At 69.5% G+C, this 57,671-nt stretch carries 49 protein-coding genes (2 of these 49 running past the window's edge); 23 read left to right on the top strand and 26 right to left on the bottom strand.

What is annotated here, in order from left to right; genetic code table 11:
* Positions 1 to 1,181 carry the 5' portion of a CDP-alcohol phosphatidyltransferase family protein gene (locus OG589_RS42940; protein ID WP_405144657.1) on the bottom strand. The gene continues 82 nt to the left of window position 1, outside the view, so 1,181 of the gene's 1,263 nt are visible here — the first part of the coding sequence; its start codon is at positions 1,179 to 1,181; the stop codon falls past the left edge of the window.
* A 235-nt stretch (positions 1,182 to 1,416) separates the two neighbouring features.
* On the opposite strand from OG589_RS42940, the gene OG589_RS42935 reads away from it, so the two are divergent.
* Both OG589_RS42935 and OG589_RS42930 read left to right on the top strand, forming a co-directional pair.
* Entirely contained in the window at positions 1,417 to 3,339 is a 1,923-nt protein-coding gene (locus tag OG589_RS42935) for a glycosyltransferase (protein WP_405144656.1), read from the top strand.
* 96 nt (positions 3,340 to 3,435) lie between these two features.
* A complete protein-coding gene (locus tag OG589_RS42930) occupies positions 3,436 to 4,140 on the top strand; it encodes a polysaccharide deacetylase family protein (RefSeq protein WP_405144654.1) in 705 nt (234 codons plus the stop codon).
* Between the two features lie 290 nt (positions 4,141 to 4,430).
* Here OG589_RS42930 and OG589_RS42925 read toward each other — a convergent pair whose 3' ends face one another.
* Positions 4,431 to 5,624 (bottom strand): ROK family protein, encoded by a 1,194-nt coding sequence (locus tag OG589_RS42925; RefSeq protein WP_405144652.1) that lies wholly within the window; start codon positions 5,622 to 5,624, stop codon positions 4,431 to 4,433.
* 116 nt (positions 5,625 to 5,740) lie between these two features.
* Here OG589_RS42925 and OG589_RS42920 point away from each other — a divergent pair, with 116 nt between their 5' ends.
* The 5 genes from OG589_RS42920 (at position 5,741) to OG589_RS42900 (ending at position 11,471) form a co-directional block, all read left to right on the top strand.
* Entirely contained in the window at positions 5,741 to 7,078 is a 1,338-nt protein-coding gene (locus tag OG589_RS42920; protein ID WP_405144650.1) for an ABC transporter substrate-binding protein, read from the top strand.
* Positions 7,078 to 8,019 carry a carbohydrate ABC transporter permease gene (locus OG589_RS42915; RefSeq protein ID WP_405144648.1) on the top strand — a complete coding sequence of 314 codons (942 nt, stop codon included), beginning with the start codon at positions 7,078 to 7,080 and terminating at the stop codon, positions 8,017 to 8,019. Before OG589_RS42920 ends, OG589_RS42915 begins: the two co-directional genes overlap by 1 nt.
* Positions 8,016 to 8,840 carry a carbohydrate ABC transporter permease gene (locus OG589_RS42910; protein WP_405144646.1) on the top strand — a complete coding sequence of 275 codons (825 nt, stop codon included), beginning with the start codon at positions 8,016 to 8,018 and terminating at the stop codon, positions 8,838 to 8,840. Before OG589_RS42915 ends, OG589_RS42910 begins: the two co-directional genes overlap by 4 nt.
* Positions 8,837 to 10,111, top strand: coding sequence for an alpha-L-fucosidase (locus tag OG589_RS42905; protein WP_405144645.1), 1,275 nt, complete (start codon positions 8,837 to 8,839; stop codon positions 10,109 to 10,111). Before OG589_RS42910 ends, OG589_RS42905 begins: the two co-directional genes overlap by 4 nt.
* 94 nt (positions 10,112 to 10,205) lie before the next feature.
* Positions 10,206 to 11,471, top strand: a complete 1,266-nt coding sequence (locus OG589_RS42900; RefSeq protein ID WP_405144643.1) for an L-fuconate dehydratase — start codon at positions 10,206 to 10,208, stop codon at positions 11,469 to 11,471.
* Between the two features lie 83 nt (positions 11,472 to 11,554).
* Here the strand turns inward: OG589_RS42900 and OG589_RS42895 are convergent, their stop codons facing one another.
* Positions 11,555 to 11,875, bottom strand: a complete 321-nt coding sequence (locus tag OG589_RS42895; protein ID WP_405144641.1) for a hypothetical protein — start codon at positions 11,873 to 11,875, stop codon at positions 11,555 to 11,557.
* A gap of 16 nt (positions 11,876 to 11,891) precedes the next feature.
* Positions 11,892 to 12,311: a hypothetical protein gene (locus tag OG589_RS42890; RefSeq protein ID WP_405144639.1), complete on the bottom strand. Its 420-nt coding sequence runs from the start codon at positions 12,309 to 12,311 to the stop codon at positions 11,892 to 11,894.
* Between the two features lie 182 nt (positions 12,312 to 12,493).
* On the opposite strand from OG589_RS42890, the gene OG589_RS42885 reads away from it, so the two are divergent.
* From OG589_RS42885 to OG589_RS42875, 3 genes are all read left to right on the top strand, one after another.
* Positions 12,494 to 12,724: a DUF397 domain-containing protein gene (locus OG589_RS42885; protein ID WP_405144638.1), complete on the top strand. Its 231-nt coding sequence runs from the start codon at positions 12,494 to 12,496 to the stop codon at positions 12,722 to 12,724.
* Between the two features lie 160 nt (positions 12,725 to 12,884).
* The gene (locus tag OG589_RS42880; protein ID WP_405144637.1) at positions 12,885 to 13,409 is read left to right on the top strand and encodes a SigE family RNA polymerase sigma factor; all 525 of its coding nucleotides are present in this window, start codon (positions 12,885 to 12,887) and stop codon (positions 13,407 to 13,409) included.
* A complete protein-coding gene (locus OG589_RS42875; protein WP_405144636.1) occupies positions 13,406 to 14,572 on the top strand; it encodes a hypothetical protein in 1,167 nt (388 codons plus the stop codon). The genes OG589_RS42880 and OG589_RS42875 overlap by 4 nt, the downstream gene beginning before the upstream one ends.
* A 7-nt stretch (positions 14,573 to 14,579) precedes the next feature.
* On the opposite strand, the gene OG589_RS42870 is transcribed toward OG589_RS42875, so the two are convergent.
* The 4 genes from OG589_RS42870 to guaA form a co-directional block, all read right to left on the bottom strand.
* Positions 14,580 to 15,791 (bottom strand): acyltransferase family protein, encoded by a 1,212-nt coding sequence (locus tag OG589_RS42870; RefSeq protein WP_405144634.1) that lies wholly within the window; start codon positions 15,789 to 15,791, stop codon positions 14,580 to 14,582.
* A 293-nt stretch (positions 15,792 to 16,084) separates the two neighbouring features.
* A complete protein-coding gene (locus tag OG589_RS42865) occupies positions 16,085 to 16,477 on the bottom strand; it encodes a hypothetical protein (protein ID WP_405144632.1) in 393 nt (130 codons plus the stop codon).
* A 150-nt stretch (positions 16,478 to 16,627) separates the two neighbouring features.
* The gene (locus OG589_RS42860) at positions 16,628 to 23,266 is read right to left on the bottom strand and encodes a hypothetical protein (protein WP_405144631.1); all 6,639 of its coding nucleotides are present in this window, start codon (positions 23,264 to 23,266) and stop codon (positions 16,628 to 16,630) included.
* 405 nt (positions 23,267 to 23,671) lie between these two features.
* Positions 23,672 to 25,222: a glutamine-hydrolyzing GMP synthase gene (gene guaA, locus OG589_RS42855; protein WP_405144630.1), complete on the bottom strand. Its 1,551-nt coding sequence runs from the start codon at positions 25,220 to 25,222 to the stop codon at positions 23,672 to 23,674.
* Between the two features lie 135 nt (positions 25,223 to 25,357).
* On the opposite strand from guaA, the gene OG589_RS42850 reads away from it, so the two are divergent.
* Positions 25,358 to 27,490 carry a beta-propeller domain-containing protein gene (locus OG589_RS42850; protein ID WP_405144629.1) on the top strand — a complete coding sequence of 711 codons (2,133 nt, stop codon included), beginning with the start codon at positions 25,358 to 25,360 and terminating at the stop codon, positions 27,488 to 27,490.
* A 129-nt stretch (positions 27,491 to 27,619) separates the two neighbouring features.
* Here OG589_RS42850 and glpD read toward each other — a convergent pair whose 3' ends face one another.
* Positions 27,620 to 29,305, bottom strand: coding sequence for a glycerol-3-phosphate dehydrogenase (gene glpD / locus OG589_RS42845; RefSeq protein ID WP_405152233.1), 1,686 nt, complete (start codon positions 29,303 to 29,305; stop codon positions 27,620 to 27,622).
* 705 nt (positions 29,306 to 30,010) lie between these two features.
* Positions 30,011 to 30,781 (bottom strand): DeoR/GlpR family DNA-binding transcription regulator, encoded by a 771-nt coding sequence (locus tag OG589_RS42840; protein WP_405144627.1) that lies wholly within the window; start codon positions 30,779 to 30,781, stop codon positions 30,011 to 30,013.
* Between the two features lie 120 nt (positions 30,782 to 30,901).
* Between OG589_RS42840 and OG589_RS42835 the strand changes: the two genes are divergently transcribed.
* The 4 genes from OG589_RS42835 (at position 30,902) to OG589_RS42820 (ending at position 34,883) form a co-directional block, all read left to right on the top strand.
* On the top strand, positions 30,902 to 31,801 hold the full coding sequence (locus OG589_RS42835) for an SIS domain-containing protein (protein ID WP_405144625.1): 900 nt from the start codon (positions 30,902 to 30,904) through the stop codon (positions 31,799 to 31,801).
* Positions 31,798 to 32,931: an N-acetylglucosamine-6-phosphate deacetylase gene (nagA, locus tag OG589_RS42830; protein WP_405144623.1), complete on the top strand. Its 1,134-nt coding sequence runs from the start codon at positions 31,798 to 31,800 to the stop codon at positions 32,929 to 32,931. The genes OG589_RS42835 and nagA overlap by 4 nt, the downstream gene beginning before the upstream one ends.
* Before the next feature lie 114 nt (positions 32,932 to 33,045).
* Complete coding sequence (locus OG589_RS42825; protein WP_405144621.1) at positions 33,046 to 34,068, top strand: 1-phosphofructokinase family hexose kinase; 1,023 nt, start codon at positions 33,046 to 33,048, stop codon at positions 34,066 to 34,068.
* A complete protein-coding gene (locus tag OG589_RS42820) occupies positions 34,056 to 34,883 on the top strand; it encodes a ketose-bisphosphate aldolase (RefSeq protein ID WP_405144620.1) in 828 nt (275 codons plus the stop codon). Before OG589_RS42825 ends, OG589_RS42820 begins: the two co-directional genes overlap by 13 nt.
* Positions 34,884 to 34,939: 56 nt before the next feature.
* Here the strand turns inward: OG589_RS42820 and OG589_RS42815 are convergent, their stop codons facing one another.
* Both OG589_RS42815 and guaB read right to left on the bottom strand, forming a co-directional pair.
* A complete protein-coding gene (locus OG589_RS42815) occupies positions 34,940 to 36,058 on the bottom strand; it encodes a GuaB3 family IMP dehydrogenase-related protein (protein ID WP_405144618.1) in 1,119 nt (372 codons plus the stop codon).
* A gap of 97 nt (positions 36,059 to 36,155) precedes the next feature.
* Complete coding sequence (gene guaB, locus OG589_RS42810; RefSeq protein ID WP_405144617.1) at positions 36,156 to 37,634, bottom strand: IMP dehydrogenase; 1,479 nt, start codon at positions 37,632 to 37,634, stop codon at positions 36,156 to 36,158.
* Between the two features lie 182 nt (positions 37,635 to 37,816).
* On the opposite strand from guaB, the gene OG589_RS42805 reads away from it, so the two are divergent.
* A complete protein-coding gene (locus OG589_RS42805; RefSeq protein ID WP_405144616.1) occupies positions 37,817 to 38,194 on the top strand; it encodes a DUF5319 domain-containing protein in 378 nt (125 codons plus the stop codon).
* Here the strand turns inward: OG589_RS42805 and OG589_RS42800 are convergent.
* The 4 genes from OG589_RS42800 to groES form a co-directional block, all read right to left on the bottom strand.
* Positions 38,155 to 38,361, bottom strand: coding sequence for a hypothetical protein (locus OG589_RS42800; protein ID WP_405144615.1), 207 nt, complete (start codon positions 38,359 to 38,361; stop codon positions 38,155 to 38,157). The genes OG589_RS42805 and OG589_RS42800 overlap by 40 nt on opposite strands.
* Positions 38,358 to 38,984 carry a sigma-70 family RNA polymerase sigma factor gene (locus tag OG589_RS42795; RefSeq protein WP_358546960.1) on the bottom strand — a complete coding sequence of 209 codons (627 nt, stop codon included), beginning with the start codon at positions 38,982 to 38,984 and terminating at the stop codon, positions 38,358 to 38,360. Before OG589_RS42795 ends, OG589_RS42800 begins: the two co-directional genes overlap by 4 nt.
* A 309-nt stretch (positions 38,985 to 39,293) precedes the next feature.
* On the bottom strand, positions 39,294 to 40,916 hold the full coding sequence (gene groL / locus OG589_RS42790) for a chaperonin GroEL (RefSeq protein ID WP_405144614.1): 1,623 nt from the start codon (positions 40,914 to 40,916) through the stop codon (positions 39,294 to 39,296).
* 109 nt (positions 40,917 to 41,025) lie between these two features.
* A complete protein-coding gene (groES, locus tag OG589_RS42785) occupies positions 41,026 to 41,340 on the bottom strand; it encodes a co-chaperone GroES (protein ID WP_084258731.1) in 315 nt (104 codons plus the stop codon).
* 301 nt (positions 41,341 to 41,641) lie between these two features.
* Here groES and OG589_RS42780 point away from each other — a divergent pair, with 301 nt between their 5' ends.
* Positions 41,642 to 42,826: a THUMP-like domain-containing protein gene (locus OG589_RS42780; RefSeq protein ID WP_405144613.1), complete on the top strand. Its 1,185-nt coding sequence runs from the start codon at positions 41,642 to 41,644 to the stop codon at positions 42,824 to 42,826.
* Between the two features lie 204 nt (positions 42,827 to 43,030).
* Positions 43,031 to 44,524 (top strand): hypothetical protein, encoded by a 1,494-nt coding sequence (locus tag OG589_RS42775; RefSeq protein WP_405144612.1) that lies wholly within the window; start codon positions 43,031 to 43,033, stop codon positions 44,522 to 44,524.
* A 7-nt stretch (positions 44,525 to 44,531) separates the two neighbouring features.
* Here OG589_RS42775 and tsaD read toward each other — a convergent pair whose 3' ends face one another.
* The 10 genes from tsaD to OG589_RS42725 all read right to left on the bottom strand — a co-directional run bounded on the left by tsaD (position 44,532) and on the right by OG589_RS42725 (position 53,225).
* Complete coding sequence (gene tsaD / locus OG589_RS42770; RefSeq protein WP_405144610.1) at positions 44,532 to 45,563, bottom strand: tRNA (adenosine(37)-N6)-threonylcarbamoyltransferase complex transferase subunit TsaD; 1,032 nt, start codon at positions 45,561 to 45,563, stop codon at positions 44,532 to 44,534.
* A complete protein-coding gene (gene rimI / locus OG589_RS42765; RefSeq protein WP_405152232.1) occupies positions 45,556 to 46,002 on the bottom strand; it encodes a ribosomal protein S18-alanine N-acetyltransferase in 447 nt (148 codons plus the stop codon). The genes tsaD and rimI overlap by 8 nt, the downstream gene beginning before the upstream one ends.
* A gap of 20 nt (positions 46,003 to 46,022) precedes the next feature.
* On the bottom strand, positions 46,023 to 46,685 hold the full coding sequence (tsaB, locus tag OG589_RS42760; RefSeq protein WP_405144609.1) for a tRNA (adenosine(37)-N6)-threonylcarbamoyltransferase complex dimerization subunit type 1 TsaB: 663 nt from the start codon (positions 46,683 to 46,685) through the stop codon (positions 46,023 to 46,025).
* 314 nt (positions 46,686 to 46,999) lie between these two features.
* Positions 47,000 to 47,554 (bottom strand): class F sortase, encoded by a 555-nt coding sequence (locus OG589_RS42755; protein WP_405144607.1) that lies wholly within the window; start codon positions 47,552 to 47,554, stop codon positions 47,000 to 47,002.
* Positions 47,555 to 47,576: 22 nt separating this feature from the next.
* Positions 47,577 to 48,116, bottom strand: a complete 540-nt coding sequence (locus OG589_RS42750) for a hypothetical protein (RefSeq protein ID WP_405144605.1) — start codon at positions 48,114 to 48,116, stop codon at positions 47,577 to 47,579.
* Between the two features lie 296 nt (positions 48,117 to 48,412).
* Positions 48,413 to 48,868, bottom strand: coding sequence for a tRNA (adenosine(37)-N6)-threonylcarbamoyltransferase complex ATPase subunit type 1 TsaE (gene tsaE / locus OG589_RS42745; RefSeq protein ID WP_405144604.1), 456 nt, complete (start codon positions 48,866 to 48,868; stop codon positions 48,413 to 48,415).
* On the bottom strand, positions 48,865 to 50,004 hold the full coding sequence (locus tag OG589_RS42740; protein ID WP_405144602.1) for an alpha/beta fold hydrolase: 1,140 nt from the start codon (positions 50,002 to 50,004) through the stop codon (positions 48,865 to 48,867). Before OG589_RS42740 ends, tsaE begins: the two co-directional genes overlap by 4 nt.
* A 13-nt stretch (positions 50,005 to 50,017) precedes the next feature.
* On the bottom strand, positions 50,018 to 51,160 hold the full coding sequence (alr, locus tag OG589_RS42735) for an alanine racemase (RefSeq protein ID WP_405144601.1): 1,143 nt from the start codon (positions 51,158 to 51,160) through the stop codon (positions 50,018 to 50,020).
* 108 nt (positions 51,161 to 51,268) lie between these two features.
* Entirely contained in the window at positions 51,269 to 52,792 is a 1,524-nt protein-coding gene (locus OG589_RS42730) for an NAD(P)H-hydrate dehydratase (RefSeq protein WP_405144599.1), read from the bottom strand.
* An 82-nt stretch (positions 52,793 to 52,874) separates the two neighbouring features.
* On the bottom strand, positions 52,875 to 53,225 hold the full coding sequence (locus tag OG589_RS42725) for a holo-ACP synthase (protein ID WP_405144597.1): 351 nt from the start codon (positions 53,223 to 53,225) through the stop codon (positions 52,875 to 52,877).
* A gap of 130 nt (positions 53,226 to 53,355) precedes the next feature.
* Between OG589_RS42725 and coaA the strand changes: the two genes are divergently transcribed.
* The 5 genes from coaA to OG589_RS42700 form a co-directional block, all read left to right on the top strand.
* Positions 53,356 to 54,279, top strand: coding sequence for a type I pantothenate kinase (gene coaA, locus OG589_RS42720; RefSeq protein WP_405144595.1), 924 nt, complete (start codon positions 53,356 to 53,358; stop codon positions 54,277 to 54,279).
* 100 nt (positions 54,280 to 54,379) lie between these two features.
* Positions 54,380 to 55,288: an ABC transporter ATP-binding protein gene (locus OG589_RS42715; protein WP_405144594.1), complete on the top strand. Its 909-nt coding sequence runs from the start codon at positions 54,380 to 54,382 to the stop codon at positions 55,286 to 55,288.
* Entirely contained in the window at positions 55,281 to 56,192 is a 912-nt protein-coding gene (locus tag OG589_RS42710) for an ABC transporter permease (RefSeq protein WP_405144592.1), read from the top strand. The genes OG589_RS42715 and OG589_RS42710 overlap by 8 nt, the downstream gene beginning before the upstream one ends.
* Positions 56,189 to 57,106 carry an ABC transporter ATP-binding protein gene (locus tag OG589_RS42705; protein ID WP_405144591.1) on the top strand — a complete coding sequence of 306 codons (918 nt, stop codon included), beginning with the start codon at positions 56,189 to 56,191 and terminating at the stop codon, positions 57,104 to 57,106. Before OG589_RS42710 ends, OG589_RS42705 begins: the two co-directional genes overlap by 4 nt.
* 61 nt (positions 57,107 to 57,167) lie before the next feature.
* Positions 57,168 to 57,671, top strand: the 5' portion of a protein-coding gene (locus OG589_RS42700) for an ABC transporter permease (RefSeq protein ID WP_405144589.1). Its footprint extends 213 nt past the window's final position; the window shows 504 of its 717 coding nt (coding positions 1-504); its start codon is at positions 57,168 to 57,170; its stop codon lies off the right edge, out of view.

The raw sequence follows: 57,671 nt of genomic DNA, 5'->3' as shown, positions 1-57,671 counted from the left end.
AGCGCCCGGGTGGAGAGCCACATGCGGTAGACGAGGAAGATCTCGTTGAGGACGAGCAGGGCGCCGGCGCCGGTCGTCACGGGAAGCAGCGCCGAGGGCCCGAGCACGGGCGCCACCACGAATACGGCCGCGTGGAACTCGATGCCGCTCATCAGATGGGTGCGCACCCGGTGCCGCGCGAGGCGCTCGGCCAGGCGCTGACGCATGCCGGTCGGGGCCTCGGCGTCCTCCGGCAGGCACTCACGGTCCTGGTCGTACGGCTCGCGGCGGGGCGACGGCGGGGCGTGGTCGAGCGTCCCGCGCGAGATGGGCTCCGCCGAGGTCAGCGCGTCGCCGGGGATGGACGCCTGCCTGGGGATCGTGGCGCCGTGACCCGCTATCCCCTGGAGCCTCGGGTCGGGCCCCGCCGGCTCGTGCGAACCGTCGTGGCCTGGGTGTTCGTCGTGTTCCCGGGCGCCGGTGTCCTCGTCGCCCAGCTCGCGCGAGCGGGCGTCGCGTTCGGCCACCTCGTACACGGCCGGCTCGTACGGCGAGGCCATCTGGTCGTAGGGCTCGTACACCTCGTAGGGGCCGTACGCGTGGTCGGGAATGTCGTGGGGCGGGCTGTAGGCCGCGTCGTCGTCGGGGCCACGACCCAGCGACTCGACGGCCATGGCGTCCCGCACCGCCGCCAGCTCCTCGCGGCGCGCGATGCGCCTGCGGGTCTTCACCGTCTGGCGCACCCGCTTCATCTGCGGGGCGTTGACGTAGCGGAACAGGTCCAGGATGGCGATGCCCGCGCCGAGCAGCACGTACGCGAGGCGTCCCGTGGCGGCGTACTGGCCGTAGGCGATGCCGAAGGCGCAGCAGACGACGCGGATGCGGTCGCCGACGTAGTCGAGCCAGAGGCCGAACGGGGTGCCCGTGCCCTTGAGACGGGCGATCTTGCCGTCCACGCAGTCGATCATGAAGCTGACGTAGAACAGCACCGCACCCAGCATGAGGTGGTTGGCCGCGAAACTGCCCGCGGAAACCATGCCCAGGATCAGCGAGAAACGGGTAAGAGCGTTCGGGGTGATCTCGGTGCGATTCGCTACGAACAGTGCCACCCGGCATGCCACCGGGTCGACCATGAACACCGTCCACCATGAGTCTCGGCGTTTGCGCGTCGCGCGGACGTCATCCAGCGAATAGGACCTCATGGCAGCCAGCATGGCCACGTGAAGCCACCTATAACTCACCGTCTGTAACTAACATGAGATCTCTAGATGCTTTCTTGACCGCCCCTGGCGACTGATCCACACGCCTTGACCTCCGGTCGCACGAAGGCGAGCCGCCGGTCGCCCGAGCGACGGCAACACGCCTTTCCGCCTACGTTGTGCACACGGCCGACCACATATCGTAGTGACCATGACCTCGACGCGCAGGAGGGCGCATTTGACGGAGCTGAGCGTCATCGTCCCGATCTACAAGGTGGAGCCCTACCTCGCCGCGTGCCTCGACTCGCTGGCGTCACAGACCTGGCGCGACCTGGAAGTCATCATGGTCGACGACGGCTCCCCCGACGGCAGCGCCGCCATCGCCGAGCGGTTCGCCGCGCGTGACCCCCGGTTCCGGCTGGTCACCCAGCCGAACATGGGCCTGGGCGGCGCGCGCAACACCGGCATCCGGCATGCGTCAGGCGAGTTCCTCGCCTTCGTCGACAGCGACGACCTGCTCCCGGAGTACGCCCTTGAGTACCTCGTCGCGAGCCTGCGCACGACCGGCTCCGACTTCGCCACGGGCAACGTCGACGTGCTGACCTCCCGGGGCAGGAGGCGGTCGCCGCTGCACCGTCCGATCTTCCGCGGCTCGGCCCCTGAGACCCATGTGACACGCAGGCCCGTGCTGCTCTATGACCGGCTGGTGACCAACAAGCTGTGGCGCCGCTCCTTCTGGGACCGTCACGACCTGCGCTTTCCCGAAGGCGTCCTCTACGAGGACATCCAGGTGGCCATCCCCGCCCACTTCCTCGCCGCGAAGGTCGACGTGCTGGCCGCCCCCGTGTACGTCTGGCGCCGCCACGCGAGCTCCATCACCCGCAACCGCGTCAACATCAAGAGCATGGAGGACCGCTTCTCCGCCGTCGCGTCCGTGCGCGGGTTCCTCGCCGAGCACGGGTTCCGGCGGCACCTCCGCGAGTGGGACCGCGTGGCGCTCGACTCCGACCTGCGGATCTTCATGCACCTCCTCGACCGGGCCGACGAGCCGTTCCGTGAGCGCTTCCTCGACCTCACCGCCGCCTACCTCGGCCAGGTGCACCGGGCGTCGACCGACCACCTCACCGCCATCAGGCGCCTCCAGTGGCACCTCGCGGGGCGCCGCATGCTTCCCGAGTTGCTCGAGACGGTGAGCTTCGAGCGGACCACCACGGACGAGCACCCGCCCGCCGTCCGCCACGGGCTCTTCCACTACGGGAGGCTTCCCTTCCTGGACGACCCCCGGTACGCCGTGCCGCGCGAGGTCTACCGCATGCGCGACGATCTCGCGCTCGAACAGGAGGTGCGCGCGGTGACCTGGCGGGCGGGCAGCCTGGTCCTGTCCGGGCGCGCCCGCGTCCTGCACCTGCGCGCCTCCCGGCGCCGTGACCAGCAGCTGGTCGCCTGGCTGGTGCGCGAGGGCACCCGTCGCCGGCTGCCCCTGGGCGTCGTCCTCGGGGCCCGGGGCCGCTACCGGCTCACCGTCGATCCGAAACGGCTCCACGTCAGGGGGGCTTCGTCACCGGCCACCTGGACGGTCGAGCTGTGGGTGCTGAACCACGGTGTCTTCCACCGTGCCGAGCTCGGACCACCGTCCCACATCAAGGCGCGAGGCCTGGTGAGCAAGCAGATCGAGCCGGGGGTGTGGGCGCGGCCTCACTGGTCCGACCGGAAGACCCTGCGGATCACCGTCGGCCCGTCCGAGGCCCGTCTGACCGGCCACCGCCTCGCCGGGGCGGCCCTGGAGCTCTCGCTGGAGGTGTCCGTCCCTCTGGGCGACGACGCCCGGCTGTGCCTGACGCCCCGTCCGGGCGGTCTCGCGAGCCACCACCCGCTCGTCCAGGGCGACCCGCCCGGGTCGTTCATGACACGCGTGCCATTAGGTTCGCTGAAGCGCAGCACCACCGGGCGGCAGTCCGAGTGGCGGGCGCACGTCATGGGGAGCGCGCTTCGCGCGCCGGTCGCGGTCACCCTCACCGGCACCAAGCCCCGGCCCCGCCACATCACCGCGGACCAGGAGATCGCCCTGCGCCGGGCCGCCGCCGACGAGCTGGCCATCCGGGTACGCAACCCGCGCGCCACCGCGACGATCTTCCCCGCGGAACGACAGTCAATTGTCTGATAGTTCACCCAAGCGATACCGATATTGCGTGATTTTTCCGTCTGTGTGGAGGCTGGGATAAGGTGGCGCGGCGCTGACGGAAAAGGAGAACGAACGATGCGGCGATGGATCCCGATCGTGCTCGCGGCCACCGTGACCCTGACAGCGGCACCGCCCGCATCCGCCGACGCGTCAGGCGCCGTCAACTGCGCGAAGGTCAAGTGCATCGCCCTCACCTTCGACGACGGCCCGGGGCCCTATACCGGAAAGCTGCTCGACCTGCTGCGCAAGCACCACACGAAAGTCACCTTCTTCCTGGTGGGTGGGCGTGTCGGGAAATACGCGAAAATAACGCGCAGGATGGCACGCGACGGCCACGAAATCGGCAACCACACCTACACCCATCCGCACCTCACCTCCCTTTCCGACGACGAGGTACGGGACGAGGTCGGCCGCACCCAGAACGCCATCCGCAAGGTCACCGGCAGGGAGCCCGACATCATGCGCCCGCCGTTCGGCGACACCGACGACCGCGTGGGATCCATCGCGGCCGAGCTGGGCCTGTCGCAGATCGTCTGGAACGGCTCCTCGCGCGACTGGGAGCTGCGGAACACCGCCGCCATCACCAAGAAGGTCCTCGGCCTGGCCAAGCGTGACCGGGTGGTCCTGATGCACGACATCTGGCCGGAGACCGTCAAGGCCATGCCCAAGATCCTCACCACCCTGGAGAAGCAGGGCTACCACGTCGTCCCGGTGAAGTCCCTCCTCCGCGGCCGGCAACTCAACGCCGGCGAGCTCTACCCCATCGGCGGCTGGAACTGACCACCCAGTAGCCGCCAGTCCGGACGGCAACCGAAGTACGTGGACGGTGCTCATCTCTTGATCACCGTAGGTGATGTCAGCTCCGCCCAGACGATCTTGCCCGCGGTGACGGCGGCCAGGATGATCCGAGGTAACGCTTTCATCGGATGTCCTCTCGGGTGACCACTCCCCGAGGCGGTCACTCCTGGGGTTGATGTGAGGCTCTTGGCCGGATGCATCCGATTGGAACGGAACGTTGGATCTCGGAAATCATCGGGTCAATACTTTCTGTCGGTCGATGCGACAAAAATTCACTCGGGGAGAGTGCGGTCGCCCTCGGCCAGGGACATGAGCACCGCGAGCGCCGCGCCCTCGGTGGCGGTCCAGGCGCTACGGGTGGACACCTCCAGACGAGGTGTGTCCGGGCCGGAGACCAGCAGCGCCGCTGCGAAGGACTCTCTGGCGGGGCCGAGAATCCAGGGCGCGATCCTGGCGTAGTGACCACCGAGCACGACGACCTGGGGGTCGAGCAGGGCCGAGACCATCGCGGCGCCCAGCCCGATCCACCGCCCGGCAGCGGCGAGCGAGCCGATCACGGTCTCGTCGCCTCCGTGCGCGAGGCCGACCACTTCGTCGACTGCGGATGCCGGCGCCAGGTGGCCCCGGCCCGGGCGGCGATGCGTCTCCAGGGCCGATTCCACGATGGGCTGGAGCCCGGCGCGCGTCTCGAAGCAGCCGTTGCGCCCGCACACGCAGCGTAGGCCGGGAGAGTCGAGGATCAGATGCCCGACCTCGCCGGCCATCCCGCGGGCGCCGCGCCAGAGCCTGCCGCCGGCGATGATGCCGGCGCTGATGCCGTAGGTCCCGGTCAGGTAGACCAGGCTGGACGCGTCCGCGCCGCCGCGCATTCTGGAGCGCCGCTCGGCGAGCGCGGCGAAGTTGGCGTCGCTGTCGACCATCACCGGCGCCCGCCCGCCCAGCGCCTCGGTGACCCCCTCCTTCAGAGCCACGTCGCGCCAGCCCAGGCTCGGCACGTACTTGACGGTGCCGGTCGAGGCGTCGACCAGGCCGGGCACGCTGACGCCCACGCCGAGCAGCGTGCGCCGGTCGTCCTCGACGACGTCCAGCGCCTCCTGGAGCACCATTGCGGCCCGGCGAAGCAGCGCCCGCGGGTTGACGGCCTCGGCTTCACCCGTCCGCTCGATGCGCAGCAACTCGCGTCCGCGCAGGCTGTAGACGGCGACGTGGATGCGGTCCATCGCGATCTCCAGTCCAGCCACCGCGTAGCGGGTGTCGTCCAGGTCGAGCAGGGTGGTCGGGCGTCCGCGCCTGCCCTCCGACGGGGTGGCGATCTCCGCGACGAGCCCGCGCCGAAGCAGGTCGTTGACCAGGCTTGACGTCGTCGCCCGTGCCAGCTCCACGCCCTCGCCGAGATCAGGCCTGCTCAGTGGTCCGTGGTCGATGAGATGGCGCAGCACCGACAGGAGCGTCGCGTCGCCCGGCACTGAAGACCTCCTTTTTGATCAGGCACAGCCTGCCGGATCTAACGAGCTTGTAACAGGGGCTTGAATTTTGTCTGCTTTGGAGATGTTATTACCCCACTCAAACATCGGAGGTATCCATGAGCGGTACAGCCCGCGTACTTGCCGCAGCCTCGCTCCTGTTCGGGTTGGCGGCCTGTGGCGACAGCGGTGGCGTCGGCGGCCAGCAGGCCGCGACCCAGGCTCCGCAGAAGTCCAGCGAGACCGTCACGCTGAAGTACTGGACCTGGTTCCCGCCCGAGGCCACGCTCAAGGAGACGATTTCCGCGTTCGAGCAGGCCAACCCCGGGATCAAGGTCGAGCTGCGCGAGTTCGAGGCGGCCGACTACCAGAAACAGCTTCCGCTGGCGCTCAATGGCGGTGAGGCGCTCGACGTGGTCGGGGTGCAGGTCTCGGCGATGACCAACACCGTGAAGGACCAGGTCAGGCCGGTCGCCGAGTGGGAGAGCCAGCTCGGAGCAGACTGGCGCGCCAAGCTCAATGAGACCATGGTCGGCCAGACCGAGAAGATCGCCAAGGACGGCAAGCTCTACTCCCTTCCCATGGGCTCCATCGGCAGCGCGATCATGTACTCCAACGCGACCCTCCTCGGCAAGCTCGGCACGCCCTTCCCCAAGACGGCCGCCGACCTGGAAACGGTGGTCGCCAAGGCCAAGAAAGAGCTGCCCGACGTCCAGCCGATCGTCTTCTCCGGCGAGCCGTGGTGGCAGGAGGAGATGCTCTTCACCATTGCCGGGCAGACCGCGCCCACGCTCTCCGATGACGTCTTCTCCGGCCAAAAGCCCTGGAACAGCCCCGAGATGGTGTCGGCGCTGACCGCCTACAAGTCCTTGTTCGACAAGAACACGGTCGCCAAGTCCGTGCTCAGCCTGAAGGGGAACCGCCCCGCCGAGCTGTTCGGCTCGGGCAAGGCCCTGTTCCTGGTGGACGGCTCCTGGCAGAGCTCGATGCTGTCGGACGCCTACCGCAAGGCCAACAAGATCTCGCTCACCGATGTCGGCGCCGGCCCCTTCCCGGTCATCGCTCCCGGCGGGCAACCGGCCGCGCGGGGCCTGGCCGAAGGCGGGCTGGCCATCCCCAAGAGCTCCGCGCACGTGACCGAGGCCGCCAGGTTCATCCAGTTCATGACCATGGGTGACGGCGTCGCGATCTGGTCCAAGGACCTCGTCCTGGTTCCCTCGCTCAAGGGTTTCGAGGTGGACCCGTCAGTGCTCACCACGCCGGCGGCCAAGGAGGGCTACGCGGCCGTGCAGGCCGTCATCTCCGCTGGCGGTTCGGCCCGCGACTCCAACCAGGCCTTCCTCAACCAGGTCGAGGGCAACGCCATCCTCGACGTCCTTCGCCGACAGGCCACGCCCGAGAAGGCGGCGGACAAGCTGCAGAAGGAGTGGTCCAGCGGTCGGTACGACACCAAGTGATGAACCGCTCCGCTCTAGAGCTCCCGGCGGTCCCCGGACGGGCTTCCACCGCCTCGTCCCGCCGGGGCCGCCGGATCCGGGCCGTCCGCCGGTGGGCGCTGGTTCCCGCCGCGGTCTTCCTCGGGCCACTGCTGCTCTTCTACGCCGTCTACTACCTGTACGCGTTCGGCTTCCTCGCCGACATGAGCACCAAGCAGACCTCGCTGTCGTTCACCAACATCACCTCCGTCGGCCTGCGGAACTTCGAGCTGGTCCTCACCGATCCCGCGTTTCACACCGCGGTGCTCAACAATCTGATCTTCGCGACCGTGTCGATCGCGGCCGCGCTGACGCTGGGATTCTTCCTGGCGGTGACCCTGGCGAGCGGGGTACGGCTGCGCCGCCTGTTCTACGCGGTGTTCCTGCTTCCCTCGTTGATCCCTCTGTCGCTGTTCGCCACGGTCTTCGGCCGGATGCTGGAGACCGACGGCGGCGCGATCAACCAGGTGCTGGGCCATGTGGGTCTCGCCCAGGACTGGCTTGGCAGCACGGGACCGGCCTACGCGGCACTGTTTCTGCTGCTGGTCTACCTGGTCGGCCTGCCGATCATGTACTACACCTCCGACCTGGCCACTACGAACACCGCGGTGCTGGAGTCGGCGATGATCGACGGCGCGGGAACCTGGCAGATGTACCGCCTGATCCTTTTCCCGATGCTGCGCAACACGCACAGGACCGTCATCCTGTCGGTGCTGCTCGGCAGCTTCCGCGCGTTCGACGTCGTCTACTTCTCCACCAACGGCGAGCCAGGCGGGCGTACCTCGATCGCCGGGACCTACCTCTACAACACCATGCTCGGCGAGGGCCGGGTCGGCTATGCCTCCGCCGCCGCGGTCGTCGTCCTGGTGCTCGCGCTCGCGGTCTCCGCTGTTCAGGTCTTCTCGCAGCGGAGGGCCCGATGACTCCTCTGGCACGCCTGCGGCAGCGCCGCAGGGACAACGTGATCGTCTACGTGACCCTGATCATCGGAGCCGCCCTCTGGGCCTTTCCGCTGATCACCGCCGTCCGTGCCTCGGTCGCCTACGGCGGGTTCGGCAACTACCTGACCGTGCTCTCGGGCAAGTTCAACGGGGTCGGCCTGGTCCGGGCGTTCGGCAACAGCCTGGTCATCGCGATCCTGCACGCGCTGCTGGTCTGCGCGGTGGGGGCGATGGCCGCCTACGGCTTCGCCAAGCTGCGCTTTCCCGGCAGAGAAACCCTCTACTACCTCGTGCTGATCTTCCTGGCCGTGCCCGCGGTGGCGGTCATCGTGCCGGTCTACTGGATCACCGGCCAGCTCGGCCTGTTCAACTCCCCGCTCGGGGTGGCGCTGCCCGAGGCCGCGCTGACGCTGCCGTTCGCGGTGCTGCTGCTGCGCAACTACGCCGACGGCATCCCGAACGATCTGATCGAGGCCGCCCGCATCGACCGGGCCGGGCACGCCCGGATCTTCTGGCACGTGTTCCTGCCGCTGTCGCGGCCCGCGCTGGTCAACCTGGGAGCCCTGTGCGTCATGTGGTCGCTGCAGGACTTCCTGTTCCCCTCCATGATCCTCAAGCGGGCCGAGCTCAGCACGGCGGCGCAAGCCGTACAGACCATTCAAAGCGCGTTCGGGCCGACACCCGAGCAGACCTCTCAGTATTTCGCCGCGCTCGTCCTGCTCGCCGTACCCGCGGTCGTGCTGGTCGTCGGCGGCCTCAAGTTCATCACACAAGGCATCACCGCCGGGGGAGTCAAAGAGTGAGCGCGTGGTTCAACCAGCTCGGGCTCGGGCTGTTCATCCACTGGGGGCACGCCAGCAACCGCGGCTGGGAGCTGTCGTGGCAGATGACCGGCGGGGTGCACCTGCAGGAGCCGTCGCTGGAGGCGGTCGGCTGCCAGGAGTACTTCGACAACGCCGCCACCTTCGCACCATCGGCCTTCGATCCCGGGAAATGGGCCGACCTGGCGTGGCGGGCCGGCGCCCGCTACGTCGTGTTCACCGCCAAGCACCACGACGGCTTCGCCATGTTCGACACCAAGCTGTCGGACTATTCGATCACCAAGGTGTGGGGGCGCGACGTCACCGCCGAGGTCGTGGAGGCCTTCCGCGAGCGAGGCTTCCGGATCGGGCTCTACTTCTCCATCGTCGACTGGCACCATCCCGACTATCCCCGCTACACCGACGAGACCGTGAGCAAGCCCTACGTCGTGGGCGTCTTCCCTAGGGCCGCCCCCGAGAAATGGGAGCGCTACCGCGAGTTCATGCTCGGTCAGCTCGACGAACTGCTCACCGGTTACGGGCCGCTGGACATCGTCTGGCTGGACGGCGAGTTCGAGCACACTCCGCAGGAGTGGCGGTTCGACGAGATCCGCGAGCTCATCCGGCAGCGGCAGCCGTACGCGCTGGTCAACGATCGTTGCCTGGGACACGGCGACTTCGTCACGCCCGAGCAGCAACTCCCGATCGTGCCACCGGAGCGGCCGTGGGAGGCGTGCATGACGATGAACACCACCTGGGGATACGTTCCGTCCGACGACACCTGGAAGTCGCCGGTGGCGCTCCTGCACACCCTGGTGGAAACGGTCTCGATGGGCGGCAACCTGCTGCTCAACGTGGGCCCGACCGGCACAGGCGAGTTCCCGCCCCAGGCGATCGAGCGACTGGAGGCGTTCGCCCGCTGGATCGACCGTCACGGCGAGAGCGTCCACGACGTACGGCCCGGCCTGGAGCTGTGGCAGTTTCACGGACCCTCGACCCGGCGGGCGCTGTCCGGCGGCGGCACCCGCCTCTACCTCCATCTGATCATGCGCCCCTACGAGCGGATCGTGGTCCGTGGCCTGCCGGTCAACCGGGTCCAGACAGTCTCTCTACTTGACGGGGGCCGGCCGCTGGACTGGACCATTCAGGCCGGCAAGAGGGACATTCACGCGGCCTCGCCCGACCCGATCGGCGAGCTCCGCGTCGAGGTGCCCGCCGAAGCGCTCGACGAACTGTGCACCGTCGTGGCCGTCGACCTGATCGGAGAAGTCTGACGGACGAGCAGTCCCGCACAACTAATCGGATCTATTTACGAAACAGGGTGAGGCAAGGATGAACCCGGGGTGTAAGCCGTACACGATCGTCGCGATGGAGACCCATGACATCCGGTTTCCCACCTCACGGGAGCTGGACGGGTCGGACGCGATGAATCCCGACCCCGACTACTCGGCGGCCTACCTGGTGTTGCGGACCGATGACGGGTTTGAGGGTCACGGCTTCGCGTTCACCATCGGCCGTGGCAACGACATCCAGACCGCGGCGATCAGGATGCTCGCGCCGTACGTGATCGGCCGGGACGCCGAGGATCTGGGCGGTCTCTACCGGGAGATGGTGCACGACTCGCAGCTGCGCTGGCTGGGCCCGGAGAAGGGCGTCATGCACATGGCGATCTCCGCGGTGGTCAACGCGCTGTGGGACCTGCGTGCGAAGCGGGAGGGCAAGCCGCTGTGGCTGCTGCTGAGCGAGATGTCGCCGGAGGAGCTCGTCAGCCTGGTCGACTTCCGCTACCTCACCGACGCGCTCACGCCGGAGGAGGCCCTGGCGATCCTGCGCCGCGCCGAGCCCGGCCGTGCCCAGCGGATCGCTCATCTCAAGGTGCAGGGCTATCCGGCCTACGCCACCTCGCCCGGCTGGCTCGGCTACAGCGACGAGAAGCTGACCCGGCTCTGCCGGGAGGCGATGGCGGAGGGGTTCACCCAGATCAAGCTGAAGGTCGGCGCCAACCTGGAGGACGACCTGCGGCGGATGCGGATCGCCCGCGAGGTGTGCGGTCCGGACTTCCGGATCGCGGTCGACGCCAACCAGCGCTGGGATGTCGGCACCGCGGTCTGGTGGGTCAAAGCGCTGGCCCCCTACGACCCGTACTGGGTGGAGGAGCCGACCAGCCCCGACGATGTCGGTGGGCATGCCGCGATCGCCCGCGCGATCGCGCCGATCAAGGTCGCGACCGGTGAGCACGTGCAGAACCGCGTCGTGTTCAAGCAGTTGCTGCAAGCCGAGGCCCTGTCCTTCCTGCAGCTCGACGCGGCCCGGGTGGCCGGGGTGAACGAGAACATCGCGATCCTGCTGCTGGCGGCCAAGTTCGGCGTCCCGGTCTGCCCCCACGCGGGCGGCGTCGGGTTGTGCGAGCTGGTCCAGCACCTGTCGATGTTCGACTACGTCGCGGTCAGCGGCTCCATGGAGGACCGGGTGATCGAGTACGTCGACCACCTCCACGAGCACTTCGCCGACCCCGTGGTGATCAAGGGCGGCGCCTACCTCGTTCCCAGCGCGCCCGGCTTCAGCGCCGCCATGCGTCCCGAATCGATCGCGGCGCACTCGTTCCCCGAGGGCCCGGTCTGGAGGGCTGCATGAGCGCGATGGACGGGCTGAAGGCCGTGGTCACCGGTGGCGGCGCCGCTCTGTCCTTTGGGCAACTCGAACCGACCTGAGTCTGATCAGAGGACGTCTTCGCTGGACGCGCCGGGGTTGGAGGCCGGGCCGGACGGGCCGGGATCGGATCCGGTGGGCAGGGGGTGGCAGGTGTGGAGGTGCCAGTGGCTGATGGCCGGGTCGGTGAGGGCTTCAGTGACCGTTTCCTGGATCTGGGCGGGGGTGGCGTCGTCGCCGGTCTCGACGCGGATGGTGATCTCTCCGTTGGCCTGCGTGAGGTCCTTGCGCCATTGATCGGGTAACAGGGCCAATATGCGGATGCCGTCGATCGGTGATTTACCCGATGGGTGTGACGGCGTGGTGTGCATCGTTAATTCGACCAGCATTATCTATCGTCCTCATTCAGTCCCAGGTGGTGCCGTTCGTGCCGGCCGGAGCGGAATCCCAAGTCGTGCCGGTGGTACCGGCCGCGGCCGAGTCCCAGATCGTGCCGGTGGTGTCGACGGGTGCGGAGTCCCAGGTGGTGCCCATGGCCGGGACGCGGGATGCCGTGCCCTCGGTGGTGCCGGCGGTGAGGGTGGTGAAGCCGCCGATGGCGATGCTACAAGCGAGGCGGCCGAGACGGCGGCGGCGGACGCTTTCGCGACGAAGTTGAAATTGATCCGAGAGGCGGCGCGGTTCGCCACTATATTCGCTTTTCCAGGGGCCGCGCGTTCGCTTTCCCAAGGGCCGGGCGTTTTTCTCGTAGAAACGACCCTCCGGGAATGACAGCTCACAAACCAGACGAACCGGCGGCCGCTTCCCGTCGGCCGTGCCGCACAAGGCTCCGCCTGCACCTCCACGCGTCGCATCATCGGAGGTCAGAGCCCATATACTGCTGAATGCCCGTCGAGTTAGATTAGACGTCGCCATTACCGGGACAGCGGCTGCTAATGTTGTTCCGTAGCCTTTTCGAGGTTGCCTTCGACTCCTATGACGGTCCAAGCCGATTCGAAAGAAGGAACATGAGCGGTGTGCACGAAAAGGCCGAGCTGTACGCGCTTGACCTCTCGGATGTGACCTGGCTCAGCGCCCCGGGGAGCAGTTCTGAAGACCGCATAGAGATCGCGTACCTTCCCGGCGGCGCGGTCGCGCTCCGCAACCCGTCGGACCCCAACGGCACGGTGCTCAGATACACCGCCGCCGAGTGGCACGCCTTCGTGCTGGGCGTCCAGGACGGGGAGTTCGACGACTGATCACGGTCGGCCGGTGATCAAGCGAAGAAGGGCTCCCGAGACCGATCGGGGGCCCTTCACGCATACGTTCGCCTGCTGGAAACGACGCCGAACCCGGTGCCCTCTCTGAGGTTCCAACCCGGCCTGCCCTCCTCGCGTTGATACAAGCGAAAGGAGACGCATGGATCGATATGAGGGTTTCAAGGAGTTCGTTGGCAGCCGCCAGCAGTCGCTGATGCGCAGCGCCTACCTGCTCACCGGGGACGCCGGTCAGGCCGAGGATCTCCTGCAGACCGTGCTCATGCGGACCGCCCGGCACTGGCCCCGACTCATGAGGGACGGAAATCCGGAGGCGTACGTCCGCAGAGCCCTGATCAATCAGCACATCTCCTGGTACAGGCGAATGCGCGGCAACGTGGAGGTGCCCAGAGCACGGCCTCCCGAACACGGCCGCGACCTCGGCGACCAAAGCCTGCATCGCCTCGCGCTGCGGCAGGCCCTCCTGCGGCTGACGCCCCGCCAGCGCGCCGTCCTGGTGCTGCGCTTCTACGAGGACCGCTCCATCGACGAGACCGCCGCCCTGCTCGGCTGCTCCGCGGGAACGGTCAAGAGCCAGACCAGCCACGCCCTGGGCCGGCTGCGCGTCCTCGCCCCCGAACTGGCCCATCTGCTCCACGACGTCGATCCCCAGGAGGTCGCCCGATGACCGGACTCCGCGACGAACTCGAACTCCTCGCCGCCGAGGCTCCCACGGTCGAGCTGGCGGAGCGCGCGCTGCGCGGCGCGCGACGCCGACGGGCGGGCGCCTTCGGCTCGGCGCTGGCGGCGCTGGTCGCCGTGGCGCTGAGCGCGACCGTACTGACCGGCGGTTCCGACCGGAACACGATCAGCACCGAGGTCACCGACGTGCTGCCCTCCTCGGGGGTGGACCCGCTGAGCTACGCCTACTACGACTGGTGCGGGCAGAAGTGGCAGGCCGGGAAGAACACCGGTGGCTTCGCGGGCAAGGAGTGCGCCCAGTGGCGGGTGGTGACGCGAACCGGCCAGAGCTTCAGGATGCCGGAGGCGCTGAGCATCTACACCGAGCAGAGCGGCGAGAACTATATGAACACCGCCGCTCCGGTGGCGATCACACCGGACGGCCGCAGGATCGCCTACTACAGCGAGAAGGACCAGAAGTTCGCGGTACGAGACCTGGCGAGCGGCCGGATCTGGCTGACCCCGCAGACCGTGAGCAGGGCGACGATGGTGTCCGGAGGCGGGCTCCTGCGGCTGTCCCCCGACGGCCGCTTCCTCGGCCTGAACGGTGTGGGCTGGCCGAACGTGGTCGTCGACGTGGAGAGCGGACAGGCCACCACGATCCCCGAAGGCTGGCGGGTCCAGAGGGTGCCCAGCGGTGGCACCCCGGTCGTCGTGGCCGACCGGCGTCTCCGGTTCGGCCTGCTGGCCGAGGGGAAGGTGCGTCCCTTCAACGCGGACACCTCCGTAACGCTCAGCGAACTGGCACCCGACGGGCGGACGGTGGCCTACGTGACCGGCGGTAAGTCGATCATCAACGGTGACATTGATTCCCGACCGAACGACACGGTCGTCACCGTCGACGCGACGACGGGGAAGATCCTGGCTGAGGTCAAGTTCCGGGACGCCCCCAAGGACTTCATGCCACAGCGGGTGGGCGCATGGCACAGTCCCACGGAAGTGACGGTTACAACGCCGATACTCGACCCATCGCGGCCAGGCCAGGAGGACGACACGCCGACCCTGGGCGAGACGACGTACGCGATCGACGTCACCACGGGCCAGGTCAGGAAGCTGGCCGCCTACTCCTACCGCGCCTGGGCCGGTGATCTCGTGATCCCCGGCATCTGAGAGCGTTTCACGACGAGCGGGTGGCCGGCGGGGAATGGGCAAGGCGGCGGCCCAGGTGTTGCATCGGGCGTTCGACGAAGCGGTAGCTGAGCCAGCTGCAGCACAGCACCACGGCGACGAACGCGACGGCGAGCAGGGCCTGCGTGGCCATCGGCCGTTCCCGGGGATCACCGAACAGGGTGACGAAGAGCTTCAACAGCGGATGGTGCAGCAGGTAGACCGAGTAGCTGATCACGCCCAGCCAGACGAGCACGCGCGGGACCGTGCGGCGCCGCAGGGCCATGCCGATCGCGAAGGTGCCTCCGGCCATCACCAGCGTGGTGATCCACACGTGCGGATACCCCCACCAGCCGTACCGGAAGGCGAAGAAGGGGATGCCGGCCAGCAGGACGGTCACCGCCGCGACCGTACGGAGGCCGGAGATCTGTCCGCGCTCCCAGCGGTAGATCACGGTGCCGGTGAACATCACCGCGAGGATCGCGGGCCCCAGCCAGGGCGTACGGCTGCCGAGGAGCAGGAGCGTCACGGCCAGGCCACCGACAAGCAGCGCGCCGGCCGTGCGCACCCTGCCGGAGCCGGCGACCACGCAGGCCAGCCCGGCGACGAGCACGCCGAGCGAGACGAAGGCGGCCGGGCCGCGCGCGAGGACGGGAGCCGCCAGCACCAGCCCGACGACGAGCGCGGCGACGGCGAACGCCACGGCCCAGACGCCGCTGCGCCGGTGGACGCCCGCGACGAACAGCGCCGTGATCAGGAGGTAGAAGACCATCTCGTACGAGAGCGTCCACATGGTGTCGGCGACCCCGGCCGACCCCACGACGTCGACGAGCATGGTGGCGTGCGCGGCGGCGGTGGGCAGATCGGGCACGACCGCCGGGCGGAGCGGCACCAGCGGGACCATCACCAGCACGAGCCCGATGACCAGGAGATAAAGCGGATAGAGCCGGAAGAACCTGCCGACCCAGAACGCCCGCACATCACCCCGCCGTTCCAGCGACGCGGGAATGATGTAACCACTGACCAGGAAGAACACCAGCACGCCGTACATGCCGAGGTTGAACCAATGAGGCCGCAACCCCGGCAGGAACCGGTAGAACATGTGCTCCAGCAGCACGGCCGTCGACGCCACACCACGAACCGCGTCCAGCCAGGCCAGCCTCTGCCCCGGAGATTCAGCGGAAGTGGACGCCGCCCCCGTACGCGGCTGATCCGTAAGCATTTGACAAAACTTACCGAACCCGGAGTCACCAAACCAAAGGTTCAAACTTTTGTCACCTGGAGTCCTATTGTTCGGGCTCCAGGTACGGTCATCTGCTCTAAAGTTCCGGTAGGAGGCGGAAGCCGGGTGTCTCCAGTTCTAAGCCTGCCGGCGCGTCAGCCAGAACTCTCGATCTCGCCCGGCCCGGACCGGTCGCCTGGCGACGGGCGACCGGTCCGCGAACTCGTGTTCGTCCTTTCAGCGGGGACGTCGAGCCCGCCTTGGCCATGTCGGCGGAGGCCGCAGGATGCGTCTCACCGCATCTCGTATTCGACATGAACCCAGCGGTGAACTTCCTTGGATTTGGTGACGGCCTCGTTGACGGTGACGAAGACTCGCCGGCCGTTAACCGACTTCGAGGCCCCATCGACGCAATTCCAGCACACGCGATGCCCCGACGAGTCCGCTTCGTCGCGCGAACCGAGAGGTGTCCAACCGGCCGCATGAATACGATCCAGAATCGATGCGGCAGAGAACTCCGCACGGACGTAGATCTCTACGCCTACGCCTTTCACGCCCCATTCGCCGCAGTCCTTGACCTCATCGACGGACGAGATGCTCCCGGAAGGGAGGAGCGGCATGACCATGCCTTTCAGTTGGCCGGCCTCAGCATCGGCGGTCTCCTGGCATCGGAACGTCCAGGCCAAGTCGTCGAAGCTGCATGCCGAAACCGTCAAAGCGAGAAGGAAGGCGACTGCCAGGCTGATCGCCCTGCGTGGGCCCAAAGACCACGGGTAGCGCACAGCACCCCTCACCACAGTCGCCTTCCTTTCACTCGACGTTGAAGCGACTCGCGATCACCACCAGTGATGCGTATCGCCCTTCGGCGCTACCGCTATCGATTTGGCCTCTTTACAGTCGACCTTCACCCCGCCGATCGTCTGACCACAGAGCAAGAACACCGCCTGCCAGTAGATGTAGTCCGCCAAGGCGCCTTCGCAGTGCCCTGGACCTCGGTTCTCCCAACAGACCGTGGCCAGATCACCCTTGTGCTCCTTGTACCACTTCTCCGCTATCTTGTTGATTTCTTTGTCGAAGGCACTGTCTTTCTTGTCCTTATCGGAGACGTACCGCTCGTGGATGTCCGCCAGCGTTCGGGTGTCATCTATCCCGAAATAGAACATCAACAGAACTATGCCCACGAAGTGACGTACCGCGTTTCCCCCCCGAGAATGCTCATCCAGCCGCGAATGGACGAAGTTCTCGACCCTGAGCTTCATGGCGAACATCTTGGTGCACTTCAAAGCTCCGATTTCCCAATTGCAATCCCATATCTCACGCGGATTGATCCCGGTCGTGACGGTTCCTTGGCCATCCTCAGGGCCGTCAGAGCTGACAGGGTCTCCGCAGCCGGCTTCGTAGGAATTGCAACTTCCCTCCATAGGATCGACCTGGGTAAACCGCGCCGTCACAGGATTATAGAGGCGCGTGCCCATCAGGACGAGCCCGCCCAGTGCATCACTCGATCGCTGGCCGGCGCCGAGCCATCCATACCTGCTGGGAGCACTGGCAGGTGACCGCGCCGAGCCATATTCGGTGTACTCGGAATACGAATCCACGCCTACGGCAGCCGGGTCGTTGTCCAGTGTCGCCACGATATCGCCATGGGGGTTCGTGAGCTGGAGCTTGATCTCGCCTCCGCTCTTCTGAACGGCAGACATGCCATCGAACCCACCGATGTAGCGAGTCCACGAGCCGTCGGTCTCCGTGACCCAGGCAGGCGAGTCGCCCCCATCCGCATAGTGATTGGTCACCGTTCCCGGACTACCGCCGCTGGTGGTCGTCGACACAATTCGGCCTGCCGGGTCAAGGGCGAAACTCTTGGACAGGCTGCCCTGAACGAGGCTTCTGACCCTGTCGTCGGCGTAATAGCCGACGGTCACTTCCGCTCCGCCCGCCACGTGAGCGGCGGGAACAGTGGTCGTGCGCCCGAGGGCGTCGTAGGAGTAGCCCGAATTGGTGATGCGGTTGGCGTTGTCGTACGTGTAGGACTCACTGACCGGTGTCGTACCCGTGGTGCACGAGCCATCGGCAGCCGGTGCATAGCTGTCCAGGCGAGTGCGGTTGGAACTGTCATCGAACGCGTAGACCCTCGTCGCGCAGTTCACGAGATCGTACGAATCCTCCACCTTTGTGAGTTGCCCGAGCCTGTCGTAGCTGTAGCGGTTGAGGCTCTGCGGGGTGGCGGTCTGCGTAGTCTGGCTGGAAGCGTTGGCCTGCTCTTCCCACTGCAACCATGGTTGCCAGGTCGTACGGTCCATGCCGTAGCTGAGCCGGATTTGCCGTCCGGTGGTGTCGTGAACGCTGGACCGCCATAGGTTGTTCGGGAAGCTTTGCAAGTTGAGTTCCCCGTCGGGGCCGTAACCCGCGCGGAATGTGCCCGTGGTGGTCTGGATGCCGGTGACCAGGCCGCGGTGTTCGGCCTGCCCCCTGGCATCGGTGCCGTCGTAGGTGTATGAGGACACGCCCTTGCCGTCGTTCACTGATACAACATGGCCGTCGAGGTCATAGGTAGTGGTGGCGATGTTACCTGTCGCATCGGTAGTCGCCACCTCACGGCCTAGGGTGTCGTATTCGGACGAGAGCGTGATCCCGTCAGCGGATATCGTCTTCGGCAGGCCATTCTGAGGGTCGTAGGTGACGGTTCGTTCTCCCACCGGAGTGCCACCTGCGGCCTCAGGAGTGACGGTCAGCTTCAACGTGCGGACACGCCCGGCACCGTCGTAGGTGAAAGCGCTTGTCCGAGTAACCGAACCGGCGGTCTGCTTCTGGCTGGGGGGCAAGCCGAAGTAGTTGTACGCGGTCGTTTCCGTCACCGGGAGAGGCTGACCGGATGCCTGCTGCTTCGGCGCTTCCCGGCAGACCATCCCTGCCCATTCCGGCCTGTTTCCACATTGCGGATACGTCGCGTTGGCCCCCGCACCGTAGTAAGTGATCACGGTGGTACCCGGGTCGTTGCCGTTGCTAGCCGGGGTGCGCGACTCGACTATCCTGCCGGCCGAGTCGTAGCGGACACGCTTTGTCAGATCGCCCGAGTTGGCACCCTTGGTAACCGTTCCCGTTGTTGAGGCTCGTAGCTTCCACCCTGAGGCGCTCCCAGCGTCGATTGGGTCGTATCCCGCCTTCGTCAGCTGCACATCCCCTGAGGGGACGGAGGTGTCCCCATCTAGAACCAAGGGCTCGGCACGGAACGAAGTGAGGAGATGCCAGTTTTTGTCCTGGTAGGGCGTCCCGAACTCGTCGACGCCCGAGGTCGGCTTCCCCTCGTCGTAGAGATAGCTCGAACGGGAGCGGGCAGGGACCGTACGGCCGTCGGACAGCGACACCTCGCGGGCTGGACCGGTGACATTCCGCAGGTCGCCCTGTTCATCGTAGGTACTAGTGGTGGCGAGGAGATTCGCCCGGGCGGCGGTGTCCTGCTGAGCTGCCACGAAGGGCACGACCGTCCAGTCAGGACTGAGCGCCCGTTGCCGATTCCCGGGTGACAGCGACCAGGTGACAAGGCCTCGTTCGTCGTAGCGTGTTGAGGCGATCTGCCATCCGCCGCCACCGTAGCCAACGGAGTTCACGGGCCTACCTGCCACGTCCAGATAGGTCAGCGACGCATGGGACCAATCGCCGGCGCCGGGAGCATAGCTACCGTCTCCCCCTCTGGGGGGAACATGGGATGCGGGGAACAACGCGGCCCCGACGCGAGGCAGGTCCGTGATCTGGCCCCACTTCGCCGTCTCGGTCGCTGAGAGGTCCACGGGCGCACCGGTCCCGGTGATCGGCACACCGTAGACCACCGCCTGAACGGACTCGCCCTGCGGGGTGGTGCGAGCGATGTGGGCGAATCGTCCGGTCAGGTCATAGTCGAGTCGCCATGGCTCCACCCCCGGCGGAGATATCTGCGACAGGCGCCCCTGTCCGTTGTAGTAGTAGGTCGTGGACGTTCCCGCCAACGCGTCCGTCACCTGCCGGAGGTGACCCGTGCTGTCATAGGCGTAAGTGGTCACGACCGTGGTCTTCATGGCATTGCTATCGGGATCGAACGCCACGTAGCTGAGTCGCTTGACCTGGCCGGTGAAATCTCCCCAGCCTGCGGCGATACCCGTGGCGGTCGTGGCGGTGGCGTAGGTGATGTCCAGCGCCTTACAGCCCTTCACGAGACTGCTCGCACACGTCACCCCCGAAGGAACAGGCGCCAACAGGCGCGTATACCGTCCCTGCGAGTCACGGACGTACCCCACCTCGGACTCGTCGGCGGGGCGCGTCACCTTGTTGACCGTCCAACGGCCTTGGGCGTCCTTGGTCCACCTGGTAGTGGCGTCATTCCGAGACACATGCTTGAACTCTGTGGCCGAGGTTTTGATGATCTTCGATCCGTCGGCGTCCTCCCCGACTCCCGCGTAAGTGCCGCTCGAATCGATCGCGTAGACCAATGTGATTCGGCCAGGTCCGATCAGCAGCACGTAGCCTTCGCTCGTGTGATCTTCAAGTCGATAGGCCGACATGCCGCCACCAGAGGCGAAAGCAGCGGACCATCCCGGTCCGAACACGCCTAGAGACCCCTGCTCGTCATAGGGCAGAAGCGTTGTGTGTGTACGGTCCACCCCGAGCCCGCTCAAGGAGCCATCCGTCGCGGAAACGGTGAGGTCACCGGTGAGCACGGACACCTTGCCCGCCTCGAAGTCCGCCAGGGCACGGGGAGCGGCGAACCCGGCTCCCCCGTACACGATCAGCCGCGGGGAGGTGCACGACTCGGTCGTCCCGTTGGCGAAGCAGGGCCGTATCTGGACAGGTCCGTCAGCTCGACCAGCGGCGCGCAGCGTCGCGGCCAGGTCCCAGCTCAACTCGGCGAAGGGCTTGCCTGTGTCCGAACGAGCGACCGGCCACGCGGCGAGAGGAGCGGTCTCTCCTGGCCTGGTCACCTGCGCACTGGGAATCGCGGCCCAGGGTCCCGTCGATGTCAGGTCGGTTCGGTACTCGTAACGAACGCTGGTCCAGGTGCTCGCCGCATGGGCTGCCAGGGCGACGGCACGCTCGGTGCGAACGCCCGCCTCGGGCTTGGTCATCCCGCCCTGGCCTACGCCGAATCCATACGAGGAGACGGAGTTGTTGCCGACCTTGACGTACAGGATGTGCCAGCCGTCGTCAGGGCTGATGGAGATGTTGGAGACTCCACCGGAGCCGCCGCCGCTACCTTGCGTAGACGTCGCCGGATCGTCCAACCCCCAGGTGTAAGGCAGGGCCTTACCGGTGCCGTTGTTCAGCACGCAGGTGACCGCCCCTGGTTTCTTGGCCGACCACTGCCCCGCCGGGTAGTCCGCGCAGGTGACCGCGGGTGAGGCGACGGTGGTGTCCAGTGCGAACGATCGCCACACAGACCAGGCCGAGTAGACGACGCCATCGGAGGCGCGGGCCCGCCACCGCACATTCCATCCTTCTCGCAGCAGGCCCTGAGGAACCTTTACCAGCGCCGGCGCGTTCGCGGGCACGCTGTCGACGGCTCCGGACCAGATCAGTCCGGTGCCCTGCGACGGGGTGGTCGGGTCGTGTTCGAGCTCGAACTCCACCCTCTGGGGCACAGTGGCCGTGTCGGTCAGCCGGGCCTGCAACTCCGGGGTCACGGAAGTGACCACGACTCTGCTGTCGGGGAGAGTGACCGATGGCCAGGCCACCAGTGTCCCCATCTCGGGCGGCAAGGCGTAGGTCACCGACAGCATCGGCGGGCGCGCGTCGGCGGCGTTGTAGGTGGACGAGTGGAAGAGCCGCTCGAAGGGCTGGTTGTCGACGGTGGTGGATTCGGTGGCCAGGCGCAGTGTCACCCCGTTACCGGCCGCTCCGTCGGCCCATGCCTGGGCGATGTCGGTCACCGGCCACACCCATCTAGCCCCCTGGGTGGGGTACGACCCGCTGGAGCACCCGGTCGGATCGGTGATCGTCTGCTCGCCTGCGGAGGTCGTCGCCGGCTGGTTGCCCCAGCCGACGCTCTGTGTCCAGCTCGCGGTGACGCGCTGTACCTTGATGGCCACCTGTGGCAGGCAACCCCAGTTACCCGGTGTCACCGAGGGAGTCTCCGGTGTCGGGGTGGTCGTCGGGCAGGCCCCCAAGGACTTCCACAGCACGCCGAGATCCGCGCCAGGAGCCACCGTGCTGTCAGGGTAGATCTCCGTCAGCGCCTGCCAGTGCTTGCTGTTGTACGAGACGCGGTCGCCCGGGGAGTACCTTCCTCTCGCCCAGGCGGCGTACTGGCAGGTGACCACGGGCGTCGGCGTCGGCGGAGGATACGCGGTCGGGCGCACCTCCCCGCCAGGACTCCACAGCTCCAGCTTGGCATCAGTGATTTTCTTCCCTACGAGGCTGGAGGTGTCGAACCCCAGGAGTGCGCGGGAGAAGGTACGGATGCGGTTGCTACTGGAGTTGTACACGTCCTGATTACCAACATCGAGCCGGTTGCTCGGAAAGAACGAGCCCGGGCCCGAGTACACGGTCGCGTTCTTGCTGACCGGCAGGGTCATGGTGGGATCCACGGTCACCGGATAGGTGGTGTGGGGATCGGCGAGGAAGGCGGGGTCGGGCTTGAGCACCAGGGCTTGCCTGCCGTGGTCTGAGACGACGCTGGTCGCGATCTCACTGTGCTGAACGCCGTCCGCCGCCTGCGCTCCCTGTGCCGGCGAGTCGTACATGAAGGGCTCAGGAGCTTCCGCGACCGTCTTGCCCTTGTCGTCCGCCAGCTTCAGCCCGCCGGATTTGGTCATGCCCAGTTTCAAGCCCTCGGTCCGCACCGGGATCCTGAACTCCACCGGACCCGAAGGCCGCTCGCGCAACACCACATCGTGGCGGAACCCCGCAGCTAGCGCGGTGACGACCAGATCCGCCCCCGGCAGCCCGGCAGCATCCGCATAAGTCGCGACATTTCCTTGAATGGTCGGCCTGGGCAGCGCGGTCGGCCATTCCAGTGCGAACGTCTGCCCGTCCGCACGGGTCATCTTCGCCAGCGGGCGCCCTTCACCCCCGGCGGAGAATTCCACACCCGCTTGTTCCATGGCGGCTTTCGGCTTCAGGTAGCCGTCGACCTCGATCAGATCAGTATCGACCGGCACCCATTTGCCGTCCTTCTGGACACGTGCCACGCCCGGGACGCTTTCCACCGTCACCGTCTGGTCGGGGTTCGCATATGCCAGCGTTGACTCAGTGGTGTCCGAGGCGATCAATACTCGCGACTTCTGTAGGCGCGCCGTCAACAGCGCCGACACCCGATCCGGACGCTCCGCGACCGGCTTTCCACTCGCGGCCTTCACCGGTGGAGCCGAGGTGTCCGCCATCACGGGCGTGCCGGCGAGCAGCGATCCCATCAAGGCGAAGGCGCTCAAGGCGCTGGTGCCACGCAGCAGTCGCCGCCCCTTTCCCAACGAAGGAACAAATGAATAAGGGACGGCGCGTAAACCCATTGACAACTCCTCAGCGATCTGCCGGAGCGGCTTGTAAGGCGCCTTTGTAAACCGCCAAACGACTTGACGTTAAGCGCTCATGATCGACTGGAGAAGCCCAGAAGTGATCTAGGGTCGCGTGAAAAATATCACATCACGCAAAAAGCGATCAGGTAGTGACAAAATGCGGAAATATTGACATAATCTTCGCCTTTAGCGCTCGCCTACGAGTGCATCGACCCGCCTGAGTCCATCCGGCGGGACCGCGCCACCAACCGGCCGTCATGGCGTGCTGATGGACACGGGGCTGAGCACGGCGGGGCGGCCGTACGTAGTCCAGGCACCGGCCGTGCCGAAAGTCGCCGGCCGCGCCGAAAAGTAGGGGCGCCTACCGGTCGAAGCGACGGACGCTCGCTGTCGGGCCGGTTACTCCCACTCGATGGTGCCCGGGGGCTTGCTGGTGACGTCGAGGACGACGCGGTTGATCTCGCGGACCTCGTTGGTGATGCGGGTGGAGATGCGGGCCAGCACGTCGTAAGGCACGCGGGACCAGTCGGCCGTCATGGCGTCCTCGCTGGTCACCGGCCTGAGCACGACCGGGTGGCCGTACGTGCGGCCGTCGCCCTGGACGCCGACGGAGCGCACGTCGGCGAGCAGCACGACCGGGCACTGCCAGATGTCGCGGTCGAGACCGGCGCGGGACAGCTCCTCGCGGGCGATGGCGTCGGCCTCGCGCAGGATGACCAGCCGGTCGTGGGTGACCTCGCCCACGATGCGGATGCCGAGCCCGGGACCGGGGAACGGCTGGCGCCACACCATCGCGGAAGGCAGGCCGAGCTCCTCGCCCGCCCGGCGGACCTCGTCCTTGAACAGGGTGCGCAGGGGCTCGACCAGGGAGAACTTCAGGTCGTCCGGCAGGCCGCCCACGTTGTGGTGGGACTTGATGTTGGCCGTGCCCGTGCCGCCGCCCGACTCGACCACGTCGGGGTACAGGGTGCCCTGGACGAGGAAGTCGACGGGGCCGTCGGCCAGGATGGCACGCTGCTCATCCTCGAAGACCCGGATGAACTCGCGGCCGATGATCTTGCGCTTCTCCTCGGGGTCGGACACCCCGGACAGCGCCTTCAGGAACCGCTCGGCGGCGTCCACGACCCGCAGCTTCACGCCCGTGGCCGCCACGAAGTCACGCTCGACCTGCTCGGCCTCGCCCTTGCGAAGCAGCCCGTGGTCGACGAAGACGCAGGTCAGCCGGTCGCCGATGGCCCGCTGGACGATCGCGGCGGCCACCGCGGAGTCGACGCCTCCGGACAGCCCGCAGATCGCCCGCCCCTCGGGCCCGACCTGCTCGCGCACGGCCTCGATGGCGTCCTCGACGATGTTGAGCATGGTCCAGGACGGGCGGCAGCCCGCCGCGTCGAGGAAGTGCTTCATCACGGCCTGGCCGTGCTCGGAATGCAGGACCTCGGGGTGGAACTGCACGCCGTACAGGCCCCTGTCGGGGCACTCCATGGCCGCGACCGGGGTGTCCTTGGTCCACGCGGTGACCTCGAAGCCCTGCGGGGCCGAGGCGACGCTGTCGCCGTGCGACATCCAGACCGACTGGGCCGAGGGAAGCCCGGCGAACAGCACGCCCTCGCTGCCCACGGTCAGCGGTGTGCCGCCGTACTCGGCGATGCCCGTCTGGGCGACCTGGCCACCGAGGACCCGGGCCATCTCCTGGAAGCCGTAGCAGATGCCGAAGGTCGGCACCCCGGTCTCGAACAGCCCTTCGGGAGCCGCCGGGGCACCCTCGGCGTACACGGAGGAGGGGCCGCCGGACAGGATGATCGCCTTCGGGTTCTTGGCCAGCATCTCGCTCACCGGCATGGTCGAGGGGACGATCTCGGAGTACACATGGCACTCACGGACCCGGCGCGCGATCAGCTGCGCATACTGCGCGCCGAAGTCGACGACAAGCACCGTGTCGAACTCAGACACCGAAAAGACCCCCCAAAAGACGCCGCGGTCCCCACAGTCTATCGGCGGCCACCGCTGCCGGGACGCCGCCCAAGATCCTCCGGTACGTCCGCTCGCGATCCTGAACCGCGCCGTCGCGAAATGCGTCGTAGGGGCATGAGGACTTCACTTGGTACGGCTGCGGCCGTCGCGCTCGCCGTAGGGCTTGTGGCGGCGGCCTGCACGAACGGCGGGAGCCCTGCGGCGACCAGCGCCGGGGAACCCGTGGCATTGGGCAATATAAAGCTCGTTTCGTACACCGGCTGCGACGACATGCTGGCGGGTTTGCGCAAGGCCACGGCGGAGAACGTCGGCCCCTACGGCCTCGGCGGGAACATGATCTTCTTCGCCACCGGCGGGGCGGCCGACGCCATGGCGAAGTCCGAGGCGCGGTCGTCCGGGCCCTCCTACTCGACCACGAACGTCAACGAGGCGGGCGTCGACGAACCCGACCTGGTGAAGACCGACGGCAAGCGGATCATCAGCTTCAGCAGGGGCCTGCTGCGCGTGGTCGACGTGGCGTCGAAGAAGGTCACCGGCACGCTGCGGCTCATACCGGCCGATCAGGGCTGGTCACCGGGCGACCTGCTGGTCCACGGCGACCGCGCGCTCGTGCTCCTCTCCGGCGGTGGCGGCGCCATCCCGATGGGGGCCATGGCCAAGCGGCCCGCGTTCGCCGGACCGAAGTACGTCCTGGTGGACCTCAAGGACCTGAAGGTCCTCGGGTCGATCACCCCGGCCGGCAGCCACGTGGACGCCCGCATGACCGGCTCGGCCGTACGGATCGTGGTCAGGTCGCAGCCCGAGATCACCTTCCCCGAGGGCCGTCCGGACGAGCCGGAGGCGAGCCTGATCAAGCGCAACCAGGACGCCGTGCGCGCCGCGCCGATCGACGCCTGGCTCCCGGCGTACGAGATCGCGGGACCCGACGGCACGACCCGCAAGGAGAAGGTGAAGTGCGAGCAGGTCAGCCACCCGGAGGACTACACCGGAACCTCGATGCTGACCGTGCACACGATCGACCTGGAAGCCGGGCTCGGCACCGACGACCCGATCAGCGTGGCCGCCGACGGTGACACCGTCTACGCCACCCCGACCAGCCTGTACGTCACCAGCAACCCCCGCTGGTGGATGCGGCGCGTGGTGGACGACATCTCCCGGCCGGAGACGACCAGCACGGAACCCTCCCCCGGGAGCGCGGAGGCGTCTCCCTCTGGCACGGTCATCGCCCCCAAGGACCCGCCGAGCTCGCCCCCGGCCGAGAAGGTCGAGCCGAGCGACGACCCGTCGATGCCCACGCTGCTCCCGGAACCCACGGCTACGCCCCCGGGATCCACGGTGTCGCCGAGCGCCGAGAGCACTCCCGAGTTCGAGGCGCCGCCGGAGCAGACCGAGGTGCACAGGTTCGACATCACCGCGGCGGGAGCCCCCAGGTACGTCGCCTCCGGGGTGGTCCCCGGACGCCTGCTCAACCAGTACTCCCTGTCGGACTACGAGGGGAACCTCCGGGTGGCCACCACGTCGTTCGGTGGCGAGGGGGTGGCGTCGGCCAGGAGTTCGAGCGCGGTCTACGTGCTCAACGCGGACACGCTGGCCAAGACCGGCGAGGTCACCGGCCTGGGCAACGGCGAGCGCATCTACTCGGTGCGCTTCATCGGGCCCGTCGGGTACGTCGTGACGTTCAAGCAGGTGGACCCGCTCTACACGATCGACCTGCGGGACCCGGCGCACCCCAAGGTCACCGGCGAGCTGAAGATCACCGGGTACTCCGCCTATCTCCACCCGGCCGGCGACGGGCGGCTGATCGGCATCGGCCAGGAGGCGAGCGACAAGGGCAGGACCCTGGGAACGCAGGTCTCGCTGTTCGACGTCAGCGACCCCGCCAAGCCGGCCCGGCTGTCGCAGTACCACCAGAAGGACTCCGGTTCGGAGGCCGAGTGGGACCCGCACGCGTTCCTGTACTGGCCCGAGTCCGGGCTCGCGATGCTGCCCCTCAGCACCTGGGGCGCCGAGGCGCAGGAGGGCCAGACCGCCGCGCTCGTGATGAAGGTCGGGGACGACGCGATCACCAAGACCGGGCTGGTCACCCACCCGAGGCCGAAGAACTCCAACGACCCGATGCCGCCCGACGCGATGATCAGGCGCTGCCTCGTCATCGGGGACACCCTGTGGACGCTCTCCGACATGGGGCTCAAGGCCAGCGACGCGACGACCCTGGCCGACCAGGGCTGGATCCCCTTCACCACCTGACGTCCGTCCGGCCGAGCCGGATCGACACGCTTCCGGGCCGTATCGCGCAGTACGGCCCGGAGTGCCAGGCCGCACGTCCCGGTCCCGGATCTGACGGGACGGGGACGTGCGGCCGAGGCAGACCCCGGCTCAGACGCGCTTGACCTCCGGCTCCCCTGAGGGGACGATCTCGGGGGCGCCGAGGCGGATGGCGTCGGCCTCCTGGTCGGTGTCCTGCTCCTGGGAGGCCCGCTCGGCCTCCACGCGCTTGGTGTAGTACTCGACCTCGCGCTTGACCTGCTCGGCGTCCCACCCGAGCGGCCCGGCCATCAGCTCGGCCGCCTCCTCCGCCACGGCGGTGCCCCGGTGGAAGGTCTCGATCGAGATGCGCGTGCGGCGCGTGAGCGCGTCGTTGAGGTGGCGGGCGCCCTCGTGGGTGGCCGCGTACACGATCTCCGCCCTGAGGTAGTCGTCGGCGCCGCTCAGCGGGCGGGCCAGCGACGGGTCGCGCTCGATCAGCGCCAGCACCTCGTCGATCAGCGAGCCGTACCTCTGCAGCAGGTGCTCGATGCGCGCGACGTGCAGGCCCGAGGAGCGCGCCAGGCGGTGCCGCGAGTTCCACAACGCCTGGTAGCCCTCGGCGCCCACGAGCGGGATCTTGTCGGTGCAGGAAGCCGGCACGCGCTGGTCGAGCCCGTGCGCGACCGCGTCCACCGCGTCCTTGGCCATCACGCGGTACGTCGTGTACTTCCCGCCCGCGATCATGACGAGGCCGGGGACCGGGTGGGTGACGACGTGCTCCCGCGAGAGCTTGGAGGTCTCCTCGGACTCCCCGGCCAGCAGCGGGCGCAGCCCGGCGTACACGCCCTCGACGTCGTCACGGGTCAGCGGCACCGAGAGCACGGCGTTGATGTGGTCGAGCACGTAGTCGATGTCCTGGCGGGAGGCGGCCGGGTGGGCCTTGTCCAGTTCCCACTGGGTGTCGGTGGTGCCGATGATCCAGTGCCGTCCCCACGGAATCACGAAAAGCACCGATTTTTCGGTGCGAAGGATGATTCCGGTGAGCGAGTGGATCCGGTCACGCGGGACGACGAGGTGGACGCCCTTGGACGCGCGCACGTGGATCTGGCCGCGACCCCCGACCATCTCCTGGATCTCGTCGGTCCACACCCCGGTCGCGTTGACCACCTGACGCGCGCGGACGTCGAACTCGGTGCCGGTCTCCAGGTCGCGCACCCGTACCCCGGTCACGCGCTCGCCCTCGCGCAGGAAGCTGACGACCTTGGTGCGGGACGCGATCTGGGCCCCGTACGCGGCGGCGGTGCGCAGCATCGTGGTGACGTGCCGGGCGTCGTCCACCTGGGCGTCCCAGTACTGCACCGCGCCGGTGAGCGAGGACTTGCGCAGCGCCGGGGCGAGCCGGAGGGCCCTGCGGCGCGACAGGTGACGGTGGCCGGGCACCCCTCGGGAAAGGCCGGTGGAGAAGCCGAGCGAGTCGTACAGCGTCAGTCCCGCGCCCACGTACGGCCGCTCCCAGACGTGGTGGGTGAGCGGGAACAGGAAGGGCACCGGGCGCACGAGGTGCGGGGCGATGCGCTGGAGCAGCAGCGCCCGCTCCTGCAACGCCTCGCGCACGAGGTCGAAGTTGAGCTGCTCCAGGTAGCGCAGGCCGCCGTGGATCAGCTTGGAGGACCGGGAGGAGGTGCCGGAGGCGAAGTCGCGCGCCTCGACGAGACCGACCGACAGCCCGCGCGTCACGGCGTCCAGCGCGACGCCGGAGCCGACCACGCCGCCGCCGACCACGATCACGTCGAGCTCCTGCTGGGGGTCGGCCATGCGGGCCAGCGCGGCCGACCGCTCGGCCGGCCCTATGCGGGCCGAGTAGACGCCCCCGCCCCGGGACTGCACATCAGCGCCGTCCCACTGAACACGTCCGTCACCGCGCTGAGCGTCCACGCCCCCGCCATCCCGCCCGGCCGCACCGTCGCCTCGCCCGGCGTCCGGGCTCGCGCCATCGGGCCGGATCTCGCCATGCTCGGCATCCGTACTCACACCATCTCGCGGGGCCTCGGCGTCGCCGTGCCCGGCACCGGGTGTCCGGGCGTTCTCCAGGGCGACGTCGTCCTTCTCACCGGGCCGGGAGTCCCGGCCGGTCTTGCCCGGCCCGACCCCGCTGGCTGTGTGCGCTGTCATTGCGATCCCCCTGGGGTGCGGCTTGTCGCGTTGTGTCCTATTTCTACCCGCGAGTAGATACCTGCATGCCGTGAGCGGACCCCGCCGGGGATGAGCCTCCTCACAGTCGGCGACTCATGGGTCGACTGCTCCCACATCGCCCCCTTCACGTCACCCCCGTCACACGGCCGCGGGAGGTAGATCTTCTCCGGCACCCCGAACCGTAGATCCTTCACGCGGGCGCGCGAAGACCGCGGATCCTTCACCGGATACCCCGGTGAACGGCGATCACGCTCCTGAGCGGGCGCGTGTCGGACCCGCACTCGGGCACGCCGTCTCGCCGGGCCCATGCTCGGGCCCCCGCCGTCTTCAGACCCGCACCACCTCGACACCGGCCTCGGTGAACGCCTCGGCGGCGGCGTCGGGGAGCCCGGCGTCGGTGATCAGCGTGTCGATCCGGTCGATGGGACAGATCTTCGCGAAGGCCCGGCGGCCCACCTTGGAGGCGTCGGCGACGGCGACCACGCGGGCGGCCCGCCCGATCAGCAGGTTGTTCACGCTGGCCTCGCCCTCGTGGTGCGCGGACGCGCCCGCCTCCGCGTCGATGCCGTCGACCCCGAGGAAGGCGATGTCCAGGGTCACCTGTTCCAGCACCCCGGACGACAGCGGGCCGATCAGCTCGTACGACTGCGGCCTCGCGACCCCGCCGGTCACCACGATCTTGACGTTCTGCCGCACGGTCAGCTCCGCGGCGATGTTGAGGGCGTTGGTCACGACGGTGAGCCTGGCGCCCGGCTCCGCCCGCAGGGCCAGCGTCCTCGCGACCTCGGAGGTCGTCGTACCGCCGTTCATGCCGACGACGGCGCCCGGCGGGACCAGCTCGGCCGCGGCCTCCGCGATGCGCTGCTTCTCTCCGGCGTGCCTGGCCGTCTTGTAGCGGAGCGGGAGGTCGTAGCTGACGCTCTGGGCGACGGCGCCGCCCCGCGTGCGCATGAGCATCTGCTGCTGGGACAGCTCGTCGAAGTCGCGCCGGATCGTCGCCGTCGAGACCTGCAGGGTCTCCGCGGCCTCCTCGACCGTGAGGCGCCCGTGCTGGGCCAGCAGCTCCAGCACGGCGTTCCAGCGTTCATACCGGCTCATGGTCCCAAAGCGTGGCACACGACCTGAGTTCGCACACCAGGATGGCTGCCACCCGATGCACAATCGTGCTTATTAGTGCTATAAAAAGTGCAGAACAAATCAAATCGGAGGAACCGGCCCGTGACGACGCACACCGAGACCGAGATCGCCTCTCAGCCGGACTGCTGGAGCCGTGCGGTGGAGCTGGCCGGAACCGCGGCGCTCCCCCGGCCCGGCGAGCGCGTCGCCGTCATCGGCTGCGGCACCTCGTGGTTCATGGCCCAGGCCTATGCCGTCCTCCGCGAGGCGGCCGGGCACGGCGAGACCGACGCGTTCGCCGCGTCGGAGGCCCCGCTCGGCCGGACGGACGGCGGCTCGCCCGGCCGCCCGTACGACAGGGTGCTCGCGCTGACCCGCTCCGGCACCACGACCGAGGTGCTCGACCTCCTGCGCCGGCTCGACGGCACGAGGACCACGGCGATCACCGCCGATCCGGACACTCCCGTCATGACACTCGCGGACGAGGTCGTCGTGCTCGACTTCGCCGACGAGAAGTCCGTCGTCCAGACGCGCTTCGCCACCACGCAGCTCGCGCTGCTCCGAGCCCACCTCGGCGAGGACCTCGGCCGGGCCATCGCCGACGTCGAGCGCGCCGTCGCCGAGCCCGTTCCCGCCGAGCTCGTCGGCGCCGAGCAGTTCTCCTTCCTCGGCCGGGGCTGGACCTGCGGGCTCGCGCAGGAGGCGGCGCTGAAGATGCGGGAGGCCTCGCGCTCGTGGACCGAGGCGTACCCGGCCATGGAGTACCGCCACGGCCCGATCAGCATCGCGGGGCCCGGTCGCGTCACCTGGATGCTCGGCACCGCCCCCGAGGGCCTGGCCGGCGACGTGCGGAACGCGGGCGGCACCTTCGTCACCCGCGACGCCGACCCGATGGCCGAGCTGGTGCGGGTGCAGCGGGTCGCGGTGGCACGCGCGCACGCCCAGGGACTGGACCCCGACCAGCCGCTTCACCTAACCCGATCTGTGATCCTGTCCTCATGAGCATCACACTCGCCGACGCCCGCGTCGTGACCCCCGACGGTGTGCACGAGGGCTGGATCACCATCGAGGACGGCCGCGTCACCCACATCGGCCAGGGCCAGGCGCCCCGTGACGGGCACAGCCTGGCCGGGCGGTACGTCGTCCCCGGCTTCGTCGACATCCACACCCACGGCGGGGCCGGGGGTTCCTTCCCCTCCGGCGACCAGGAGGAGGCGCGGCGGGTCGCGGCCTTCCACGCCGCGCACGGCACCACGACGATCATGGCGAGCCTGGTCACCGCGTCGCTCGCGGACCTCGCTCGCGCCACCTCCGCCCTCGCCGAACTGTGCGACGACGGGCTGCTCGCGGGCGTCCACTTCGAGGGGCCGTACATCGCCCGGTCGCGCTGCGGCGCGCACGACCCCACGCTGCTCCGCCACCCCTCGGCCGGCGAGCTGGCCGGCCTGCTTAAGGCCGGCCGGGGGCACGTGCGGATGCTCACCATCGCCCCCGAGCTGCCGGGCGGCCTCGACACGATCCGCGCCGCCGTCTCCGAGGGCGTCATCGCGGCCCTCGGCCACAGCGACGCCACCTACGAGCAGGCCATCGCGGGCATCGAGGCGGGCTGCACGGTCGCCACCCACCTGTACAACGCCCTGCCGCCGCTGCACCACCGCGAGCCCGGGCCGATGGCCGCACTGCTGGAGGACGAGCGCGTGACCATCGAGCTGATCAACGACGGGGTGCACGTGCACCCGGCGATGATGAGGCTGGCGGGCACGGTCGCCGGCGCGGGCCGTACGGCGCTGATCACCGACGCGATGGCCGCCGCGGGCATGGGCGACGGCACCTACCGGCTCGGCTCCATGGAGGTGGAGGTGTCGGACGGCGCCGCCAGGCTCGTGGAGGGCGGTGCCATCGCGGGCAGCACGCTGACCATGGACGTCGCCTTCCGGCGCGCGGTCCAGGAGGTCGGCCTGTCCGTGGCCGAGGCCGCCGAGATGGCGTCGCTCACTCCGGCCCGCGTCCTCGGCGTGGACGGCCGCGTGGGCTCGATCTCCGTCGGCAAGGACGCCGATCTCGTGGTGCTCAACGACGACCTCACCCTCCACGACGTCATGCGCCAAGGCACCTGGATCAGCTCCCCATGACCCCGCCCACGCACCCATGACCCCCGCGCCTCCCTCCGTGACCGCCCCGGCGCAGGCCTCCGCGGGGACTACGGCGCAGGTCTCCCTGACCGCCTCGGACGGCGGGGCGGCGGCGTGATCGTCACGGTCACGCTGAACGCGGCGCTCGACGTGACGTACGCGGTCGACGGCGTGGACTGGGACGGGGTGAACCGCGTCCACGCCGTGCACCGCAGGGCGGGCGGCAAGGGGGTGAACGTCGCCAGGGTTCTGGCGGCTCTCGGCTGCGAGATCGTGGTGGCCGGCTTCGCCGGAGGCGTGACAGGAACGGCGATCGAGACCGACCTGGCCACCGCGGGCCTCCCCGCCTCCCTGACCCCCATCCCCACCGAATCCCGCACCACCCTCGCCATCTCCGACGCACCCCCCACCTCCCCCCGGACGCACCCCACCCCACCCTCCGGCGTGGTCGGGCGGGTCGCGCTTTTCAATGAGGCGGGGCCTGAGGTCACGTCGAGCGATCTTGAGCGATTTATCACGACATTTCTTGATCTGCTGGGTGCGGCGGAGGCCGTAGTCCTGTCCGGGAGCCTGCCGCAAGGGGTACCGGCCGACTTCTACGCGACGCTCGCCCGATACGCCCGCGAGCGCGGCGTACCCGCGATCGTGGACGCGGACGGCGACCCGCTGAGGCTCGCCCCCGCGGGACGGCCCTCGATCCTCAAGCCCAACGCCCACGAACTGGCCCGCGCGCTCGGCGGACCCTCCGCGCCGTCCACCTCGCCGGAGTCACTCGGAACCTCCCCTCGGCTTTCCTCCTTTGACGGGCAGCTGGCCGGGGCCGAGGCGCTTCGCCTGGCGGGGGCGGAGTCGGTGGTGGTGTCGATGGGAGCCGACGGCCTCGTGGCCGTCACCCCGGAGGGTTCGTGGCGGGCCCGCATGCCGTACCAGGTGAACGGCAACCCGACCGGCGCGGGCGACGCCCTGGTCGCCGGCCTCGCGCTCGGCCTGGTGCGGGGCACCCCCTGGCCGGAACGCCTGCGTACGGCCGCGGCACTCGGCGCCGCCGCCGTCGCCACCCCGGTCGCCGGGGAGATCGACCTCGAGGTCTACAGAACCATCAGCACCGAGATCGGAGTCGAGCCATGCCCCTCGTGACCACCGGCGACATCCTCAGTCAGGCCCCCTCGGGCGTGGGCGCCTTCAACGTGATCCAGCTTGAGCACGCCGAGGCGATCGTCTCCGGGGCCGAGGCGGCGAGCAGCCCCGTGGTGCTGCAGATCAGCGAGAACTGCGTCCGCTACCACGGGGCACTCAAACCACTCGCGCTCGCGTGCCTGGCCATCGCCGAGGCCTCGGCGACGGCCGTGGCGGTCCACCTGGACCACGCCACAGACCGCGCCCTGGTGGAGGAGGCCGTACGCCTGGGCATTGGATCGGTGATGTTCGACGCGTCCGCGCTGCCGGACGCGGAGAACGTGACGGCGACGGCCGAGGTCGCGGCCTGGTGCCACGAGCGCGACGTCTGGGTCGAGGCGGAGCTGGGCGAGATCGGCGGCAAGGACGGCGTGCACGCGCCGGGTGTGCGCACCAGGCCGGGGGAAGCGGTCTCCTACGTGGCGGCGACCGGAGTGGACGCCCTCGCCGTGGCGGTGGGCAGCTCCCACGCCATGACCACCAGGGACGCCGTGCTCGACCTCAAGCTGATCGGCGAGCTGCGGGAGGCGGTGGCGGTGCCGCTGGTGCTCCACGGCTCCTCAGGCGTGCCGGACGACACACTGCGCGAGGCCGTGCGGCACGGCATGAAGAAGATCAACATCGCGACGCACCTGAACAGGGCCTTCACCGGCGCCGTACGGGACCACCTGGCCACCGACCCCGCGACCGTGGACTCCCGCAAGTACCTCACCAGCGCCCGCGAAGCCGTCGCCCAGGAGGTCACCCACCTCCTGAACCTCCTCACCACCCCCTGACCAGGACGGTTCGCCAGCCTTCCCCCGGGTGCGGCGCCGGGGGAAGGGGAGCCGGGTCAGTGGACGTGAGGGGCGACGACCACCTCGACGCGCTGGAACTCCTTGAGGTCGGAGTAGCCCGCCGTGGCCATCGTGCGGCGCAGCGCGCCCATGAGGTTCATCGAGCCGTCGGCGACGCTGGACGGGCCGTGGAGGATCTGCTCCATGGTGCCGATCGTGCCGACCTCCACGCGGGCGCCTCGCGGCAGCTCGCCGTGGTGGGCCTCGGAGCCCCAGTGGTGGCCGCGCCCCGGAGCCTCGGCGGCGCGGGCCAGCGGGGAGCCGACCATGACGGCGTCGGACCCGCAGGCGATGGCCTTGGCGATGTCGCCGGAGCTGGTCATGCCGCCGTCGGCGATCACGTGGACATACCGGCCGCCGGACTCGTCGAGGTAGTCGCGGCGGGCGGCGGCGACGTCGCCGATCGCGGTGGCCATCGGCACCGCCACGCCGAGCACGGTGCGCGTGGTGTGGCCGGAGCCGCCGCCGAAGCCCACCAGGACGCCCGCGGCGCCGGTGCGCATCAGGTGAAGCGCCGCCGTGTACGTCGCGCAGCCGCCGACGATGACGGGGACGTCGAGCTCGTAGATGAACTGCTTGAGGTTGAGCGGCTCCGCCCGGCCCGAGACGTGCTCGGCGGAGACCGTGGTGCCCCGGATGACGAAGATGTCGACCCCGGCGTCGATCACGGCCTTGTAGTGCTGCGCGGTGCGCTGGGGTGACAGCCGCGCGGCGGTCGTCACGCCGGCGGACCTGATCTCCTCGATGCGGCGCCCGATGAGCTCGTCGCTGATCGGCGCGGAGTAGATCTCCTGGAGCCGCTTGGTGGCGGCCTCTCCCCGCAGCTCGGCGACCTCCGACAGCAGCGAGGCGGGGTCGTCGTAGCGGGTCCAGAGCCCTTCGAGGTCGAGCACGGCGAGCCCGCCGAGGCGCCCGATCTCGATTGCCGTCTTGGGCGAGACGACGCTGTCCATGGGGCTCACCACCACGGGCAGCTCGAAGCGGTAGGCGTCGATCTGCCAGGCGATCGAGACCTCCTCGGGGTCACGGGTGCGCCGCGACGGCACGATGCCGATCTCGTCCAGCGCGTAACCCCGGCGCCCGCTCTTGCCACGCCCGATCTCTACCTGAGTCATGCTCTTGTCGTTCCCGTCGCTCGGAGAAGCCGCTTCGCTCGTAGGTCTTTACCCGCCTACATCGCGATGTCGCCGCCGGGGCCTGCCCGGCCGCCCGTCATCGGCCGTGGTAGTTGGGTGCCTCGACCGTCATCTGGATGTCGTGGGGGTGGCTCTCTTTGAGACCGGCGGAGGTGATCGGCATCAGCATGCCGTTCTCGTGGAGCTCGTCGATGGTGCGTGAGCCGGTGTACCACATGCCCTGGCGCAGGCCGCCGACGAGCTGGTGGGCCACGGCGGCCACCGGGCCGCGGTAGGGCACCTGGCCCTCGATGCCCTCGGGGATGAACTTGTCCTCGCTGGTGACGCCCTCCTGGGAGTAGCGGTCCTTGCTGTAGGAACCGCCGCGCTCGCGGTTGCGAACGGCGCCGAGCGAGCCCATGCCCCGGTAGGACTTGAACTGCTTGCCGTTGATGAAGATCAGCTCACCGGGAGACTCCTCGCAGCCGGCGAGCAGCGAGCCGAGCATCACGGTGTTCGCCCCGGCCGTGAGTGCCTTGACGATGTCGCCGGAGTACTGCAGGCCGCCGTCGCCGATCACCGGGACCCCCGCGGGGGCGCAGGCCAGCGACGCCTCGTGGATGGCCGTGACCTGCGGGGCGCCGACCCCTGCCACGACGCGGGTGGTGCAGATGGAGCCCGGCCCCACCCCGACCTTGACGGCGTCGGCGCCGGCGTCGACGAGCGCCTGGGCGCCCGCCCGCGTGGCGACGTTGCCCGCGATGACGTCGACCCGGCCGTTGGCCTTGATCTTGGCGACCATGTCGCAGACGCCGCGCGAGTGGCCGTGGGCGGTGTCGACGATGATCACGTCGACCCCCGCCTCGATCAGGGCCATGGCCCGCTGCTCGGCGTCCCCGGCGACGCCCACCGCCGCCCCGACCACCAGGCGGCCGTCGGCGTCCTTCGTGGCAAGGGGATATTGCTCGCTCTTGGTGAAGTCTTTGACCGTGATGAGGCCGCGCAGCCTGCCTTCGGCGTCGACGAGGGGAAGCTTCTCCACCTTGTTCTGCCGCAGCAGCCGGAAGGCCTCGTCGCGGGACACCCCCACGGGAGCGGTGACGAGCGGCATCGGGGTCATGACATCGCGGACCCGGACGCTCTGGTCGGTCTCGAAGCGCATGTCGCGGTTGGTCACGATGCCGACCAGCACGCCGCCCTGGTCGGTGACCGGCACCCCGGAAATGCGATATTTCCCACACAGGACCTCGACGTCGGCCAGCGTGTCATCGGGCGAGCACGTCACCGGGTTGGTGACCATGCCGGCCTCTGAACGCTTCACCAGATCGGCCTGCTGGGCCTGGTCGTCGATGGACAGGTTGCGGTGCAGGATGCCGATGCCGCCCTGGCGTGCCATGGCCACGGCCATGCGCGCCTCTGTCACGGTGTCCATCGCGGCGGAGACCAAGGGAATGCGCAGATTTATCGACCTGGACAGGCGTGTGGTGGTGTCGGCGTCACCCGGCTGCAGGTCCGAATACGCGGGAACCAGGAGCACGTCGTCGAACGTGAGCCCGGGTTCGGTGAACTTGCCCATCTGCAACCCTCCTGCCATGGCGCTCTCTGGACGGGGAAAGGCGCCGGCCCCCTGACTAAGTTTAGTGTCCTGCGGCTCACCGCCTCGGCGGCTCCCGTGGACGACCTGGCGCTCCGCTTTGGATCACTGCATCCCAAGCACTTGCCCTCATCAGGGTAGGTGAGGGTCATAAGGTGGAATGCGTGCTGGAAGACGTCCCCCGCGACCCCTTCGCGGAAGACCCTAACGACCCTGCCGCGGCGCTGGGCGAGCTCGACGACTCCGAGCCGCTGACCTTGGCCGAGCGCGACGAGGCGCTCACCGACCTCGCCGATGTGGAGGTCTTCCGCTCGTTGCTGGAGCCACAGGGTGTTCTCGGGCTGGTGCTCGACTGCCCCGAGTGTGGCGAGCAGCATTACTTCGACTGGGATCTGCTCCGTGGCAACCTCCGCCAGATGATCGACCACGGGCGGCCACAGGTCCACGAGCCCGCCTTCGAGCCCGACCCCGCCGACTACGTCAGCTGGGAGTACGCCAGGGGCTACGTGGACGGCGTGATCGACACCGAGGAGAGCCACTGATCGACGTCGTCGGTCAGGGCGCGCAGCAGGCTCACCGCGGGGTCCTCCTGCTCGCCGACCGGCTCCCGGCGGGCGAGCGCGTCGATGATCGCGTCGGTCCTGAGCACGTCGGGATCCGTCTCGGACCCGCGTTTCCTGACCGAACGCGCCGGATGGACAGCGGTCAAGCTATCGACTCCATGTCGGCCATCGCCCGAAGCCTGGCCAGCGCCCGATGCTGGGCGACGCGAACCGCACCTGGTGACATACCGAGTACGTTACCCGTCTCCTCGGCGGAGAGTCCCGACACCACCCGCAGAATGATCAGCTCTCGCTGGTTCTCCGGCAGTCGCGACAGCAGCGCGCGGGCGTGCTCGGCCTCGATGTAGCGCACCACGGTCTCCTCCGGCCCCGGCCCCTGGTCGGGACCGTCCGGAAGATCCTGGGTGGGCACGGCCGACCGCACGGAGCTGCGGAGCGCGTCCGCGACCTTGTGCGAGGCGATGCCGAACACGAACGAGGCGAACGGCCGCCCCATGTCGCGGTAGCGCGGCAGCGCGGCCAGCACCGCGATGCACACCTCTTGGGCCACGTCGTCGGCGATGTGGTAATGACCGGAAACCCGGCCAAGTCGGGCACGGCAATAGCGCACCACCATCGGGCGCAACTGGCCCAGCAGTGATTCGATCGCGGTGCGATCCCCCTGTACGGCAAGGCTCGTCAGATCCCTGAGGTCGGACTCGTCCGATCTCGTCGCAAGCCTTACCCCAGTTTTGGCGTCGGCGACGCGTCCCTCGGTCACGTTAGGCATGATGCCCGCCACGATCGCGCATGTCGTCATAGTGAACGGATACGGATTGGTCACATTGACGCGACGATAACGGCGGGTAATCAACTGAACACAGTAGTGTTTGTATATTTCACTCGCGAACGGAATTCGGAGGATATTTGTTAGATGTCGCGGCAGCTCGGAGGGCGCTCAGGGCGGTCTCCCGGACGCCCCGGCACCGCGATCGGTTTACCCCGCGGTCAAATGACGGAGGTGAAAATCGATTCAACAAAAAAGTACGGCCCACGCCTCCATGAGGCGCGAGCCGTACTCCGGGCCGATTGATCGGGCTCAGTGGCCGTGTCCGTGGCCGTGACCCTGCCCCCCGGCGGCCGCGGCCTCCTCCTCGGGCTTGTCGACCACGAGGACCTCGGTCGTGAGCAGCATGCCGGCGATGGACGCGGCGTTCTGCACGGCCGAGCGGGTGACCTTGACCGGGTCGATGACGCCCTCGGCGATCAGGTCGCCGTACTCGCCGGTCGCGGCGTTGAGGCCGTGACCCACGGGCAGCTCGCCGATCTTGGCGGTGACGACGTAGCCCTCCTGGCCGGCGTTCTCCGCGATCCAGCGGGCCGGCTCGACGAGCGACCTGCGGACGATGGCGACACCGGTCGCCTCGTCGCCGGTGAGGCCGAGGTCGTCCAGGTCCTTGGACAGGTGCACGAGCGCGGAGCCACCGCCGGAGACGATGCCCTCCTCGATCGCGGCGCGCGTCGCGGAGATGGCGTCCTCGAGGCGGTGCTTCTTCTCCTTGAGCTCCACCTCGGTGGCCGCGCCGACGCGGAGGATGCAGATGCCCCCGGACAGCTTGGCGAGGCGCTCCTGGAGCTTCTCGCGGTCCCAGTCGGAGTCGGTCTGCTCGATCGCGTGCTGGATCTCGCGGACGCGGTCCTGGATCGCCTGCGGGTCGCCGGCGCCGTCGACGATGGTCGTGGCGTCCTTGGTGACCACGATGCGACGGGCGGTGCCCAGCACCTCGAGGCCGGCGTTGTCCAGCTTGAGGCCGAGCTCCTCGGAGATCAGCTGGCCGCCGGTCAGGATCGCGATGTCCTGCAGCATGGCCTTGCGGCGGTCACCGAAGCCGGGAGCCTTGACGGCCACCGAGGTGAACGTGCCGCGGATCTTGTTGGTGACCAGGACGGCCAGGGCCTCGCCCTCGACGTCCTCCGCCACCACGAAGAGCGGCTTCTTGGTCTGGGCGACCTTCTCCAGCAGCGGGAGGAACTCCGCGATGGAGGAGATCTTGCCCTGGTTCAGCAGGACGTAGGCGTCCTCGAGGACCGCCTCCATGCGCTCGGGGTCGGTCACCATGTACGGCGACAGGTAGCCCTTGTCGAACTGGAGTCCTTCGGTGAACTCAAGCTCCAGGCCCATGGTGTTGGACTCTTCGACGGTGATGACGCCGTCCTTGCCCACCTTGTCGAACGCCTCGGCGATCAGCTCGCCGATCTTGGCGTCCTGGGCGGAGATCGTCGCTACGTTGGCGATCTCCTTCTTGTCCTCGACGGGACGGGCGAGCTCCAGCAGGCGGTCGCTGACCGCGCGGGCGGCCAGGTCGATGCCGCGCTTGAGCGACAGCGGCGAGGCGCCGGCGGCGACGTTGCGCAGGCCCTCGCGGACCATCGCCTGGGCGAGCACGGTCGCGGTGGTGGTGCCGTCACCGGCGACGTCGTTGGTCTTGGTGGCGACTTCCTTGGCGAGCTGGGCGCCGAGGTTCTCGTACGGCTTCTCGAGCTCGACCTCACGGGCGATGGTCACGCCATCGTTGGTGATGGTCGGCGCACCGAACTTCTTGTCGATGACGACGTTCCGGCCGCGCGGCCCGAGGGTCACCTTGACGGCGTCCGCGAGGGCGTTCACGCCACGCTCGAGAGCGCGACGCGCGTCCTCCTCGAACTCCAGGGTCTTCGGCATTTAAGGTCCTCTCAGCATCAGAGCCCCGGGCCTTCAGCCGAAGCGCCCGGGGCTTGACACGCATTTTTTGTAAGGCTCCGTACTGATGGTCGCTTGCGCGCCCGGGGCTTTACTTCTCGATGATCGCGAGAACGTCGCGGGCGGAGAGAACGAGGTACTCCTCGCCGCCGTACTTGACCTCGGTGCCGCCGTACTTGCTGTAGAGGACGATGTCCCCTTCCTTGACGTCGAGCGGAATCCGCTTCTCGCCGTCTTCGTCCCAGTTGCCGGGGCCCACCGCGAGGACCTTGCCCTCTTGCGGCTTCTCCTTGGCGGTGTCCGGGATGACCAGACCGGAAGCGGTCGTCTGCTCGGCTTCAAGCGGCTGGACCACGATGCGGTCGCCGAGCGGCTTAACGGGAACCTTGGTGGCGGTCGTCACGATCGGACCTCCCCTTCAGATTGTTTTGATGAGCTGAAGAGGCGACCAGCGGCCTGCCGTCGCGGGTGTCAGACCTGCCTCGTCGCATTTTGACTTGGCACTCTCACTAGGCGAGTGCCAACACTGAACAGTATGCAAGGCCGCCGACTCAGTCAACACGGACAGGCCGTCCCTGGTCAGTCCGGGAGCGATACCTGCCCCGGCCAAAGCGAGAGTCGCCCGAAATGTCCGCTCTGGACACCCGGTCCGCCAGGTTGCCGACTCCTCGTCCGAGACCCTCCGGCACGCGGTAGCGTCGGGAGACGTGGACCTCGACGCCTTCCGCGAGTTGCTGACCCCACGCGGGCAGAAGGCCCTCGGCGACGCCGTGGGGGCGGTGGCCGACGGCGCCGACCCGGTGGTGGCAGCGAGCCGGCTCAGGAAGACCTACGACGCCTCGCTGACCTCCGCCGCGCTCACCCAGGCGCGGCTGCGGGCGCGCGGCGCGGTCAAGTTCGGCCCCGACGCGTCCCGCATGTACTTCACCCCCGACGGCCTGGAGCAGGCGACCCGCGCCGAGGTGGCCGCCCACCGCGCCCGCAGGCTCCCGCCGGGCACGCGGGTGGCCGACGCCTGCTGCGGCATCGGCGGCGACCTGATCGAGATGGCGCGCGCCGGGTGCGAGGTCGACGCCGTGGACCTCGATCCGCTCACCGTGGAGGTGGCACGGGCCAACGCCGTGGCACTGGGGCTCGGCGACCGCGTCACGGTCCGTACGGCCGATGCGGCCGAGGTCGAGCCGGAGGCGTACGACGTGCTGTTCGCCGACCCCGCCAGGCGGTCCACCGGCAGGCGCGTCTTCGACCCCATGGCGTACTCCCCGCCGTGGCCCGCGGTCCTCGGCCTGGTGGCACGGGCACGGGCCGCGTGCCTGAAGGTCGCGCCCGGCATCCCGTACGAGCTGATCCCGCCGGGCGCGGAGGCCGAATGGGTCTCCTACCGCGGCGAGGTCAAGGAGGCCGTCCTGTGGACCGGCGCCCTCGCGCAGCCGTCGGCAGGCGACCTCGGCCGCAGGGCCACGATGCTGCCCTCAGGCGAGACGCTGACCCCCGACCTGTCACTCGGGCAGGCGAAGCAGGGGCCGGTGGCCAGATACCTGTACGAGCCGGACGGCGCCGCGATCCGGTCGCATCTGGTCGCCGAGGTGGCGGCGCTGGTGAACGGCCACCTGCTCGACCCGCAGATCGCCTACATCACGGGCGACACCGCGGCCGTCACGCCGTGGGCCTCGCGCTACGAGGTCCTGGAGACGATGCCGTTCTCGCTGAAGCGCCTGCGCACGGCCCTTCGCGAGCGCCACATCGGCGCGGTCACCCTGAAGAAACGCGGCTCCGCCGTCGACCTGGAGCGCCTGAGGAAAGATTTGCGACTTTCTGGGGATAAATCGTGCGTCGTGGCTCTTACCCGCATCGGCGAGCGACCTTTCGCACTCATTTGCGAACCCGCCTGACCTGCGCAAATGGCCAATCCGGGCAATCCACCGATAATCACGAAGTTTTAAAGTCGGCCCAGAAAGTCGCGTGCCGAGCGACTACAGTTGGCCAGCGCGGGAGTTTCGCCTGATCGATGGCTGACCCGCCTTATTCGTCACGCCAGACAACCGGACCAATCCCACCGCAGTGCGGCCGACCGCCCGCGAGTGAAGGAGCTTTCGGTGGATCACTCCAACCACACCCTCCTCCAGGCGGGAAGCCAGACCGCCATCTCCGACCGGATGCGCGAGCTCCTCGCCAGGGCGGCACAGGACCACGTGTACGAGCAGCGCACGCAGGGCGCCGTGCTGGACGAGATCCGGCAGCGGCTCGAAGGCATGGAGTGGTTGCTGCGCGAGGTCCGCGAGCGCGAGCTGGGCGGCCTGAGCGGCGCCCTGGAGAGCGTCGGCGGCCAGCTCGGCGAGCTTGCGACCCGGCCGCCCGCGTGGGCCGAGGGCCTGGCCCAGCACGTGGAGGTCGTGCGCGACCGCGTGGACGGGGTGGGCGACCGCGTCGCCGTCATCGGCGACCGCCTCGACGCGGTGAGCGAGCGCGTCAGGCCCGTCGCCGAGCTCCCCGGCCTGTGGAACGACCTCGGCACGGTGCGCGAAGGGGTCGCCGAGTCCCTGAAGCGCATCCAGGCGGTCCTGGACGGCGGCCAGGGCGTGCCCGAGCACATGGCCGAGCTCACCAGGCGCCTCGGCCAGCTCGCCTCCGGCATGGAGGCCGCCGGGGGCCGCTTCACCCGGGTGGACAAGGCGCTGCTCGACCTCACGCAGCGCACCGAGCGGCTCGAAGGCGGCGTCCTCGACCTCAGCGAGGGCCTTGAGGAGACGCTGGCCTCGGCGATCGAGCGGCTCACCGGCTCAGTCGAGCTGCTGGCCGGCAAGGTCGACGGCATGACGGCCCAGCTGACCGACGCCGAGACCCGGCTGGCCGGCCGTCTCGACGGCGTCGACGGCCGGCTCGCGGGCTTCGACGGCCGTCTGGAGGGCGTCGAGGGCCATCTGACGGGCCTCGACGCGCGGTTCGAGGGGCTGGAGGGCCACTTCGGCAACCTCAAGACCCTGGAGGGCCGGTTCGACAGCGTGGACAGCCACCTCGGGGCCGTGGAGGGACGGCTGGAGACGGTCGACGTCCGGCTCCAGAGCATCGACGGGCGCATCGAGACGTCCGACTCCCGCCTCGCCGGCGTCGACGGCCGCCTGGCCGGGCTCGACCAGCGGCTCACCGACGTCGACGGCCGCCTCCTCGCCCAGGATCAGCGCTTCGGCACCGTCGACGAGAGCTTCGAGGGCGTCAACGAGCGGCTCGAGATGGTCGACGACCGCGTGGAGGCCGTCAACCAGCGCGTCGGCCAGCTCCCCGGCCTGCTGGAGGTCGGCGAGGTCCACAAGCGCGTCGGCGAGCTGCTCAGCGCCCAGGGCGACGACCAGGGCAAGCGGTTCGACACGATCGAGAAGCGCCTCGCCGAGGCCGCCGCCGCCATGCCGCCCGTGACCGAGCTGATGGACCTCGTGCGGGCACGCCCCGACCGCGAGCAGCTGTCGGAGACCGTGGACGAGATCATCCAGCCCTCGCACAACGACCTGACCCGCAGGCTGGGCGCCCTGGAGGAGACCATGCTGGCCCTCGCCGAGGCCCTGCTCCGCCCCACCCGCACCCCCAAGGACTGACCCGGGGTCACATGTGGACGGCGGTGACCGGGAGCGATGAGTCGGCGGGGATGTCGAGCCGCGACGGGCTCACTCCCGAGGCCACCAGCTCGGACCCCAGCGCCGCGATCATCGCGCCGTTGTCGGTGCACAGCCCCGGCCGGGGCACCCGCAGGCGCACCCCCGCGGCGTCGCACCGCTCCCGGGCCAGGGCGCGCAGCCGGGAGTTGGCGGCCACCCCGCCCCCGATGAGCAGGTCCTTCACGTCGTACTGACGGCAGGCCTGGAGCGCCTTGCGCGTGAGCACGTCGACCACGGCCTCCTGGAAGGACGCGGCCACGTCGGCGACCGGGACGGGCTCACCCGCACGCTCTCTGGCCTCCACCCAGCGCGCGACGGCGGTCTTCAGCCCCGAGAACGAGAAGTCCAGCGTGCCGTCGTCGTACTTCCCGCGCGGGAAGGCGACGGCCGTGCCCGAGCCCTGCGCGGCGGCGCGGTCGATGTGGGGACCGCCGGGGAACGGCAGGCCGAGCACCCTGGCCACCTTGTCGAACGCCTCCCCCGCCGCGTCGTCCACGGTGGAGCCGAGGGAGATGACGTCCTTGGCCACGTCGGGCACGAGCAGCAGCGACGAGTGGCCGCCCGAGACCAGCATCGCGATCGACGGCTTGGGCAGCGGCCCGTGCTCCAGCTGGTCGACCGCGACGTGGGCCGCCAGGTGGTTGACGCCGTACAACGGCACCCCGAGGCCCACGGCGTACGCCTTGGCGGCGGCGACGCCCACGAGCAGCGCGCCCGCGAGGCCGGGGCCGGCCGTGACGGCCACCGCGTCGATGTCCGCGAAGCGCAGCCCCGCCTGTTCGAGGGCGCGCTCGACGGTCGGGGTCATGGCCTCCAGGTGGGCCCGTGAGGCCACCTCGGGCACGACGCCGCCGTACCGCGCGTGCTCCTCGACGCTGGAGGCGACGGTGTTGGCGAGCAGCGTGTGGCCCCTGACGATGCCGACCCCGGTCTCGTCACACGAGGTCTCGATGCCCAGGACCAGGGGTTCGTCAGACATTGCCGCCCTCCACGCTCAGCTTCCTCATCATCATGATCGCGTCGGTTCCGTCGTCGTAGTAGTCGCGGCGCACGCCGACCCGCTCGAACCCGAAGCGCTCGTACATGGCCTGCGCGGGCGGATTGTCCGCGCGGACCTCCAGGAACACCGCCGTCGCCCCCCTGCGCTCGGCCTCGATGAGCAGCTCCTTGAGCATCGCGCTGCCCACGCCGGCGCGCTGCATGGAGGCGCTCACCGCGATCGTCTGGACGTCCGCCTGGTCGCCCGCCGCCGCCAGCCCGGCGTACCCGACGATGCGCCCCTCGGCGACGGCGACGATGTAGTGCCGGGTGCGCGGCTGGTCGGCCAGCTCGCCCCGCAGCATGCCCTCGCTCCAGGCGTCGAACGGGAACGTCGAGCGCTCGATGCGCAGCACGGCCGGTAGATCGGCTTCCGTCATCTGCCGCAGCGTGGCGGCGGTCACGCGGTCACCTTCTTCGGCGGGCCGGGCACCCGGGCGTCCGGTCGTCGAAGGTAGATCGGGCTCGGCGAGGTGAGAACCCCGTCGCCGGTGCCCGAGGCGAGGTGCTCGGCGGCGAGCGCGGCGAGCGCTCCGGCGAGCGGGTAGTCGGCGGCGCCCTCCACCAGGCGCTGCTCACCCATGACCTCGGCGTACATGCGGGCGCCCGCCCCCACCAGAGGCGGCTCGCCCGGCACGTCGCCGGGCCGGTCGACCGAGGGCCCGGACAGCCGGGTGCGCATGTCGGCGTAACCCGCCCAGAAGACCTCCTTGCGCCGCGCGTCCGTGGCGGCGATGAAGGGCTCGGTGAGGCCGCTCGCGTAGGCGACGGCGTCCAGCGTGCACACCCCGTACGCGGGGGCGCCCGTCGTGGACGAGAGCGCCTGGGCGGTCATCAGCCCGACGCGCAGGCCGGTGTACGGCCCGGGGCCCGAGCCGGCGACGATCGCGGTGACGTCGCCAAGGGAGACCCCCGCCTCGCGCAGGACCTCCTGGATGGAGGGAACGAGCAGCTCACCGTGGCGGCGAGCGTCGATCGTCGTCGACTCGGCGAGCACGCGGTCACCGTCGTGGAGAGCCGCGGTGACGGCCGGGGTTGCGGTATCGAAGGCCAAGACCAGCACAAATGTCAAGCCTAGCTGTGTTTCTCGGCGCTCGCTCCCTGCCTATGGCGCTCGCTCCGCTCGCGCAGGGCGAGGGCGCCCTTGAGCCGGCGGTCTTCCCTCGTCACTCGGAAGCACTCGTTCCTCGCACTTCCTCCTTCCTCAGTCAGACCACCGGCGCGCCCTCGCCCTGCCTATGGCGCTCGCTCCGCTCGCGCGGCTCGAGGGCGCCCTTGAGCCGGCGGTCTTCCCTCGTCACTCGGAAGCACTCGTTCCTCGCACTTCCTCCTTCCTCAGTCAGGACACCGGCGCGCCCTCGCACGCGCGGGGGGAAATCAGGTGGCCAGGCGAGACGCGTAGACGATGATGTTGTCCAGGTACTCGTGGGTCTTTCGGTCGAAGACCCCGCCGCAGGTGACCAGGCGCAGGCCGTCCTCGACGTACACGCGCTCGGCGGGGAAGCTGTCCTTTGCCACTTGCTCGATCGAGTCGACCTTGTACTGCGCCACCTTGCCGTCGCTGCGCAGGACCTTGACGACGGCGCCCTTCTTGACGTCGCGCAGGCGGTAGAACACCGCCGGCGCCGTCTTGGTGTCCACGTGCCCGATGATCACCGAGGCTCCCGAGTCGCCGGGCACCACGCTCTGGTCGAACCATCCCGCCATCGCGGGCTTCTCGAACGGCGGCAGCTCGACCTCCCCGTCGCCGCTGAGCCCGAGCTTCATCAGCGGGGCCGTCAGCTTCAGCGACGGGATGTCGAGCCGCTTGGGTATCGCGGCCTTGGCCTGCGGGACGGAGGCGTCGCGCTCGCGGCCGGTGAGCGCGAACATGATCGTGCCGGTGACGAACCCGGCCACCGCGATCTTGAGCCATTTCGGGGAGTCAGCCATCGGGGAAACGCCGGATCGAAGGTCAGCCGGCCTTCGACCTGCGCCTGGCCACGGCGATGCCGCCCCCGAGAGCCGCCAGGAGCGCCACGACCGTCACCCCGGCCGGGATGCCCGTGGGCTCGTCGGCGGGCTGCGCACCGGCTGCCGTGCCGCCGCCACCGGCCCTCGGCGCCCGCGTCGGCACCACACGGGTCCTGGTGGGGGTGGGAGTGGCCGTGGACCTGGCGGTCAGCGTCAGCGTGGCCCTGCCGATGTCGTTCGTGCCCTCGCACTTGACCTCGACCTGGTAGCGGCCGGCCTTGGCGTCCTCGTCGACGAGGGCGAAGCCGTGGACCTCCGGCAGGGGCGCCGCGGTGGTCACGGGGGTCGAGGACGCGGCGGGGGTGGCGGGCGGAGGCTGGGTGAGCGTGACGACGCCCGTGAACGAGTCGGAGCGGGCCGTCGCCCGGTAGTCGGTGCCGCCCTGGGGCAGCGGGCAGAAGGCCCGGACCCGGACCGACCGCGTGGCCCCGCCCTGCACCTTGTCAGGGATGAGCTGGACGCGGATGTCCTGACGGCTCATCGACGGCGCTGGGGTGGGCGCCGTCGCGCCCGTCTGCGCCTCGGCCGTACACCCGACACCGCCTAAGAGAAGGAATGCTCCAGCAACCGCGCCCTGCCCGACCCTGTGCACCGTCGCACTCCACTTCAACGTACGATCCGACCCCGCCCGACACGACCACGCCAAGGTGTTACCCCACCTGCATACCCAGAAAAAACAGGCCAATCCATGGCAACGATCTTCATTCCGATGATCCATAGCAATGGAGGCATGCGTCAAGGCTGGTTAGAGTACCGGTCTAGATCCACGAAAAAGGGTCAATCAGAAGAGCCCGCCAGATCAGCCCATCGCGGGCCGACGCCGCGCAGCCGTACGAGGCGCTCGTCGCCCGCGTCGCCGCGCTCGATGGACACCTCCAGCCGGTCGTCGGCCAGGCCCTCCACCAGCCCCTCGCCCCACTCGACCACGGTCACCGAGTCGTCCAGCGAGGCGTCGAGGTCGAGGTCGTCGACCTCCAGCGACCCGCCCAGGCGGTAGGCGTCCGCGTGGACCAGCGCCGGACCGCCCGCCAGCGACGGGTGGACCCGGGCGATCACGAACGTCGGCGAAGTGATGGGGCCGCGGACCTTCAGGCCCTCGGCGATGCCCTGCACGAGGGTGGTCTTGCCGGCGCCCAGCGGGCCGGACAGCACCACGAGGTCGCCGGGGCCCAGCAGGCGCGCGACCTCCTCGCCCAGCGCCCACATGTCCTCGGTAGTGGACACCCGCCTCATGAGGCCTCCCCCTCGGCGCTGCCGTCCAGGCTCCTGAGGTCCTCAGGCGAGCCGCCGACCTCGGGCAGCGCGCCGATGGGCCCGCCCGCGTCGGCGTCGCGCACCCGCTTGAGCAGCTCGCCGAGCGTCTCGTTCACGGCGTCGGGCTTCTCCAGCAGCACCAGATGGGAGGCGCCGGGGATCTCCGTGAGCCGCGCGGAGGGCAGGCCCGCGTTGATCGACTTGCTGTGGTCGGGCGGGGTCAGCCAGTCCTTGTCGCCGACGATGATCTCGGTCGGCACCTTGTCGAGCACGTCGAGGGCGGCGAGCTTGTCGTGCGACATCAGCGCCGGGTAGAAGTCGGCGATGACGTCCGTCGGCGTGGAGCGGATCATCGACTCGGCGAAGTCCACGACGGTGGGGCTGATGGTGGAGGGGTCGCCGAAGCCGAGATAGCGCAGCGCCAGGAACGACACGTCGTTGCCCGCCTGCCGGCCACGGTCGATCAGCTCCGCGCGGCGGCCGAGCACCGACACCGCCGGGGTCGCCGCCCAGTGGACGACCTTGGAGATCAGGGCCGGGAGGCCCAGCGTCAGCTCGGCCAGCTTGCCGGCCGAGGTCGAGATGAGGGCGACGCCGCGGACCTTGTCGCCGAACAGCTCGGGATGGCTGTCGGCCAGCGCCATGACCGTCATGCCGCCCATGGAGTGGCCGACGAGCACGCACGGCCCCGGCACGAGCGCCTTGAGGAGCTCGGCGAGGTCGGCCCCGAGACGGTCGATGGTGCAGTCCTCGGCGGGGGTGCGGGTCGAGCGCCCGTGGCAGCGCTGGTCCCAGAAGACCAGGCGGTGGGTGTCGCGCAGCGCGCGCCGCTGGTAGTGCCAGGAGTCGAGGTTCAGCGTGTACCCATGGCAGAACACGATGGTCAGCGGGGCGTCCTCGGGCCCGTCGACCTCAGCGTACAGCTCGACGCCGTCGGAGGTCTTGACGGTGACCTGACGTCCCCGCAGCTCGCCGAATGGCTCGCTCACCTCGAGGTCGGGCCGCAGGCGGATGCGCCCGACGGCATACCTCTTGGCCAGGGCCCCCGCCGCCAGAGTCGCCGAAGCGGTGCCGAAGACCGCCCCTGCGATCCCGACCCTGCGCCGTGTGGACATCTACGACCTCCTCTTACCGGTAAACGCGCGGCACGCGAGAACCAATCCTGGTCACGATCTCATGAGTGATCGTGCCGAGGGAATCCGCCCACTCCTGTGCGGTGGCCTCGCCGCCGGTGCCCGGGCCGAACAGGATGACCTCGTCGCCCTCGTCCACCTGGTCGTCACCCACATCGATCATGAACTGGTCCATGCATACCCGCCCGGCGACCGTGCGCCGCCTGCCCGCCACCATGACCTCCGCCCGGTTGGTCGCCCCCCGCAGCACCCCGTCGGCGTACCCGAGGGGCACCTGGGCCAGCGTGGTCTCGCGCTCGGTGGTGTAGAGGTGCCCGTAGGACACGCCGGTGCCGGCGGGGACGCGCTTCACCATCGCGATGCGCGCGCTGAGGGTCATCGCGGGCCGCAGGCCGAAGTCGCCGAGCTCGGGGATCGGGCTGAGCCCGTACACCGCGATGCCGGGACGGACCATGTCGTAGTGCGCCTCGGGAAGCGTCACCGTGGCGGCGGAGTTCGCGATGTGGCGCAGGACGTGAGACCCGCTCACCCCGGCCTTCTCCGCGACCGCGAGGGCCTCCTCGAACGCGGCGAGCTGGAGCCCGATCGAGGGATGCCCGGGGATGTCCGCGCAGGCGAGGTGGGACCACAGCCCCACGATCTCGATCGTCCCCTCGGCCTGGGCCGCGAGCGCCCGCTCGACCAGCTCGGGCCACCCCTTCGCGGTGGCGCCCCCCCGGGAGATGCCTGTGTCGATCTTGAGGTGCACGCGGGCCGTGCGCCCGGCGCGGCGGGCGGAGGCCGCGATGTCGTCGACCAGCCACGGCGCGCCGGCCGACAGCTCTACGGCCGCCGCCACGGCGTCGTCGAGGGGCTCGCCCGGAGTGACGATCCACGACAGGATGGGCGCGCTCACACCGGCGGCGCGCAGGTCGAGCGCCTCCTGGATGTAAGCCGTGCCGAGACGCGAGGCGCCGGCCTCAAGGGCCGCGCGGGCGCAGGGCACCAGGCCGTGCCCGTAGGCGTCGGCCTTCACCGCGACCATCATCTCGGCGCCAGGGGCGTGCCCGCGCAGAACCGCCACGTTGTGCCTGATCGCCGAGAGATCCACCCTGGCCTGGGCAGGCGTGACGAGGGAACCGTCGATGGGGAAACTCACCCTCTCAGTCTCGCAGTCGCGTGCCGGTGCCAGGGCCGGTTCACCGTCAAGCCCGCGGTGGCGGTCATGACACGGGTCACACCGCCGCCAGGGGCAGGAGCGTTCGCATCAGATGCCCGCCGTGAGCGCGCGGATCGCGCCGGGCAGCTCCAGAGCGACGTCCAGGGCCGCGATGGGCGCCTCGCCGCCCTCGGGGCCTCCCGCCGCCGCCCGGGCCGCCAGACCGTGCACGTAGGCCGCGCACGAGCCGGCGTCGTAACAGCCGAGACCCGCGGCGAGGAGGGCTCCTGCGATGCCGGCGAGCACGTCGCCCGTACCGCCCGTGGCCAGCCAGGGGGTGCCCGTGAGGTTCACGCGGACCGGCCTGCCCTGCTCAGCGACCAGAGTAGTCGACCCCTTGAGCAGTACGGTCACGCCGAGCTCTTCGGCGGCGCGGCGGGCGTAGTGCAGCCTGCGCGCCTCGATCTCCTCGGGGGACACCTCCAGCAGGCGGCCCAGCTCGCCAGTGTGGGGCGTGATGAGCGTGGGCGCCGAGCGCCGCAGGAGCGAGCGGTCGCGCGTGGCGAGGGTCAGCCCGTCGGCGTCCACGAGTGCGGGGACGTCGCTGTCGAGCACCGATCTCGCGAGCGCGAGCGCGCCGTCGTCGGTGCCCATGCCCGGGCCGACCACCCACGCCTGGACCCGGCCGACCTCACTCATCCCCTCCTCGGGCGTGACGATCTTGGTCACCGCCTCCGGCCACTTGGCGCGCACCTGCTGGACCGCCTCCGCGGCGCTCGCGAAGCGCACCAGCCCGGCGCCCGCCCGTACGGCGCCACCCACCGCCAGCACGGCGGCGCCGGTGAAACGGTCGCTGCCCGCGACGATGCCGACCACGCCCCTGCGGTACTTGTTCGACTCGGGATCGGGGCGCGGCAGCCGGTCGGCGACGTCGGGATCGGTGAGCGCGACCACACCGGGGTCGGGGAGGTACGGGCCGAGCCCGATGTCCACCGCCTGGAGGCTGCCCGCGTGGCTCGCCCCCGGGTCGATCAGCAGGCCCGCCTTGACGGCCCCGAAAGTGACGGTGAGGTGCGCGCGCACCGCGTCGCCCTCGACCTCGCCGGTGCTCGCGTCCACCCCGCTCGGCACGTCCACCGCGACGACGACGCCGGGAGCCTCCGCGCTCATCCTGGCCAGCGTCGCGTACGGCTCGCGCAGCGGCCCGGTGCCGCCGATGCCCACCAGGCCGTCGAGGATGAGGTCGGCCTCGTCGATCATGTCGACGAGCGCCGGATCGGTCCGCAGGCCCTTCGCGGAGCCCTCGGCGTGCGTCTCGCGCAGGTCCAGGGTCCTGCCGCCCGCGCGGCGCAGCTCGGTGAGGCCGCCCTCGTGGGTCTTCTGCCCCGCGAGGACCGCGTGCACCCGTGCGCCCCTGCGGGCGAGCCGAGCCCCCGCGTACAGCGCGTCGCCGCCGTTGTCGCCGCTGCCGATGAGCAGCACCACGCGCGAGCCGTACACGCGGGGAAGGGCCTTCACGCAGGTGACGGCCAGCCCTGTGGCGGCGCGCCGCATGAGCGTGCCCTCCGGGAGGCGCGCCATCAGCGCCCGTTCGGCCGCCCTGATCTCGTCGGACGTGTACGCGGTCAGCATCCCACCGAATCTAGCTCTCCCCGATCATCGGCGAGAAGGCCACCCGCCGTACGGCCGCCCGGCTTCCCTCGGACCCCGGCCGTCAGCCCTCCGCGATGACGTAGGCGACGGCGAACCCGCCGTCGTGGCTGAGGGACAGGTGCCACCGGCGCACGCCGAGCTCAGCCGCCACCTCGGCGGCCCGGCCGCTCACCCGGAGCTCGGGACGGCCGTGGGCGGCCGTGGTGACCTCCGCCTCCCGGTGGCCGAGGCCGGGCGGCGCGCCCAGCGCCTTGGCCACCGCCTCCTTGGCGGCGAACCGGGCGGCCAGCGAGGCGGCGGGAAGCCCTGCCTCGGCATCGGTGAACAGCCGCTCCGCCAGCGCGGGCGTGCGCTTCATGGCCGCCTCGAAACGGGCGATGTCGACGAGGTCCACCCCGATGCCCACGATCACGGGCGAGGCCTCCGCGACGAGCCGGCGCGGGGCGAGGCGGGCGCGTGGGCGGCGTGGTTCACGGGGCCCATCTTCCCTCACACCGGCCCCCCGGCGGCCGTAGGGTGAACGCTCAGTAGAGTTTGCGCCCATGGAGGCACCGAACCCGTATGTCGAGCTCAGCCGCGAGCAGTGGCGGGCCCTGCGAAGGAACACGCCTCTCACCCTCACGGCCGAGGAGCTGGAGGAGCTGCGCGGCGTCGAGGACCCCATCGACCTGGCCGAGGTCACCGACATCTACCTCCCGCTGACGCGCCTGCTCAACCTGCACTTCATGGGCGCGCGGCAGCGCAGCGCGGCGCTGAACACCTTCCTCGGCGACGACCAGGAGCCCCCGCCGTACATCCTCGGCATCGCGGGCAGCGTCGCGGTGGGCAAGTCCACCACGGCCCGGCTGCTGCACACCCTGCTCGCGCGCTGGCCAGAGCACCCCCGGGTCGACCTGATCACCACCGACTCCTTCCTGTACCCCAACAAGGTGCTGGAGGATCGCGGCATCACCGACCGCAAGGGCTTCCCCGAGAGCTACGACCGCCGGGCGCTGGTCCGCTTCGTCGCCGACGTGAAGGCCGGGGTCCCCGAGGTCAACGCGCCGGTCTACAGCCACCTGGAGTACGACATCGTCCCGGGGGCCGTCCAGACCGTACGGCGGCCCGACATCCTGATCGTCGAGGGCCTCAACGTGCTGCAGCCCGCCCCTCCGGCGGCCCTGGCGGTCAACGACTACTTCGACTTCTCGATCTACGTCGACGCCAAGGTGGAGGACATCCGTTCCTGGTACGTCGAGCGGTTCCACAAGCTCCGCCGCACGGCCTTCGCCGACCCCAAGTCGTACTTCACCTACATCGCCGAGCTGTCGGACGAGGAGGCGACGCGGTTCGCGAGGAACGTCTGGCGTGACGTCAACGAGCGCAACCTGATCGAGAACATCGCCCCCACACGCGGCCGGGCGGGCCTCGTGCTGCACAAGAACTCGACCCACTCCGTCCGCCGCATCCGCCTGCGCCGCACCTAGGGCTGACCCCCTGGTGCCGGCCCCCCCGTCCGGCGGATGAGGGGGAATTCCTCCGTGTGAGGGAGGAACTCCGGTCAGACCCTTGGATAGTGTCCAGGCCATGACCATCCTCGCCACCGAGGGACTCACCAAGCGCTTTCCCCGCGTGACGGCGCTCGACCGCCTCACCATCAGCGCTGGGTCGGGCGTCACCGGCCTGGTCGGCGCCAACGGCGCGGGGAAGTCCACCCTCATCAAGCTCCTGCTCGGCCTGCTCCCCCCGACCGAGGGAAGCGCCACGGTCCTCGGCCTGAGCCCGGCCACCCAGGCTCTCGACATCCGGCGGGCCGTCGGCTACATGCCCGAGCACGACTGCCTCCCGCCCGACATGTCCGCGACCGAGTTCACGGTCCACATGGCCCAGATGTCCGGCCTGCCGCGCAGCGCCGCGCGCGAGCGCGCCGCCGACACCCTGCGCCACGTCGGCCTGTACGAGGAGCGCTACCGGCCCATCGGCGGCTACTCCACCGGCATGCGGCAGCGCGTGAAGCTGGCCCAGGCCCTGGTGCACGACCCGCGGCTCGTCTTCCTGGACGAGCCGACCAACGGCCTCGACCCGCAGGGCCGCGACGACATGCTCGGCCTGATCCGGCGCATCGGCACCGAGTTCGGCATCAGCGTGGTCGTCACCTCCCACCTGCTCGGCGAGCTCGAGCGGGTGTGCGACAACGTCATCGTCATCGACGGGGGGCGCCTGCTGCGCTCCTCCTCCATCGAGGACTTCACGCAGGTCACCCAGTCGATCACCGTCGAGGTCGAGGAGGGCCAGGAGGCCCTCGCCGAGCGGCTCACGGCGGCGGGGCGGCAGGTCACGCTGCACGGCCGGCTGCTGACGGTCGACGTCGGCGCGCCGGACACGTTCGACGTCGTCCGCGACGCCGTGTGCGACCTCGACCTGTGCCTGGTACGCCTCGAACAGGGCCGGCACCGCATCGAGGACGTCTTCCGTCAGGAGGTGTCGCATGTCTGAGCCCGTCTCCGCGCCGGCGTCGGCCACCCCGGCGACGCCCACGGGCGTCATCCACGACATCGGCTACCGCCACTACGACGGCCCGAGGCTCGGCCGTGGCCACGCGCTGACCGCGCTCACCGTGCACAGCCTGCGCGGCCTCTTCGGGCTCGGCCGCACCGCGCGGGCCAAGATCATGCCGTTCCTGCTGGCCGCGGTCATGATGCTTCCCGCGATCGTGTCGATCGCCGTGATGGCCATGATCAAGCAGCGGGCCATCGCCTACCCGTCGTACGCCGTGACGATGCAGGCCGTCCTCGCCGTCTTCCTGGCCGCGCAGTCGCCCTACCTGGTGGCTCCCGACCTCCGGTTCCGGGTGCTGCCGCTGTACCTCTCGCGGCCGACCACCACGGGGGACTACGTCGCGGCCAAGCTCGCCGCCATGACCCTCGCGCTGTTCCTGCTGATCGCGGTGCCCCTGACCGTGCTCTACGCGGGCGAGCTGCTCGTCGACCTGCCGGGGCCGCCGCACACCCACGACTACCTCGCGGCCCTGGCCACCTCCGTGGTCTACGCCGTGCTGCTGGCCTCGGTCGGAGTGGCGCTGGCCTCCTTCACGCCCCGGCGCGGGCTCGGCGTCGCGTCGGTGATCGCGGCCTACCTGCTGTCGTCGGCGATCTCAGCGGTGCTCGCTGGAGTGCTGATGTCGGTGAGCCGTGACGCCGCGGCCGCGTGGGCATGGCTGATCAACCCGTTCTTCCTGATCGACGCCGTGCAGGTGTGGCTGTTCGGCACCATCCCCAACAACGGCGGCGGCTACCCGCCCGGGGTGGGCGGCCCGATCGCCGCCCTCGCCGTGCTGGCGGTGATCGGCCTGTGCGTGGCCGCCCTCGTCCTCCGCTACCGCAAGGCGGCCTCATCGTGAACATCGAACTGGGACAGGTCTCCCGCTGGTACGGCAACGTGGTCGCGGTCAACGACGTCACGATGACGGTGGGGCCCGGCGTGACCGGCCTGCTCGGCCCGAACGGCGCCGGCAAGTCGACCTTGCTGCACATGATGGCCGGGTTCCTCGCCCCCTCCACCGGCACCGCCACGCTCGACGGGAAGCCGATCTGGCGCAACCACCAGATCTACCGGTCCATCGGGCTGGTCCCCGAGCGCGAGGCGGTCTACGGGTTCCTCACCGGCTGGCAGTTCGTACTGTCCAGCGCCCGCCTGCACCGCCTGCCCTCCCCCGAGGACGCCGCCGCCAAGGCCCTCGCGATGGTCGAGATGGAGTCCGCCAAGGAGCGGCGCATCGAGACCTACTCCAAGGGCATGCGCCAGCGGGTCAAGGTCGCCGCCGCGCTGGTCCACGACCCGCAGGTGCTGCTCCTGGACGAGCCGTTCAACGGCATGGACCCGCGCCAGCGCCTCCACCTGATGGACCTGGTCAGGGAGCTCGGCGCCGCCGGCCGCACCATCCTGTTCAGCTCCCACATCCTGGAGGAGGTCGAGCGGGTCGCCCAGCAGATCGAGGTCCTCGTGGCGGGGCGCCACGCCGCCTCGGGCGACTTCCGGGAGATCCGCCGTCGCATGACCGACCGGCCGCACCTGTTCCACGTGCGCTCCAGCGACGACCGGCGCCTGGCCGCCGCCCTGATCGCCGACGCCTCCTCGGGGGCCGTGTCCCTCGGGGCGGCCGGGCTGGAGGTGCAGGCCGTGGACTTCCGCAGGTTCACCTGGCTGCTCCCCCGGGTCGCCCGCGACGCCGGGGTCACCGTATGGCAGGTCTCCCCAGCCGATGAAGACCTGGAGAGCGTCTTCTCCTACCTGATCTCCGGGAGCACCCGATGACCGACCCGCGCCTCCCGGAACACCCGCCGACCCACGCCGACCCCATCACCCGGAGCATCCGATGAACTCCGTCGTCGCCGGCATCACCTACCGCGCCGTGCTCGGGCGCCGCAGGGTGCTGCTGCTGATCCTGCTCCCGGTCGTGCTGATCGGGCTGGCCGTGCTCCTGCGCGCCGTCGGCAGCACGGACGAGAAGGCCGCGATCACGCTCATGCAGGTCTACGCGATCGGCACCATGCTCCCGCTGCTCGGGCTGATCGCGGGCACGGGCACGATCGCGCCCGAGATCGACGACGGCACGATCATCCACCTGCTGTCCAAGCCGATCTCCCGACCCGTGATCGCCACCACGAAGTTCCTGGTGGCCGCCTCGATGCTCGCGGTCTTCGCCGCCGTCCCGACGTTCATCGCCGGGTACGTCCTGGTACGCGACGAGGCCGGCATCGCGTCCGGCTTCGCGCTGGGCGCCCTGATCGGCGGCATCGCGTACGCGGCGGTGTTCCTGCTCCTCGGCGTCGTCACCCGGCACGCCGTGACGATCGGCATCATCTACGCGGTGGTGTGG

The organism is Sphaerisporangium sp. NBC_01403 (genome assembly GCF_045040145.1).
Lineage (GTDB): Bacteria > Actinomycetota > Actinomycetes > Streptosporangiales > Streptosporangiaceae > Sphaerisporangium > Sphaerisporangium viridialbum.
This window is presented reverse-complemented; position numbering and strand designations above follow the sequence as displayed.

Bases quoted from the DNA above. Each gene is read 5' to 3' on its own strand.
- coaA (WP_405144595.1), top strand. From the start codon at position 53,356: ATGGAGGCACCGAACCCGTATGTCGAGCTCAGCCGCGAGCAGTGGCGG.
- OG589_RS42920 (WP_405144650.1), top strand. From the start codon at position 5,741: ATGAGCGGTACAGCCCGCGTACTTGCCGCAGCCTCGCTCCTGTTCGGG.
- OG589_RS42850 (WP_405144629.1), top strand. From the start codon at position 25,358: ATGAGGACTTCACTTGGTACGGCTGCGGCCGTCGCGCTCGCCGTAGGG.
- OG589_RS42730 (WP_405144599.1), bottom strand. From the start codon at position 52,792: ATGCTGACCGCGTACACGTCCGACGAGATCAGGGCGGCCGAACGGGCG.
- tsaD (WP_405144610.1), bottom strand. From the start codon at position 45,563: ATGTCTGACGAACCCCTGGTCCTGGGCATCGAGACCTCGTGTGACGAG.
- glpD (WP_405152233.1), bottom strand. From the start codon at position 29,305: ATGGCCGACCCCCAGCAGGAGCTCGACGTGATCGTGGTCGGCGGCGGC.
- OG589_RS42900 (WP_405144643.1), top strand. From the start codon at position 10,206: ATGGAGACCCATGACATCCGGTTTCCCACCTCACGGGAGCTGGACGGG.
- groL (WP_405144614.1), bottom strand. From the start codon at position 40,916: ATGCCGAAGACCCTGGAGTTCGAGGAGGACGCGCGTCGCGCTCTCGAG.
- OG589_RS42755 (WP_405144607.1), bottom strand. From the start codon at position 47,554: ATGGCTGACTCCCCGAAATGGCTCAAGATCGCGGTGGCCGGGTTCGTC.
- OG589_RS42815 (WP_405144618.1), bottom strand. From the start codon at position 36,058: ATGACTCAGGTAGAGATCGGGCGTGGCAAGAGCGGGCGCCGGGGTTAC.
- OG589_RS42820 (WP_405144620.1), top strand. From the start codon at position 34,056: ATGCCCCTCGTGACCACCGGCGACATCCTCAGTCAGGCCCCCTCGGGC.
- guaB (WP_405144617.1), bottom strand. From the start codon at position 37,634: ATGGGCAAGTTCACCGAACCCGGGCTCACGTTCGACGACGTGCTCCTG.
- OG589_RS42715 (WP_405144594.1), top strand. From the start codon at position 54,380: ATGACCATCCTCGCCACCGAGGGACTCACCAAGCGCTTTCCCCGCGTG.
- OG589_RS42740 (WP_405144602.1), bottom strand. From the start codon at position 50,004: ATGTCCACACGGCGCAGGGTCGGGATCGCAGGGGCGGTCTTCGGCACC.
- OG589_RS42885 (WP_405144638.1), top strand. From the start codon at position 12,494: ATGAGCGGTGTGCACGAAAAGGCCGAGCTGTACGCGCTTGACCTCTCG.
- OG589_RS42895 (WP_405144641.1), bottom strand. From the start codon at position 11,875: ATGCTGGTCGAATTAACGATGCACACCACGCCGTCACACCCATCGGGT.
- OG589_RS42795 (WP_358546960.1), bottom strand. From the start codon at position 38,984: ATGCCTAACGTGACCGAGGGACGCGTCGCCGACGCCAAAACTGGGGTA.
- OG589_RS42840 (WP_405144627.1), bottom strand. From the start codon at position 30,781: ATGAGCCGGTATGAACGCTGGAACGCCGTGCTGGAGCTGCTGGCCCAG.
- OG589_RS42750 (WP_405144605.1), bottom strand. From the start codon at position 48,116: ATGAGCCGTCAGGACATCCGCGTCCAGCTCATCCCTGACAAGGTGCAG.
- OG589_RS42710 (WP_405144592.1), top strand. From the start codon at position 55,281: ATGTCTGAGCCCGTCTCCGCGCCGGCGTCGGCCACCCCGGCGACGCCC.
- OG589_RS42915 (WP_405144648.1), top strand. From the start codon at position 7,078: ATGAACCGCTCCGCTCTAGAGCTCCCGGCGGTCCCCGGACGGGCTTCC.
- OG589_RS42930 (WP_405144654.1), top strand. From the start codon at position 3,436: ATGCGGCGATGGATCCCGATCGTGCTCGCGGCCACCGTGACCCTGACA.
- rimI (WP_405152232.1), bottom strand. From the start codon at position 46,002: ATGACGGAAGCCGATCTACCGGCCGTGCTGCGCATCGAGCGCTCGACG.
- OG589_RS42875 (WP_405144636.1), top strand. From the start codon at position 13,406: ATGACCGGACTCCGCGACGAACTCGAACTCCTCGCCGCCGAGGCTCCC.
- OG589_RS42910 (WP_405144646.1), top strand. From the start codon at position 8,016: ATGACTCCTCTGGCACGCCTGCGGCAGCGCCGCAGGGACAACGTGATC.
- tsaE (WP_405144604.1), bottom strand. From the start codon at position 48,868: ATGAGGCGGGTGTCCACTACCGAGGACATGTGGGCGCTGGGCGAGGAG.
- OG589_RS42880 (WP_405144637.1), top strand. From the start codon at position 12,885: ATGGATCGATATGAGGGTTTCAAGGAGTTCGTTGGCAGCCGCCAGCAG.
- OG589_RS42860 (WP_405144631.1), bottom strand. From the start codon at position 23,266: ATGGGTTTACGCGCCGTCCCTTATTCATTTGTTCCTTCGTTGGGAAAG.
- nagA (WP_405144623.1), top strand. From the start codon at position 31,798: ATGAGCATCACACTCGCCGACGCCCGCGTCGTGACCCCCGACGGTGTG.
- OG589_RS42870 (WP_405144634.1), bottom strand. From the start codon at position 15,791: ATGCTTACGGATCAGCCGCGTACGGGGGCGGCGTCCACTTCCGCTGAA.